A 54179-nucleotide genomic window follows, 5' to 3' on the forward strand; every position below is an offset into this window, starting at 1 on the left:
GGTCCGCTGGTCGGACGGGTGGGGTGTCTACTCCTGGCACGGCACCCAAGTACCAGCCGACATGATCGACGGCGACTGGTCTGTCGAACGCATCATGGCCGAAACGAACACGGAGATTCGTCGGTGTGCCATCGAAAAATCCGGGTGGGACGCGATCCTGGCTGCGATGGGCGAGCAGCCAATCGACATCTGCGCTGACCCGGCCAAGCCTGAAAACCTGTACCAGTTGTACCGCGTGCCGGACAAGGTGAACCCCTACGGCCAGGCGGTGAATCTGTTGGTGATGACGAACGGTTCTCCAGACCGGTCAGGCACCGTCCGGCGCTACGGAGAGACGGTGCCAGCTCACATCACGTCCGCATTGTCTGCTGCCGCATGGCAATTCGGGGTTGATCCCACGGTGTACGCGACCGCGTCACGCCGAACCTAAGAGAAGAGGAAACACTAATGCCTGCAACTACTTTCGCCCAGGCCCTCGCCAAAATCGGTGCGAGCCTGCCCGACCATCTGATCGCTGACGCCGAGGTGCCTGTGCTCACTGGGGTTCAGTTTCAGGGCGACATCGGCATCATTCCAGCGGAAACCGACCCGTTCGCCGCTGAGCATGTGACGCTGTTGCCGGTGCCCGACAAGGGTATTCAGGCTGTGACCGGTGAAGCTACGGGAAACACTCATTGGTTGCATCGTGGGTTTGATTCGCCAGGTGTGTTGTTCGGTCGAGTCGCCCACGAGTTGGTCATCGGCGTGGTGTCGGTTCCCGTGGGCCAGACGGCGGAGCTGATTCACACCGATGAGCACGGGGCGAACGCGATGGGTCCGGGCCTGTATGTGCTGCGCGGCAAGCGTGAATTGGCTGACGAAATCCGCAGGGTCCAGGACTAACCGGCATCCCACCAAGTCAAAGCCGTTAGATCGGCCCTGCTCGGGGGCGTAATCCCCGGGCAGGGCCACGACAAGAGAAAGAGTTCACATGTCAGACAGCATTCTACCCGACGGTTTTTATGAGTTGAAGGTTTCCGGTACCGATAGCCGTATGTGGATCGGCCCCGACACCCTCGCTGAGCCGATGGTTGTCTATGCCTACCCGGTTGGTTCCGATGTATTCAAGGCGCATTTCACGGACGGGTCGGGCGAGGCGAACGGGCCGCGCGTGGAGTTCCTGACGGCCGCACAGTTGGAGTCGCGGGCGGTCACTCATTGCCGCGAACTGGCCGGGGTGAACGCATGAGTGGACAGACTGGTATCGAGTGGACTGACGCGACTTGGAATCCGGTGACTGGTTGTACCGAGGTCAGCCCCGGCTGTGATCACTGCTATGCCAAGACTTTTGCCGAACGGTGGCGTGGCACGGAGGGGCACTATTTCGAGCGCGGGTTCGACGTGCAGCTACGTCCCGACAAGCTCACTTTGCCGCTCACGTGGCGAAAGCCGAAGCGCATCTTCGTCAACTCGATGTCAGACCTGTTCCACGACCAGGTGCCCGACGACTTCATCGCGCAGGTGTTCGCGGTCATGACGGTCGCTCATCGGCACACGTTCCAGGTACTGACGAAGCGTCACGGCCGGATGCGCTCGCTGCTGAATAGTGGTGCGTTCCAGACGGCGGCGGCTGAGCACATGCTGTCCATGACCGACCCTGACGAGGTTAAGGACGCAGGTGATCCGTTCCCTCTGCCGAATGTCTGGCTCGGCGTCAGCACCGAGAATCAGCAGTGGGCCGACATCCGCATCCCTGCACTGTTGGACACACCGGCGGCGGTCCGATTCATCAGCGCCGAACCACTTCTCGGACCGATCTACTTGCCATTCAAGTGGACGACCGGACAACCTCGCATCGACTGGGTGATTGCAGGCGGCGAGTCTGGGCGCGGCGCACGACCCATACACCCCGATTGGCCACGCGTTCTCCGTGACATCTGCACCTCTGCAGGCATGCCGTTCCTGTTCAAACAGTGGGGCGAGTTCAGGCCGGCGCCTAGTTATGTGCCGAGGCCGTCTCCCGCTTGGCAACGCGACTTCGAGAAGTGGGGCATGTCTCGCGTCGGCAAGAAGGCTGCCGGCCGTGAGCTCGACGGTCGCACCTGGGACGAATACCCGGCGGTGGCGTCATGACCGCCACCACGAATCGTCTTCTCGCGTGTATCGCCACCAGTGCCGTCCTGGCTGCTGGTTCGTCTGCCCCTGCTCGTGCTGAGACGGTGTTTGTTCCCGGTACCGGTGGCACGAAACCTCATGCGGCGGCGACGATCGGTTTGGGTTGGTTGGATGGCGGCCGTTACGGTACAGACCCGGCGTTGTGCTTGTGTGACAGCTCGCAGTATCCGGCGTTGCTTGGTCCTGGTGTGGGTGATAAGTCTCTTGCGACTGGCCGTGATTCGTTGGTGGAGTTCCTGGTTGCGCATCCTGAGGTTGATCAGGTTACGGGTGGTTCTCAGGGCAGCATGGTGATTTACCGGGCGCTGTCGGATCCGAGGTTGGCTGGCCGTCACTTGTCCGTGCGGCTCTACTCCAACCCGGATACGCCGGGTGCTGGTGGCACTGCTCGGTTCCCCGGCCAGCAGATTCCGACGACGGGTGTCACGGGCGGCACACCTGTTCAGCCGACGGATCCGAACTTCGACATCACCAGCATCTCGCACGAGTGGGACCCGGTTGCGTACTTCCCGAAATACGCATGGACATGGGCATTTACGCTCCCGGCTGCTGCTGTCGGGTTCATCACCTACCACGGTGCGACTGGTGGCCCGTATGGCGCGATGGGCATCAACTATGACGGTGCCGAGGTCACACACTCCGGCAACCTGACTGTCATCAAGTTGCGTGACCCGTTCACCCCGTATGGGCAACTCGCGGTCATCGCAGCCACGATGGTCGCCGGTCCGCAAGCTGGGCATGTTGTCGGAACGTTGATCAAACCGCTCGATGACATTGCTGCCGGGGTGTTGAAGTTCGGCGGGCAAGACGTACCGGGTGCTGCAACGTTCGCCCCGACACCACAGGTTGCAGCCAAACAGGTTCAGGGGCTGGTGGATTCGTTCGGTAAGGCAGCCAAGGATTTCGCTGCGATACCTCAGCGTCTTGCTGCTGGTCCGGTGAAGTCGCCGAAGCCGACAGCTGTCCCGGCGATCAAACCGACCCTCGTGCCGGTCACCGCGACCAAACCCAAACCCCGCAAACCATCCGCGAATCCCATCCACGACACCATCAAAACGGTTCAGGGTGCGCTCAAACAGTTCACGCCGAAACCCAAAGCCAAGCAACAGAAATCGGAGGGGGAGAAGTGAGCGTCATCCACTGGGGCGGCCACAAGTGCTATCCCCAATCATATAGCACCGTCACAAAAGGCGCGATCTACAAATGCCACTGCAACAGGCTTTGGGTCTACTCCTGGGCTGGCGACTGGACGCCATTGCGTTGGTGGCACTTTCGCGCAAAGGCCATGCTCCGCGGAATCAACGAGGACGAATCGTGATCGATCCCCGTTTGATCTCCGTCGCCGATCAACTCGCAGCCCTCGACCGGATGACCGAAACCGAGAAGGCCACCACACTCGCCGCAATCCACCAGTCCCACACACCCGAACACACACCCGAGGTACACGCATGAGAACCCTGACCGCCATCGCCGCACTCACCGGCACACTCATGATCCCGGTCGTCGGGTTCTTCAACATCCCTGCCGCGCACGCTGATTCACTGACGGCGAAGGAGTCCGCGTACGTGATCGCCTACGGTGCCAGCTCCATCTGCCCGTCCATCACGGAGCATCACACGATTCAGGGTGTGGTGTCGGTGGTGAAGGGCGTGATGGAGGACGACTTCACAGCATCCCAGGCGGTCGACATCGTCAATGCGTCCGTCGCCAAGTACTGCGCATCGAACTGGCCCCTGTTGCAGCAGACGGGGGAGTACTTCCGCAACCAGGCACAAGGACAACGAGTATGAGCAAGAAACCGTTCAAGATTCCTGCCAATGCGGATGTCTACATGCAGCCGTTCGACAGCTCAATCCTCGTTGACATCTACCTCGACGGCTACACAACCGGTGTCGCGTCGCTGGCCCTGTCGGTGACCGGCGATACGGCGAAAGCTGACGAAGCTGCGGACCACTACGCCAAAGCGATCATGTCCGATCCGATCGCGATGGAGGTTGTGCGCCAAGAGGTTATGGAACGGCTCAAGGGCATCGCTGGACATCCGCGAACCTTGCACGTACAGGCGGCCAACAAATGAGCAACCACCCCTACCCTCGTCGCCGCGATTCCGAGCACATCGGCCAGTACGAATACAACGGCACCCACTGCATCCGCTGCCACAAGTTCTGGTTGTTCGCGCACCCATACAGCGACTACACCGTCATCACCCGCGTATGCCCACTATGCGTCGGAGTCCTGTTCCCAGTGATGCCAACCAAGGTCGCATCATGAACGACATCAGAGGCACCTACCAGCCCGCACACATCAGCGTCTCATTCACCCGCCTCGCACCCATCCACGACCAGGCGTGGCGCGAGAACGCTTCCTGCCGAGGGAAAAACGTCAACAACTGGTACCCACAAGCAACACCCGGAACCGGCTACGAAGAACGCCAACGGTCACTGGAAGCTGGCGCGAAACTGGTCTGCCGCGACTGCCCAGTTCGGGTCCAATGCCTCCATCACGCCATCACCACGGGGGAGCGTTACGGAATCCACGGCGGCCTGAACTACGACGAGCGGCGCGCACTCAAGCGGCGGGCAATCGCATGACCCTGCAGTCCATCCCGCCGCCACCCTGCCTGTGCCAGCACGGAGCCGTGAACCACTACCCCGACACCCGCCGTTGCGCATGGGAATGGTGCGCCTGCGACCAATACCGCCCCGACAAACACAACTACCCAACCGGAATTTTGGTGACCTCGTAATGAACCACCCCACCCTTGGTCGATGCATCGTTGAACTCGACGACACCAGAACGAAACTCGTCGACTTCATTGAGACCGGCATCCCCAATGAAGCCCAAGTCGCGCGCATCAAGTCGGCGTTCAACCACATCAATCAAGCCATCCTCGACATCCCGCACGTGCAGGTACCCAATGCCTGACACCTGGGAGCGCACCGAATCCCGCATGGCCCGTGACGCCGACTATGACTCCTACCGAAACCACGACTACGAAGACGACGCACGAGAAGCCACCAGAGACGAACGGAGACAACACACATGGTGACGAACGAGAACGATGATGTCGACGCGGCCCGGAATGAAATCTCGCAAACCATGGTCGATGAAATCGTCACCGGAATCCGCGACTACTGCTCCGCTCGCCCGAACCCGCTGCTGTCGCCCGAGCGGCACTTCTTCCGGGAGGTTGGCTGTGGCCTTCACGCCATGAAGTACGACGACCTGCTGACGTTGTGCGCCGCCGCGATCACCCGAATTGCATTCGAGGACAACAAATGACGCTGCACACTTTCCCGGCCATCGAACAACGCAGCGACGAATGGTACGACCAGCGTCGCGGCCTGGTCACGGCGTCGGTTGTGGGATCACTACTTTCGATCGGTCGGCGAACTGCGATCGACTATGACTGCCCGAAGTGCGGCGCGACAGCGACGAACGACTGCCGCAGCCTGCGGGACCCAAGCAAGACGGTCCAGTCGCTGCATCCCGAGCGCACCGCGTACGCCAAGAGCCAACCGTCGCCGCTGATCATCGAACCAGCCAGCAACGACACATCGCGCGACCTGACGGCGCTCCTCGCAGCCGAACGGATCAGTGGTATCACCGAGGAGACATCCACCACCAACGACATGTGGCGGGGCATCGAGTGCGAACCGCTTGCCCGTGACAAGTACTCCGAATGCTTTGCGCCAGTGACGCAAACGGGATTTATGGTTCGCGACGATTGGGGTTTTCGTCTGGGGTATTCGCCGGATGGCCTGGTGGGCGATGACGGGCTGTGTGAGATCAAGTCACCGCGCGCAAAGAATCACGTGAAAACGGTTCTCTCCGACGGTGTCCCGATGGAGTACATGCCCCAGTTACAGGCAGGGCTACTCGTGTCCGGCCGTGAATGGATCGATTTCGTGTCTTTCAGTGCAGGGATGCGGATGTGGCGGAAACGTGTTTACCGCCAACCGAAGTGGTTCGAAGCTATCGTCGCCGCCGTCCGCCTGTTCGAGGACAACGCCGCCGAGATGATGCGGCTTTACGACGAGGCAACCGATGGGCTGCCGATGACCGAACGCCGCGTCGAACTGGAGATCATCTGATGGACATATCAGAGACTTTGGTGGCCAAGTCTGATCAGCTCAACGCCGTCGACCTCCTCACCGGCCCAAGGACTGTGACTGTCGACCACGTTGACGTGAAGAAGAGCGATCAACAACCAGTCGCCATTCACCTGGTCGAGTTCCCCGGCCGCCCATTCAAGCCGTGCGCGACCGTACGCAGACAGATCGCCAACGCATGGGGTCCGCAGTCAGATACCTACGTGGGCAGGCGATTAACCCTGTTCAATGATCCGACCGTCAAATGGGCGGGGCAGGAGATTGGCGGCATACGGGTCAGTCACGCCTCGCATATCGACAAGCCCAACAAGCTGACCCTCCAGATTGCGCGCGGTGTGCACAAGACGCTCGTTATCGAGCCACTTCCCAACGCACCTACCCCCGCAACTCTGCCTCCGATCACTGATGACGATGCCCTCGATTTCGCCCGTGCGATCAGTGAGGCCGCAACGGTCGCCGAGTTGAACAAGATCAGCGCCGAGTTGAAGACGCGCGACCTTGGCACCCACCGCACCCAGTTGCAGACAGCGTGGACCGGGCGCAACAACGAACTGAAGGGGACAGTGGCATGAGCGACAGCGACAAGCAGCGTGGCCTGTACGGCAAGTATCGCGTCGAGCGCGTCGTCGGCAAGGAGAAGGGTCCGTACTTCGTCCTGGCGTACACCAGCGACCCGCACGCGGCAGTTGCGTTGCGTGCCTACGCCGACTCGTGTGAGGCCGACTACCCACAGTTGGCGGCAGACCTCCGAAACGCTCTGGATGGAAACTCATGAGCGGAGACGTCGTAGCCAGAGTGAAAGACGCGCTCGCGGTGTGCATTTGCGTAGGGGACAACGACGACCCGGAGATGCTGATTCGGCTCAATGACGTCAGCGAGTTGGTCGCAATCCTGGAATCAGTCGATGCGTTGGCAACTAGATGGGAGAACGCGACCAACCTGACTGACGGGCAGCCGAACATCGTCGCTCGCGCCTTCGCCGATGATCTACGCCGCGCATTGGGGGCATCCGAATGACCAGGCGAGAGAAGGTTCGGGATTACGTGCTCGCGTTCCTGATCTCCTTATTGATTGGCCTGCTGATGATTTCGCCAATCATTATTTGGTCCCTTGGGGCTTTCGGGTCCCCGTAATGAATCTCTCTCATCCCGACAGCCCCGACGTCATCCAGGCCCTCGAAACCCGCTGCCGTCACTGCGGAGTCCGAATCATCTACCTCGAGCACATCGCCCAGTGGTGGCACATCACCGGCCAAAACATCACCCACGCATACCGAGGCTGCCGAGACGCACAGGGCAACCTCATCGGCGACCACCTAGCAGAACCCGAGGAGAAATCGTGAACGCGACAGAAGACGGCGAACCTTTGGGCGAGGCACCGGAATTGCCGGGTCGCGGACACAAGGTGTACATCACTGAACCGCCCCGGGTTTGATGCACACCGGTTTTATTGGTGTGCAGCCTCTGATTGGGCTGTCGCTGCAGCGTAGTAGATGGTCTCGTATTCGATCGGCGGGATGCGTCCGAGACGGTGCATGAGCCGGTCAGTGTTGTACCAGTGCACCCAGTCGGCGGTGAGCAGTTCCACGTCGGTGAGCCTGTTCAGTGGCCCTCGCCGAAACGGTGAGTCATCACGGACAGCTTCGGTCTTGTACAGGCCGATGGTGGTCTCGGCCAAGGCGTTGTCGAAGGCATCGCCGACGGATCCGATCGACGGCAACAGCCCGGAGAACAACAGCGTTTCACCAAACCGCACCGATGTGTACTGCGAACCTGCATCGGAGTGATGAATAGTGTTGCCCGACAATGGGTTACCTTCACGGCGCCGGAGTTCAGCGGCGTGCCGGATCGCCTGGCGCACGAACAGATCTGCCTTGCTGGTCGAGCAGGTCCAGCCCACGATCCGCCCGGCGTACGCGTCGATGGCGAATGCGGTGTAGACGAACACCCCGGTGGCCAGCGGCACGTAGGTGAAATCAGCCACCAACAGCATGTTGGGGGCGGGGACTCGGAATTGGCGGTCCACCAGATCCGGGGCACGCCCGGCGGCCGGATCGGCGATGGTGGTGCGGACCTTCTTGCGCCGGCGCACGCCCTGCCAGCCGTTGGCGCGCATCAAGCGTTCCACTGTGCAGCGGGCTACCGTGATGCCGTGGCGCTGCAGGTGCGCCCACATCTTGACCGCGCCGTACAACGACTCGGGCTTGCGGCGACCGTGCTCATCGGGCTCGTAGTAGCCGGCCAGCACCTCGGTGATGACGGTGTCCCACAAGGCCCGCGCCGACGGCGGTCGAGCCAGCCAGGCGTAGAAGGTTCTCGGGGCGATCTGGCAGCCATGCTCAGAGAGCACGCGGCAGATCGAAGCGACCCCGAACCGAGCACGATGCTCGGCGATGAACCCGCAAATCAGCGGCGTCGCGGGTCGCTCTCCCGCGCGAAGAAACTTGTTGCCGCCTTGAGGATTTCGATAGTTTCCTCAAGCTCACGATTCTTGCGTTTGAGCTCCCGTAACGCCCGTGCGGTATCGGACGGGACACCCTCGCGGACCCCAGTATCGACCTCGCCCTGGTTGACCCACCGGCGCAGCGATTCGTAGGACACCCCCAACCGCTTGGCCACCGCGGTGATGCAGGCCGTACGGGTGTCGTACTCCTCGGCATGGTCACCGACCAACCGCACCGCCCGGGCCTTGAACTCCTCGTCGTACTTCTTCGGCATGATGCGAACTACCTTCCCTCGAAAGAAGGTGTGCATCAAACCCGGGGTGATTCATACATCACTGGACCAATGACTGGGTTGCCCGAGTTCAACTACCCAGCATTCCACGCGAAGGCCGCCGAGCTGCGAGCGCAGGGATTTGAGGTCTACAACCCAGCCGAAAACGACAGTGGCAGTTCAGGAAAGCCCTGGGAGTTCTACATGAGACTCGCGCTCAAACAACTCCTCGAATGCGACGAAATCCACCTGCTACCCGGGTGGCATAACAGTCGCGGCGCACGCATCGAGAAGAAGCTAGCCGAAGAACTGGGCATGACGATCCACGGTGCGCTCCAGTGAACGATCCCTACTACCAGGACGATTCGGTCACGCTGTACCACGGCGACTGCCTCGACATCCTCACCGAGCTGCCAGACGAGAGCATCGACGCGGTAGTCACAGACCCGCCGTATGGCATCCGGTTCATGGGCAAGGCGTGGGACGGCGCGGACATCGAGGAGCGCACGCTGCGAGGCCGCGAGGTATGCCCCATGCCTGCTGGTGTTGGTGGGCCGCAAGGTGGCTACAGATCACGTGCCGCCGAGGCTGGGCGCTACGACTTGTCCGCCAATGCCGCGTTCGGGGTGTGGTGTGCCGCTTGGGCTTCGGAGTGCTTGCGCGTGCTCAAGCCTGGTGGTCATCTACTGAGCTTCGGCGGGTCGCGCACCTGGCACCGACTCGCGGCCGCGGTCGAGGACGCCGGGTTCGAGATTCGCGACAGTATCGCCTGGCTGTATGGCAGCGGATTCCCGAAATCGCTCGACGTCTCCAAGGCGATCGATAAGGCCGCAGGTGCGGAACGCGAAGTGCTCGAGACGATCCCGGACAGATGGGCAGGCAAGGGCAACGTTCTTCAGCGCAGTCAGCAGGCAGAGAACGAATCCGTCGACATCACCGCCCCGGCCACCGATGCCGCCCGACAGTGGTCTGGCTGGGGTACCGCGCTCAAGCCGTCATTCGAGCCGATCGTCGTCGGCCGGAAACCGTTGGCCGGCACCGTGGCCACGAACGTCCTGGAGCACGGCACCGGCGCGCTGAACATCGACGCCTGCCGCGTAGGTGACGAGGTGCGGATCAATCCGCCGGGGTCGACCAATCCGCGTGTGGCCATGGGCGCCGGCTGGCGTACCGATGCACAGCCGCGCGAGGCCACGGGTCGATGGCCCGCCAACGTCGTGCTCGACGGCAACATGGCCGACGCGCTCGATGAGCAGAGTGGTGGTCACGATGACAGCGCAGGAGCGTCCAGGTTCTTCCCGTGTTTCCGATACCAGGCCAAGGCACCGACCAAGGACCGGCCTTCTGTGGACGGTGTCGAGCATCCGACCGTGAAGCCTCTGGAACTGATGCGGTGGCTGGTGCGACTCGTCACGCCGCCCGGTGGGCTGGTGCTGGATCCGTTCGCCGGGTCGGGCACCACCGCGGAGGCCTGCATCCACGAGCACATGCGCTGCATCACCATCGAGCGCGAAGCCGACTACCTACCACTGATCGTCGCCCGACTCACCAAACCCATCGAAGTCGGATTCAACTTTGGAGACGTGTCCGCATGAACGATCCCTACCCGCGCACCCACCCCAACATCATCGCCACCGGAATGACCATGGCCCGATGCACACGATGCCACCACCAATGGCTATTCGACCACAAACCCGACCGACTCGAAGCAACCAGCAAATGGTGCCCAGACTGCATACCACTCGTACTGCCGGTGTTGTCACTCAAGGCCACCGCATGACTCTCTGGCCGGCGTCTGAAACCCCTGCGCGTTGTGCTGCGGCTGGTCATCCCGGCGTCACGCATTCGCCCTTCTTGGACGCGACTTGGTGCCTATGCGGTGCCGTCATCCACAAAGGCCGCCCCACCACCGTCGACCAACACATCACATGCTGCGGCGGGCAACTCGACAGATTCAAGGAGGGCGACTAGTGGCCGTATCGAAACGCCTGAGATTCGAAGTCCTGCGCCGAGACAACCACACCTGCCGATACTGCGGACGTAGCGCGCCTGAGGTGAAGTTGACGGTCGATCATGTCGTCCCGGTAACGCTAGGCGGCGGTGATGATCCATCGAATCTCGTTGCCGCGTGCGCTGATTGCAACTCGGGCAAGTCATCTGTTCCGCCCGATGCCGTATTGGTTGCCGATGTGTCGCAGGACGCATTGCGCTGGTCGCGCGCCATGGAGCAAGTTTCAGCCATCCGACAGGCAGATCGCGACGAGCGCACGAAGATCAAACTCTGGTTCATCGGCGTATGGAATGCCTGGACGAATTGGCGCGACGAGACGTTCGATCTGCCCGATGACGCGCTCGACTCGCTAGTCCGGTTCGCCGCATCAGGACTGGAGCGCGAGGACATGGAAGAGCTCGTGCGAGTTGCGATGCGTAGCCAATCGCCAAACAAATGGCGGTACTTCTGCGGCTGCTGCTGGAACCGAATCCACGAAAACGTCGACATGGCCGCCGAAATTCTTCAGTCGGAGGAGAAATAGATGGCCCGTGATCACGCCCGCATTCATCTAGATATCTGGGGCGATGACGACTGGATGGACCTCCCTGTCGACGCTCAGATGCTCTACTTCACCCTCTACACCAGTGAGGGTCGCACACTCTGTGGCTCGCACGAGTGGAGCCCGAAACGGTTGGCGCAGCGTGCCGGCGATTGGACAGTCGGCCGGATTGAAGCCGCCGCCGAGGTGCTGTCTCGAGACCTGTTCCTGATCATCGACGCCGACACTGACGAGTGCCTACTGCGGTCATGGATCAAGCACGACGGACTGTGGCGGACCCCGAACATGGCCGTCTCCGTGGCCAACGCGCGTGGCAGTTTGGCGTCCAAAGTGCTGCGCGGCGTGATTGTTTATGAGGTCCAGAAGCTGCGATCCGCTGACCCGAAATCGACATCCTGGCAAAAGCCAGCGGTGCAGTCGATGCTCAATCAAAAGGCGATCGACCCGGCTGAACTGGAGCCGTTTAAGGGTGCTTCTAACAGTGGCTCTAAGGGTGGCCGTAACGGTGCCTCTAACCCTTGGCCTAACGGTGGCTCCAACGGTGCCGTTAACGAAAACCCAACCCATGGGGTTAACGGTGCCGCTAACGGTGGCCCTACTAACGCTATCCCTATCGCTAACGCTACGTCTCCTAACGGAGACGAAGACTTCGCCGCCGACGACGAGCCCGCGCACATCGACAACCCAGCCAAGCCCGCCAAGCGGCGCCCGTCATCCGGAGCTCAAACCGTCGTCCGCCAAGTACTCGGCAACAGCTATCCGCGAACAACCGTCGACCGCCTCGCCGTCCAGGTTGAAATCCTCACCCGCGAAGAGCACCCCGACGCGCTGATCCGCCAAGCGCTCACCGAGTGGGACCAACGCGCCGACTGCACGAGACCCGAGTTCCTGCCAACCGTCCTCGGCGACCTCGTCAAGCGATCCCGTGCCAGACCCGATGCCGGCGGCCTCAACGCAGGTGAATCCAAAGTCGCCGGCTGGGCAGCACTCGGCCAACCCCAGAACACCCCGAACCTGAAAGTGATCAACGAATGACCAACCACATCGACACCGCCGCCCAAGCCCTCGCCAAGTGCGCTGCCTACGACCCGTGGTTCCCGCAGCCGAATCGCGCGACTGTTGCGGCGTGGGCTGAGCAGATCGCTCACTGGAATCTCGAGCTGCCCGACGTGCTGGCTGGGGTCGCGAAGATGTACGCCGACAACGGGTCTGGCTTTCGTCCGCTGCCGAAGGATTTGTCCGACGCGGCACGAGCGATTCGCCGTGACCGCTGCGAGCGTGAGACGGCGGCCGAACGTGAAGCGCGCGAAGACCGCCGTGACGCCGCACTCGAGCATCGCAACTACGCCCGGATGCAACAGATCACGCGTGGATTCGGGAAGGCGATCGATGCCTGACCGGTACGGCGACGACGACCGCCGTGGTTACCGACCGCCCGGAGCCAAGCTCGACATAGGTGGCCTGCCCGTCTGTGACTCCACGCATCCGCAGTGCTGTGCAGACCTCGAGCGCTACCGAAAGGCGCACGGCGACCGCGAAGCCCGCAAAACGAACGCCCAGAAGCCTCAGAACGGCCCGTCAGGCACCACCACACCAACAACCACCCGTTAGCCCCCAGGAGACGCTATGAGCCCCGAAAAACCCACACCCCAGCACGACGACGAAGCCACGCTCGTCGAGATCATCCGCAGATCGCTCGCAGACTGCACCCTGACCGAGCCCGACGCGTGGGGCATCGCTGCCGAGAAACTGGCTGCTGACATCGCGCTGGCCGGATTCGAGATCGGCCAGCACGACCCACTCGATGCCGCCTTGGACCTGGTCGGTCGGCGCACAGACATCGTCGCCGTCCAACTACCCGAACCGCTCCGGGAACGCATCTGGCCCATCGTCATCGGCGGCGAAACTGAAACCGTCTGGCTGAACCCCGCCGCGAATGAAGACCTGATCGTGGTGAGTGGCACGTGCACGCTCGACGCCACCGAGGCACGCAACCTTGCCGCCGCCCTCCTTGCCGCTGCTGCACGTGTTGACGCCGCCGAGGGTGAGGCGAAATGAACGAGCAACCCGACGCCCGCCCAGCAGCATTCCTCGCATCCTGGGACCTCATCAAACGGGCCAACCAGACACTCGAAGAATCGAACATCGTGTCGGCCACGGTCGCTGGACTACTGCTGCGAATGGCGGACACTTACGCACGGCTGGCAAGTGTGCCTGAATCCGTGGGTCAAGAAGCGGCACAACGGATTATTGAACAGGAAGTCGCGGACGCCAACACTGAAGCTGCTGCCGAGTTCTTCCGGAAGGACGAGGCGAAATGAGCAAGCAGCGCATCGACATTTTCGACCTCCAAACTGCATACGACCCGACCAAGCAGTACTTGGCGGTGATCACCAAGAGGGACGCGGTACAGGCGGCATTGAAGTCCGCAGTGGTCGTGCTTGAAGAACTGGACCGCATCTATCAGATCGAGTCCGAACTGCATCAGATCGAGCTACACGAGGAGCGCATAGCTGAAGCGCGATCTCGTATCACATTGCTAGAGAACGGCACAAACGGAGGCCCGCGATGACTGCTGATTCCCTCACCTCGTGGCGCAACCGACGCAGATACCACCGAAGCGCGTGGGGTCGGCGATGAACCGTCACCAGCTCCTCGCCTGTGCCAGCGCCGAAATGCAGACCGCGCTCAAAACCTACACACACGACGACCTACCACGCACAGTCACCGACACCGCCTCAATCGACGTGCTCAGTGCGTTGCGGGAAGGGTTGCGCATCAGCACCATTCACCAGTTGGATGCGCTACCACCCGGCGTGCTGATTCGGTCGGCTGTGGTCGGGTCTGTCGGACGCTTCTACGAGAAGTTCCCCAACGGCTGGTACGAACCCGGCTGCACAAACCCATTTCCGCACCACATGCGAACCACCCTGCTCGACGCGCTACTGCTTTGGCACCCGACGTGGGCAACGAAAGGCATGAAATGAGCTTCCAGGCCAAGTACCCCGTTCAATGCGCGGCCTGTGATGAACGTATCCACGAAGGCAACTGGGTCCGCTACGAAGACGACTTCCTGGTCCACGACGATTGCCCAGAACCCGTGAATCACGATGCGCCACAACGCAACGAACGCAAATGTACACACTGTTTCACCATCCACGCAGGAGAGTGCATCTGATGAGAATTGTTGGCCTGCAAGAGCTACTGACACTGCCCAACGGCACACTGTTCGCCGAACTGCGCGAGCCTTGGGTATTCGGCGAACTCTATCTAAAAGGCGACAACCTAGGCGGCGCAAATAATGACTTCTGGTCGAAGTCGCTCGCATGGCCAGACGCTGACGAATCAGGAATGGCGTTCTCCCGACTGGATGCAATGCTGGTCGATCCAACTGTCAGCTACCCGGCCGACGAAGGCTACACGCGCGGCGAATACCTAGGCGAAACCCGCGACTACAAGTTCCTCGTCTACGAACCCGCCGACACCGCAGCACTCATCGAACTACTCAAGGAAGCGCTATGAGTCGTGGTCGTCACCGCCTGTTCGACGCCAAACGCCGCAATAAGCCTCACATCAAGATGAGCGGACAGCACCTCGTCATGGACTTCCGATTCATCGACAACCCAGAACTCGGACGATGGGAATTCCTACTGGTTCTCGGAGGCGAATGATGGACACACGCGAAGGCGAATCATTCACCGCTAGTGCGGATTGCCCATCGTGTGGACACCTGGCAGTGCACTGGATCGATTCGCCACGACTGCGGCCCGAGGTGGAAACCCCACTCCAGCAAGGGCTGAGGGTAATCAACGAGTCGATGTGGGCAATGTCTCTGTATTCACCAGGCCCATACGTGCCGAGGCACTACTACGACAAGGATGGCAACACCGTCATTCGGGTGTGCGTCAAATGTGGATACCGATGGGGCCAGCGATGAAAGCTGACCGTGACTGGATGATCAACGCAGCCTGCCGAGAACACCCACCAGACGACTGGTTCCCACACACCAAAGACAAGCACGGACAACGGCACGCAACCCGCATCTGTCAAACCTGCCCCGTACGAGCCGAATGCGCCAACTACGCCCAACAAACCGGAGCCACCCACGGCATCTGGGCAGGCCAATACCGCAACGTCAAAACCACCAAACCCGGCATCGAACACGGCACCGAAGCAGGCGCACGAGCACACCAACGACGCGGCGAAAAACCCTGCGACAGATGCCTTACCGCAGTCTGGGAAGCCAAAAAACGACGACTAGGAGCAAGATGACAACGCCCAACGAGACTTGCCCGCACTGCACACACACACATGGGCCGGCCACACACCCGACCACAACAACCCTCAAGCGGGCCGCTGCGTCGAATGCGGATGCAGATGGCGCAACCCAGCCGACATCCCACCACCACCCGAACCACCAAACCCACTCATTGTCAACATCGCCAATGCCATTTGGGGAGAGCTCCAAGCGCAAGCCGAGTCCGACCCGTTCGGCGCTTGCGTAGACCGTGAGAACAGCTTCGTCGACGGCGAAATCGACATGACAGCCGTCGCAAAAGCCGTCGCAACCATCTTCATTGACGACCAAGACGACTGCACCTCATGCCACAGCCCCTGCGCAATCAGCGAATGGGCCGAACCGATCAACGGAGCTGCCGAATGACACAGCCAGCCACCGACACCCCGACCGAAGAACGCATGAAACCCCGGCACCTACGTCGCACCCTCTACTGGCTCGCACTCGACTACCTCCACATCGCCGAAAACATGCCCATGCCGGCCACCGGCCGCGGTCAACGCACCAGCAACACCAAGGAATACGGTCACCCCGCCGAATGGGCATCCGTGAAGGCCGCCGAGATCGCAGACGACCTCACCAGCTGGCACGACTTCCTCGCCGAAGAACGCGCCGAACGGCAACCCCGCCGGAAGCGCATGGGCCGCAACGACGACGGCGACGACATCTGGACATGGGCCGACAACCAAAAATCCCGCGTAGTCGCCGCCTGGAAGTACCTCGAGCCCCGCTGCGAACAACTCGTCGACCTCGTGCCAAAAGAAGCCCTCGAAGAACTCCCATCGCTGCACAACAGCATCCGCAGAGCCCTCGGCCAGCACGCACCGAAATACACGCTCCCCGTGCCATGCCCGAACGACGAATGCGGCCTCCGCACCCTGATCCGCGTCCAGGGCATCGGCCAAGACTTCATCACCTGCGACTCGTGCGGCTACACCATCAAGGAAGTCCACTACCCGTTCATGATTCGCATGATTCTCGACACGCTGATCGGCAGCGCTAGGTGACCGTGGACTGTACGGGTACAGTGAAAGCAGCGCTACCCGTATGTCCAGAACCCCGGCCCGCATCAGCGGTCACCGGGGTTCACTCATGTGCAGGGGGAATGTTGGCCGGATCAGCAGTGCTCACGCCGGAAGGCATAGACAGCCAAATCACCGCAACCGAGGCAGCGGCCTTATGTGGTGTCGCTCTGTGCACGATCACCAAATGGGCACGGCAGCAACGCATCACCCCCGTAGGCATGGACGGGCGTGGACGCAAGCTCTACCGTCTCCTCGACGTCGCCAAAGCTGAGCGCGCCACCCGGGACAAAGCCCGCAGGTAGCAGTGCCCGACATCGAGGTCCAGATCACGACCTTGGTGCGCATCGCACTCCACAAGCTGCGAGAAGCACGCCAAGACGGCAACCCGATCCTCATTCACGCCGCCCAGCAGCGATGCGACGCGCTGTGCGACAAACTGCCACGCTCCTCCACAGCCCAGGAGAACACCCCGTGAACGTCGACGACCTCGCCGAACAAGCAGCCCCACACCTCGCCACGCTCGTCTACCCAGGCGACAACGACACACCAGCATTCCCGCTGAACGTCCCCGTCTTCCAGCCACACACACTCCCCGAAGGCATGGCAGACGCCGAAGCCGAAGAACTCGGCCTCCCCACCAACAACTTCGGCATCCTGTTTCTCAAAGCCCTGTTCCACACGCTGACTACGCAACTCGGCGTGACGATGGTTGATGCAGCTGAGTTGGCTGACGAGCGTGCAGAACTCGCGGCCCTACGCGCTACAGCAACACTCAAGCTAAACCAGCCGATCGAAATGTTCACCAAAGAAGATGACGAGAAGATCGCCCGACTCACGGTCAGCGGCTACGACTTCGCCAAACTTCACATCACCCGAGACCAGCTCCGGGCGCTCGCCACGGTGGCACAAAAGCGGGCGAACTAGTGGCGCACATCGAGATCAAGGTCGACGGCAACGAGTTGTGGAGTGGTGACGTCACCGACTGGACCCCACCACCCACACCACCACGCATCACCGGCCCCATCAAAGCCGCCGACATGCCACCATCCATCCGAGGCGTGCTAGCCAAAGCAATGTGCAAAGCCATCGAACAAGCCACCGGCTTCAAGGTCGACGTGCGGACATGAGCAACGGCGTACGGCACATCGACATCACCACGGAAGCACCCTGATGCCATCGAACGGCAGCACATCGGCCCGCGGATACGACGAACGCCACAAGCAAGCACGCCGCGACCTCGAACCCGTTGTCGCCACAGGAACCGTCAGATGCCCACGCTGCGGACGACTCATCGCACCTGATGAACCTTGGGACCTCGGACACACAGACGACCGCACAGGCCACACAGGGGCAGAGCACGCCACCTGCAACCGTGTCGCCGGCGGCCGACGACCCAAGCCCAACCAGGCACGCCGCACACCCGGACCCCACCCAGGCCTGCTGCCACCACGCTCTGCATAACCGCAGGTCAAAGGGATGGCCAACACATAAGCGCAGGTCAGACCCCTGGCCACCACCCCTCCCCGGCCCCTGACCCCCCGACCCTTTGGCCCTGTCGCTCGGGGTTCGCCTAGGTCTGGAACTTTTCGGGCACCGCCCATTCACCTCTGACGAGCCGTTATGGCGAACCGAGAGGAGCAGCCGATATGGCTATTCGCAATCACGAAGGGTTGATCTGATGGGCGGCCAAGGTCCGCGCCCCAAGGATGCGTCGAGGCTAGCGGGTCACGGTGCCGCGAAGGCACGCGAGGCCGGGATGCGGGTCTACACCGCGGAATCGGTTGCGCAGCCTGAGTTGCCGACGTTCGACGTTCAGATTGAGGTCGACGGCCGGATCATCTCGCAGGAATTCGTGTGGCCGCCGGCTACTCGACGTTGGTGGGAGACGTGGGGTTCTGAGCCGATGGCGAAGGACTTCACGGCGACCGACTGGGATTTTCTGCTGGATACGGCGCTGATTCATGCGAAGGTGTGGGGCCGCGGTGCCTTGAACTTGTTGCCGGAGTTGCGGCTTCGGGTGGCGAAGATGGGTGCGACCGGTGAGGACCGAGCTCGCCTGCGAATCACCTATGCGCAGGCGGATGAGGCGGATGAGCGTCGCAGTTCGCCGGCTTCGTCGGCTCGTAGTCGGCGGGGTCCACTCAAGGCGGTGTAGGGCACTGTGCCCTGGAAGCCTTCTGAGCCTGGCGAAGTTCCGACGCTGGGCTGGTACGTCCTTGATTGGATGAGTGAGCTCCTTGCTCGTCCGGCGGTCGATGAGTATGAGCCGTTCTCGCCGTATCGGGAGCAGGAAGACTTCATCCTGCGCTGGTACGAGATCGACCCGCTGACAGGTCGTTTCGTCTACGGCCGTGGGCTGTTGGGTCGGCCTCGAGGTTGGGGTAAGTCGCCGATTCTGGGCGGCTTGTGCATCGTCGAGGGCCTTGCTGACGTGTTGTTCGACGGTTGGGATGCAGACGGGCAGCCGGTTGGTCGTCCGTGGAGGACTGTGCGGACGCCGATGGTGCACGTGGCTGCTGTGTCTGAGGATCAGACGAACAACACGTGGCAGCCGATGATTGAGATGTTGCACGAGGATGCGCCGATCCACAGGGCTTATCCGGGGATTGAGCCGTTCGACACGGTGGTGAATCTGCCGCGCGGGAAGATTGAGAAGCGGACGAGCTCGGGTCGCACTGTGAAGGGTGCGCCGACGACGTTCGCGGTGCTGGATCAGACTGAGGAGTGGGTGCCGTCGAATGGCGGTCCGGCTCTGGCGCAGAAGATTCGGACGAATACCGCGAAGAATGGTGGGCGGACGATTGAGTCGCCGAACGCCTACATTCCTGGCGAGAACTCGGTAGCGGAGAAGTCGGCTGAGACGGCTACGGCGGCGCGTGACGGGCGCACGAAGCTGGATCAGCCAATCCTGTGGGATCACAGGGAGGCTCCGCCCGAGACGGATATCGGCGACCGTGAGTCGTTGGTTCATGGGCTTCGTGTGTCGTACGGGGACTCGTCTGGGCATCCCGACGGTTGTGTGATTCACGATCCGCCGTGTGCGCCTGGGCATGTGGACCTCGAGGCACAAATCGCGGTGATCTGGGACCCGGCGACCGATATTCAGACGGCTCGCAGCGACTACTTGAACCAGATCACCCACGCGTCGGATGCTTGGGTGTCGTCGCCTGAGTGGGGCGCGTGTTTCTCTGGCGCTGCCGGCAAGGTTGAAGGGTTTGTGCCGTTGGCGGACAAGGACGTTATCGTCCTGGGCTTCGACGGTTCTACTGGCCGCAAGAGGGGCAAGGCGGACGCTACGGCGCTGATCGGCTGCCGCGTCAGTGACGGGTACCTGTTCGAGATTGGCGAGCGGTCGGTGTGGGAGCCGCCGCGCAGCGAGATGTCGACGCGAGATCGCGCAAAGACGGGTGACGAGTCGTACTGGCAGCCACCGGTGGCCGAGGTTGATGCGACGATCCGCATGGCGTTCAAGCGGTACACGGTGGTCGGGTTCTATGCGGACCCTTCGGGGTGGACTGAGCAGATCGCGAAGTGGGAAGCGGCTTTCGGTGCCCAGTTGCATCCGAGGGTGAAGGCGTCGGGGCAGTCGAAGATCGCTGCGTGGCCGCGCGGCAAGGACACAAACGCTGTGGAGGCCGTGAAGGCGCTGCACACGGCCATAGAGCATGCCGAGTGCACACATGACGGCTCGACGGCACTTACACGGCACGTGCTGAACGCGCGGAAGCGTCAGGTGCGCGCGGGATATCTGCTCTACAAGTCGTACCCGGATAGTCCGGACAAGATCGACGCCGCGTATGCGGCGGTTATGGCGTGGAAGGCCCGTTTGGACGCGGTTGCGGCCGGGGTTGGACGCCGAAAGAAGCGTGTGGTCGCGCGAATTCGATAGAAAGGGGTGGGTTTTGGCTGACCTCACCCCCGAGGACTGGTTTCAGCGGCTGTCGGCGATGTTCATGTCGCCGACGAGGCCGCAGTGGCAGGACCGTTTGATGCGACCGTCGGTGATCCGGAATTCGGAAGGCGCTGGTCCGGCTCATATTTCGCGGTATTGGACGCCGCGGAATCAGTATCTGGACACGTTGTGGTCGTACAAGGTTGGCGATCCTCCGTTGCCGCAGATTCAGCCTGAGTATGCGGATGCGTTCCGGGATGTGCTGCGCAAGGCTCGGTCGAATTATGCGCCGATGTGTATCGGGGCGATGTTGGATCGGCTTGAGCTCCAAGCCGTGTCGACGCTGGCGGACTCCGACGCTGATGGCGATGATCTGGCTGCCGACATTATGGACGAGACCGGATTCGGCGCCGTCCTGAAGAACCTGTTCGGGTTCGCGCTGTCCATGGGCGAGGGCTACGGCATGGTCGTGCCTGGTGTCAAGGGTGGCGCCACGTTGTCGAGTGGGGCGTTGTCTCCGTCGATTCACGCGATCGACCCGCGGCGCTGCATCGGCATTCCTGACTTGAGTAACCCAGTACGGCTGCGTGCGGCGTTGGTGCGGCAGTACGACTCGATCACCGGCGAATATTCGTCGCACTTCTTCCTGCCGGGGGAGAAGTGGACTCTGAACTGGGATGATGGCCTTCAGAAGTGGAGTGACGCTGTCTACGAGCCAGTCGAGGGGCTGGACGCGCTTGGCGGCATCCCGGTCGTCCGGTTCGACAACCTCGATGGACTGGGCGAGTACGAACCACACCTGGACCTACTTGACCGCATCAACGACACGACCCTGCAACGGATCATCGGGTTCTGGTACCAGGCATTGCGCCAGCGCGCGATGTTCGGCGACGAGGACGAAGGCGACGAGGACGAGCCCGATTCGGCACCGGTCGACTGGAACACGATGCTCAACGCCGGCCCTGGCGCACTGTGGCGGTTCCCGTCCGACTTTAAGTTGCAGGAGTTGCAGCAGGCCGACTTTGGGCCGTTCATCAACGCCAAGCGCGACGACGTCAAGGAATTCGCGGCCGTTACATCCACTCCGCTGCATCTGATCACCCCGGACGCGGCGAACGGGTCCGCTGAGGGCGCTGGTCTGATGCGGGAGTCGCTGACATCGAAGGTTCGCGACCGCCGCACGCGCTGGGCGCCGTCGTTGAAGCTGCTGTGGCGTATCGCGTTCGCGATGGCCGGTGCTGAGGACCGTGGACGCGAGATTCGGCTGCACTGGGGTCCGATCGAGTTCCGGACGTTGGCGGAGAAGGCATCTGCGTCGTCGCAGGCGGCCGGGACGCTATCGCTCGAGGACCGCTGCGACCAGATTTGGGAGATGTCGCCGGACGACACGGCCCGCAACATTCAGCGGCTCACTGCCGACCGGATGCTGAACCTGGGTGCGGCACCGAACAACCAAACCCCGCCGACCGCGGCCCCGGCGCAGACAGTCCCACCCGCCGCTTCCGGTGCCTAGCCAAAACGACCGCCAGGTCGCAATGGAAGCGGCCGCCAAAGCCATCAAGGCAGCCAAAGCCGCAGCGGCAGACCCAGTTCAGGCGACCGCCGTGCTGTCGAATCAAGTCGTTGCGCGACGGCAAGCCCTCGGCGAGGAACTGAAGGCGTGGGCCGGCGACCTGATCGCCGGCGTCACGCTGGAAAACCCGCAGCAGGTCGAAGACTTCGCAATGGAAGTCGCCCAACGCCTAGGGATCGCCCAGCAGGTGATGGGCCGCACGTCGGCGGCGTCTGTGGGCAAGCAGTTGCAGATGCAGGACGTGAAAGTCACTCCCGCACCGGATATTCCACTGGATATCCGTGGCGACTCGGCGCGGCTGACCAAGAAGGGCCTGTTGGTCATTGACCGTCAGGCCGTCAGCGTCCACTACGACATCGGTGACGCCCGCCGCATGACCCCGTCAGACATGACGACGGCGGAAGTACTGAAACGTCCCGCCGCCGTTGCACGTTGGGCTCGGTCGCAAGGCGAACCAGAAGATGTTGCGCGCGAACGTGGCATCGTACGGCTGGACCAGCTCATCGACGACAACCTGATGCTCGCCGAGCGGCTGGGCGGTCAACAGGTGCTCGTCCAGGCCGTCGAACTGGACATCAAGAGAGGCATTGAGCCGCGGGTCATTGGATACCGCAGGGTCATCCACTCCGAGTTCTCCTACGGCGGCACCTGCGGACTATGCATCACGGCGTCGAACCAGATTTACCACTACGCGGAGCTGTTGCCGATTCACAGCAACTGCCACTGCACCATCTCGCCGATCGCCAAGGGCAACGATCCTGGCGCCGCCTTGAACAACTTGGACCTGTCCACGCTGTATGAGGATGCCGGCGGCACTTCGGCGGCGCATTTGAAGCGGACCCGGTACAAGACCAACAAGCACGGCGAGTTGGGCGCGGTGCTGGTGCCGGGGAAGCCGTACAAGGCTCGAGGTGAAAATCAGTCGGCGCCTCAGGTGCGTGTGACGCCGGTAGGCAAGCAGTCTCCGGCCGAGCTTGCGCGACAACTGTTGCCAGGGTTCGAGAAGTCCTTGACTGATCTGCGCGCATCGGGGCTGCCGGACAGCGACCGTCGGATGCGATACCACATGACGCAGATCGCCAAACACAAGGCGGCGCTCGCCGACGAGGCAGCCAAGAGGGAACAGGCGGGTGCCGGCGGCAAGATGCCGCCAGTCAAACCACCAACGGGCGGGCAAGCGGTTCAGGGCGATGACGAACCTCGGCGCGGAAGCGTCGATCGGACCCAGGTCCCGCGGGGGCTAAAGCAGCACGAGATCGATGGCGCCGAGCGCCTGGCCGATCGCGGACACGGCGTCGTGTTCTTGCCGCCGAGTGGCAACGGAACAACCGCCGACATGACGATCGACGGCGAAACATGGGAACTGAAGTCCCCGCACGGCTCTAGCCCCGACTCGATTCCGCGCAACCTACGGAAGGCCACGTCTCAATCGAAGCGAGTCGTACTCGACATGACTGACTCGCCGATACCGTTCGATGAGATAAAGAGCCTGGTGGAACGATATGGACCCCGGTACCATCTGAGGTCAGTCCGCGTCATCCGCGGGGGCGCTCAAGGAATGGATTGGAGGTGGGACGACGATGCAGAACACTGACTTCATTGAAATAAAGGGGCCGGCCTCGCTGGCTGAGCTCGTCGCTGTCGTCGATCCCGCTGCGCCCGCGACCGCCGATGATTACATTGTGCTTCGGGTCAGCCCGACAGTCTCTGTGACCCTTCAGTACGACTCGGTTGACACTGACACCTGGCCGTACATGATCACCGTCGAGTCGAGCTCTGACGATGTGACGCCAGTGCGCGATCAAACGATGCGGCTGTTGGCGAAGCTTCGGCAGCGCAACTGGACCTTGCAGGCCACCTCCGACGCTGATGACTTTCGGCGTCTCATCACGCCGTTTTCCGCGACGGCATAGCTGACACGCGGTCCGTCCGCGCACGCCACGTAATCAACCCCTGAGCACCAGGCTCCGGGGTTGTTTCGTATGCACCGAACTTGCCAGGCGCGGGTGAAACCGCGGGGCTACGCGTTGGGTTCGACTCCCTAAGTACCGCGTCTGGCAACCCTAAGACTTCCGCCGATCGTGGCGGTCGGCCCGTTATGGGCACATCCTCTACCCGATATGGGAGACCCCGTTGTTCATCTCGCCTGCGTTCTCACTTCAGCCACTCACGTCCGCGTCATCGGCTGCGGTTCAGCCGTTTGGATTTGCGCTTCCTAGCCCCGTTATGGGCGCCGAGGATGGCGGTGGCGGCACCGATGCCGGAGCCGGTACTGCGCCAGACGGTGGCGGGCAGCAGCAAGTCACTCAGCAGCCGTCGGGAGCGGACGCCGGCTTCCCGGCGAACACCCCCGTTTCGGAGATGACCGACACGCAGCGTGCCGCGTACTACAAGCACCACAACCGTCAGTCCGACAACAAGCTCGCGGCGTTCAAAGGTGTTACACCCCAGGACGTTGACGCGATGCAGGCGAAAATCCAAGAACTGGAGAACGCTCAGTTGTCGGCTACCGACAAGGCATTGAAAGACGCTGCAACCCAGGCATCTATGGATGCTAAGGCTGCTGCGGACGCCGAGTGGTTGCCGAAATTGCAGGCTGCGCAACTGAAGTCGATCGCAGCACCGATTCTCAATGACGCCGAGCGCCTGAATGACTTCCTGGAGATGGTCAATCCGGCGAACTTCGTCGGTGAGAACGGGGAGATCGACGAGGGCAAGGTCGCGACCAAGTTGAAGTCGCTGTTCGGCGCACAGTCCCAGCAGCAGCAACAGCCGGCGCGGAACTGGGGTCAGCACTCAGGAGGGACGGGGACACCCGCAACACCCGGCTCTGCCGGGAAGGCCGAAGCCGCAAAGCGTTTCGGCTCGAAAACCTAACCAATAGGAAGGAGCATTGTCATGTCGACCGACATTTCGATGCAGACTACGACCTATCAGGTCGGCAACCGGCAGTGGCTCCTGGCCGAGCCGGACGTCAAGCTCAATGTGACGCTGGACATCAGCAAGTTCACCTCGGGCACCCACTACCCGAACGGCTACATCCCGTCCGGAACCGTCATCGGCAAGGTCACCGCGACCGGCCTGTACGGCCCGTACGACGCCGCGGCCTCCGACGGCACCCAGACCGCCACCCACATCACCTACGGCGACGTCCGAGCGGTCCGCCAGAACGGCACCACCGCATCGAAGGTCGGCACCGGCGGCGTTGCCTATGACGCCATCGTGTCGATCAGCAAGCTGCCGTTCGCAACCGGAACCGGCATCAAGGGCGCCCTCGATGGCACCTCCAACACCGGAACCGTCACCGCCGCAGCCAGTTTGACCGCGGCGAAGTCGGCTCTGGCCCAAATCCGGTTCGAAGCCTGAGAGGAGCAGTAGACCATGGCACTTTTCTTGGACGGCCCACTGCCGCTGGAAGACGTTCTGACGTTCGTGCAGCAGGTTCCCCTGCCGTCGAACAACCGACTGACCGAGATGTTCCCTCGCCGCACCTTCAACAGCGACGAGATCGACTTCGCGACCATCACGCAGACCAACCGGGCAGCCAAGTTCCGCAACTGGGACGGCAACTTCTGGGTGGCCCCGCGGGATTCGGGCTCGGAGAAGCGCGTCCGGATGCTGCCCCTCGGTGGACAGCTCGGCGTCGGAGAGTACGAGCGCCGGCAGATTGAGATGGCCCGCTACGGCGGCACCATCCAGTCCATCCTGGTCGACGCGATCTACAACGACCTGGAGAACCTGACCCGGTACGTGCAGAACCGCGTCGAACTCGCCTGGGGCGACGTCCTCGCCGATGGTGTGCTCACCATCAATGAGAACGGCGTGCAGCAGCAGGTCGACTACGCCATCCCCGCCGGTAACCTGGTGACCGCGCCGACCCTGTGGTCGACCACCACCACCAGCGACCCGCTGACGGACCTGATCGGCTGGTACGACGTGTACGTCGCGCTCAACGGCAGCGGTCCGGGCCAGTTCCTCTGCTCGCTGGCCACTGCACGCTACTTGCAGCGGAACACCAAGCTGATCAATGCCATCAAAGGTGCCAACACCGGTGTCACCAACGTGACCCTGGAAGACATCTCGGCGCTGTTCAACTCGTACGGCCTGCCGTCGATCTCGATGGGCTCCGTGTACAACAGCAACTTCGACGTCGATGGCTCCACGGTCCCCGCGCTGCCGGCGAACAAGTTCTTCTTCCTGCCGTCGGACCTGTCCACTCTGGGCTTCACCGCCTGGGGCACTCCGACCACGGTGATGGAGCTCGGCGCGAACAACATTCAGGTCGAGTCCGCGGCAGGGATCATCGGCATGCTGGTCCGCGAGGAGCAGCCTCCGTTCCAGAAGCGGACCTTCGTGGATGCGGTGGCTCTGCCGGTTCTGGCTGATCCCCGCAAGATTCTCGTTGCGACGGTGGCCTGATCGTGTCGAAGGTTCTAGGGCAGTACGCCGTTCATCTCGTTGATGATGGCGGCGCACTGCGCTCTTTCCTGCCTGGTGATGTGGTTCCGGACTGGGCCGCCAAGCTCATGGGTCCGCATTGCTTCGCCGACGGCGAGTCCGCCGATGTGGAGGTTCCGGCTGCTGATCCGGTGGGGCCTCCGCCCAAGGCGGGCAAGGGGTCTGGCGAGGACAAGTGGCGCGCCTATGCCGAGCAGAAGGGCGTGGACGTGTCCAGTGCGGAAGGTCGCGATGACGTGATCGATCTGCTCGATCAGGCAGGTGTGCCGGTCGAATGACCCACCCCGTTGCGCCGGCTAAGTTCGTTCACCCGGACGACGTCGCCGCGCGCTTCGAAGGTGACATCCCCGGCGACAAGCTGCCACGTGTGCAGCTGCTCATCGAGGATGTCGAGTCGACCCTGATCGGTCTGGTGCCGTCTTTGGCGGTGCCGGCCGATCAGGTCGACCCGGACCGGCTCCTGCGCGTCAAGGCACTGGTGTGCGCGAAAGTGCTGGAGCTGTACCGCAATCCAGACGGCGCGTCGCAGACGTCACAGGCGATGGAGTCGATGTCAGTGTCGCGGTCCTACTACCGCGACATCTCCCGTGGCTCGATTTCGTTCACGGAAGCAGAGCTGCGCACTGTGCAGTTGCGGACGAAGCGTTCGAAGTTCGGGACGGTGCCGATCGGGCCGTGGCGAGTCGGGTGCTGACATGCCAGTCCTGATCGCCGATTTCGCGACGAAGGTCCCGTTCAGCCGGCCAACTGAGAGTGCGTTCGGCGACGTCACGACACCGGCGCTGGGTGATACGCCGGCGGTGGTATCGATCCAGACCGGATCGGTCACCCTCGGCGACGGACCGGGATACACGCAAACCGGCGTCGTATTCACGCCGCGGAACCTTGACCGTCGCGAAGGCGACACGTTCGTCTACAACGGCGCCACCTACGTCCTCGTGGGCGCACGCCGAGGAGACCACCCCCAGCCATTCACCGGTGACGACTTCGGCTGGGTGGTGCACAGCATCAAGAGGCTTCCCTGATGCCGAACCCGTTCTCCGAGTACGGGATATCGGATGAGGAAGTCGCCAAGGCAATCCGCGAGTCGGCCGAGGTCGATGTTGAACTGCGCAAGTTCGCCGAGGAAGTCGTCGAGGTGTGGCGCGCAAACTCTCCCATCCGAACGGGCGAGTACGCAGCCTCGGTGAAGGTGCTCAAGGTGCGTCACGGCAAGGCCGTCGTGGGCACGCGGTACTGGAAAGCGCACATGATCGAGTACGGCACCGGGCCAGACACCAAGGACGGCAGCCGCTTCGGTCCGAACACCCCGACACCGGAGTTCGCGCCCGGTGCCAAAACAGCCGCACACTTCGGCGGCACACTCGACGAAACCGGCATCGAAGCGGACCTGTCATGACCGTCGAACTCTACGACCAGGACACCCCCGACGTCGCCGACTTCGTGATCACCTGGCTGCTCCCTCTCGGCAACACCTGGTCCAAACACCCCGTTGACGACAAGTCGTTCCCATACCGGGTGGTCAACCCGCTGGTCGACGCCGACTACGTGGACGGGATGAACTCCGAAGCACTGGTGTCGGTGCACACGATGCACCGCACATTCGGCGAAGCGAAAGCCGAAGCTAAGCGAACACACCGCCGAATGTTGCTGCTGGCCAACAACCCTTCCATCAACATCGTCATGCCCGATGGGCAGACCGCCAACGCCGACTACGTCGACGTTGTACAAAAACCACTCCACGCGGACTACGGCGATACCGACACTCAACGGTTCGTCGCCCGCTACCGAGTGGGCTTCTCATACGTCACCGTCTCCTGATTTGACGGTGCGCCGTCCACCGTGGCGGCACTCTTCCAGCGCCTTTATCCATGCCGGATTGCATTCCGGTGCAACCACTTTGTGGAAGGAATACCACTATGGCGATCCCCGCAACCGGCAAGACAATGGCAGCCGCCGGGTATCTCGACAATGATTCGCGCAAGCTTGAGCGTGGCAAGGTTGTGGCGATGTTCGTCCGCGACAACCGTGGCGCGTTGACGAACATTTCGCCCCAAAACCCGAACGGCACGAAGGCATGGTCGCCGCTCGCCACTGACGGCCAAATCCGCGACGACCTTCAGTTGTTCAAGAAGGTCGCGGGCGTGTGGCAGTTGAACCCGTCGCCGAACGAGGGGTTTATCCGGTTCGGTGCGTTCCATGAGGGCGACGGTCCGACGACGATGTCGAAGACCGACACCGATGATCTGATGATTGAGCAGCAGGACGATCCGTACGACACGGTGATCACGAAGCGGGACAAGACGTTCAAGGTGTCGACGGTGGAGACGCTGGAGGATGCGTGGCGCCGGCTGCGTGACAACCTGCCGTTCACTGATTCGAATGGCAACAACCTGGTGCAGTTGCCGGGGGCGTCGTTCGATGGTTGGGGTGAGCCGGTTGGTGCCGACCTGGTGGACCGTCAGGTGTTGATCGTCCGCGAGTTCTCCCGTCCGGGCGGCAAGAAGGCGTACACCGTCAAGGGGTACTCGCTGTGCCGCCGCACTGAGGTGGGCGACCTGAAGATGTCGAAGAAGGACGCGGAGACCGCCGATTTCACGTTCAAGTCTCTGAATGACCCGTTCTTCATGGGTGTGATTGTGGGTGCACAGGGGGCGCAGTATCAGCCGATCAATGGCATGTACGAGTGGAAGTCGGAGATCGGTGTGTACACGGCGCCGACGACTCAGTACACGGTGGGTGTGGGTGCGGCTTCGGCTGGCACGTTTACGTTGTCGTATGGCGGTGTCGGTCCGTCGTCGACGATCGCGTTCAATGCTGCTGGTTCGGCGGTGAAGTCGGCTCTGGTCGCGATTGATGACGGCTACACGGCGAGCGACTTCTCGGTCACTGGTTCGGCTCCGACGTGGACCGTGACGGTTCCGTCGTCCGGGAAGGCGCTGACGGGCGACGGCACTGGCCTGACTGGTGGCGATCTGACTGTCACCCCGGTCTAACCAAGCTCCCGCTGGGTGCGTGTGCTGGACACGTACCCAGCGGGCTCACCGATTCATCTCCAGCGCAACCAATTCCAGCAACTCAAGCAACGAGAGGTTCATCCAGCATGCCCGAAAACGAGTCCACGCCCATCGACCCCGAAGCACTCGATGCCGCACGTGAGCAGGCGAAGGATTTCGATTCGTTCCTGCGGCCGGTCCTGGTGCCAACCAAAGACGGCGGCTTCTTCGAGGTCGACCATCCGGGCATGCTCGATGACGATGCGTCTGAGGCTTACCAGGAGCTGCGCCACACCTTCAACCAGTGCGACCGAGTCACCCAGGACGTACCGGAGACGACCGTCACGCTGAAGGACGGCACGACCACAACCATGCAGGCGCACACTGTGACTGGTCGATTCGTAGACCCGTATCAGAAGGACGGCGTGCGGATGACGCCGTCGTTCAACATTCAGATGGCCAAGATTCTGCTGGGCACTCCCGAGCGGTATGAGGAGTTCAAGAAAGCCGGCTGCACGTCGAACGCGCTGGCGATGGCGCTGGATATGCGGGCCGAGGAGATGCGGAAGCGTACCCGCGACGACTCGAAAAGTGCTGGCGGCCCTGTGGTTTCTAAAGCGGTGGCCGAAACAGATTGAGTCCGACCTCTGGGCTGACCGCACGATTCTGCGGGACTGGCACAGAGGGACGAGGGACGAGCATGGGCGGCTGATGGTCACCAGCCGAGAACTGTTGGTGCGGCTGGAGTATTTGCCCGATGACGGCGCTTTCAAGATGGCATTGCAGGGTCGCGAGGGTGACTGGTCGGAGTTGATGCAAGTCCTCGCGAAGATTCAAGAGGACCAAGCGCTGTATCACGCGTGGAAGTACGGCAAGGACACGGCTCAGACGTTCCTGTCGCCGAAGCAGCGGTGGGAAGCGTTCCAAGAGCAGGCGGAAAAAGACGATGCGCTGGAGTACGCGCTGAGCCTGGCCGACGAAGACGAGTGGTGAAAGGTGGTGTGAGCGTTGGGTATCAGCCTTCCGATTGGATCCCATCTCGATGATACGCAGGCGCGCCGTACCACTCGTCAGGCTGAGGACTACTTCTCAACTGCTGGTCGGCGGGCGGGGGACGAGTTCTCGCGCCAGGTGAACCAGGGCCTCGGCAAGGTTGATACCGATAAGTCGCGCGCTCAGGCTGCCCTGCTCGAGCGGGCGTACGACAAAGCGGCCGATGCCGCAGGAAACCTTCGTAGGGAAGAGGCGCGGCTAGAAGAGGTCAACGCCAAGGCTAATGCCACCAATGCGCAGAAGATCGCCGCCGCCGAACGATTCGAGAAGGCTAGGCGTGCTGAGGCGCGGGCGACCCGCGAAGCGGTGAACGCACTGCGTGAACATGAGAATGAAAGTCGCGCAGCAGCGTTCAGTCTCGACTCTCTGTCTACCGCCACCTCGGCCGCTGAACGGAACATGGCGAACCTATCCACGGCGGCGACCGGTGCGGGGTCGTCGATTGCGTCGTCGTTCAACCCGGCAGGCATCGCGGCTGTTGGCGCGGCGATTGTTGGTGCGGCGACCGTGGGAACGGTGGCTATCGGCGCCCTCGGTGGTGCTATCGCTGAACTGTCTGGCGTGCTGGGTACGTTGCCCGGTTTGGGTGTTGCGGGTGCGGCGGCAGTCGGGACGCTCACTCTCGCAACGCAGGGATTCTCGGATGCCCTGGGCGACATCAGGGACTCGAAGAAGTTCAACGAGGACTTGAAGCAGCTGTCGCCGAACGCCGCCCAGGCGGCGTCTGCGATCCAGCAATTGTTGCCGTCGTTTGATGGTCTGCGGTTCGCGACGTCGGATTCATTGTTTGCGGGTGTGGGGCAGCAGCTTACGCAACTCTCCAACACGTATTTGCCGGCGGTTCAGCAGATGACCACGAGTATCGCCGGTTCGTTCAACCAGATGTTCTCTGGTGTCGCGAATCAGCTGATGACGCCAGAAACCCAGGGCGCGATCCAGTCGACCATGACGAACATCGGGCAGGCGTTCCAGAACCTGGTGCCGGCGATCGGTCCGGTGACGAAGGCGATCGGCGACCTGGTGAACGTGTCGTCGGGGTTCTTGCCGGGGTTTGCGACGGCGATTGCTAATGCGGCGACGGCGTTTTCGAACTTCGTGTCGGATACATCGAAGACTGGCGAGCTGAAGCAGTGGATTACCGATGGAGTCGACGCGCTCAAGCAATTAGGGACGCTACTGCCGGACCTCAAGAACATGTTCAGCGACTTCAAGGCGAACGGCAAAGACGGCATGGACGTCGTCGTCGGTGCCACCCGCGTGCTGATCAAGGTCTTGGGCGGCATCGCCGACATCTTTGGTGATCTCAGTCGCGGCTGGAAGATGCAGGCCAATGTCGCCGCAATGTCGTTCGGGATGATCGAGAAAGCGATCAGTGCCGCGCTGACACCCATGCGCGAGATCATCAAACTGAACAACCGGTTGAATCCGCTGTTCAAGATTCCCGAGATTCCAGACTTCGGCCCGAAGCAGATCACCGTGCCGTTCCCAGATACGCAGTTCGGGATGCCGGGGACTACTTCCGGACGTGCCGTGCGGGACATGGATGCCGGCACAGTCCCTTCTGGTCCTGGCGGCTTGGGCAATACCGTGGGTATGACACCTGGGCCCGGTGCGGTTAACCAGATGTTCTTGCCCGACCAGGCCAAAGCTGGTGGGTCGAAGAAGCAGCCGTTGCCGACGGTGGCTGCGGCCGGCCAGGATCCGATGTCACTGCTTCAGGGCTTCCCGGCTACGGCGTCGCTCTATGGCGCGGCTGGTTCGGTGCTGGATAACCAGCAGAAGGTTGCGCAGGCCAAGAGCGATCTGAACACCCTCGAGAAGGCGAATGTTCGCGATGAGGATGCGATCACCGCGAAGCGCAACGAGTTGGCGCGGGCTGAACGCGAGGAGCATGAGTCTGAGCTGCGGCTGACGGAGGCCAAGCAGCAGGCGGTTCAGAAGTCGCTCAAGGGTATGCAGACCGCGAGTGGTGAGTTGCAGCAGCTCGGCGTCGAGCTCGATAAGGACTTCGGTATCTCCAAGGGGCTGGGCGGGATCATCGAGAACGCGGTCAAGGCGCTCGGCAACGCTCTGGCGGCACCGTTCTTGCAGGCGTTGGGTTTTGTGGCGAAGGCGAACCCGAACGAGGGTTCCGGTCTGGTTGGGATCGCTGCCGCCAACGGCGCGTTCGGTTCCCAGTACACCCCGGGTGCTATTGCCATGATGCAGGCGTCTCAGCGGGGCGGTGGGAACTCTTTTGTGGGATTGCCGGGGACGCGCGGCGGGCAACCGTACGGACTGCCGGCCGGAACGGATACCGGTGGTTATGGCTCCAGCGGACCGGCGTTTCCGCAGTGGGTGCACAACCTCGAGCAAGCGTTCGGCGTCAAGGCATCCACCTATGCCGGTCATCAGGAGTCGGATCGCAACGAGCCTGGCTACGCGCCGAATCCGATGCACCAGAACCGGGGGATCGACTGGTCTGGTTCGCCGGAAGCGATGCAGCGTTTCGCCACCTACATGGCGAGCCAGCCGAATGCCGAGCAGGTCATCTATCAGAACCCGCTGACCGGACAGGCGAAGGAAGCTGTTGCTGGACAGGCGCGCCCGGGGTACTTCGCTGACCAGCTATCTGGGCATCAGAAGCATGTGCACACCCGCCAGGCGTATTCGATTGGCGAACAAGGATTGCCGCAGGGCGCGGATCAGGCGACCGGATCGCTGAATAGCCTTGCAAGCGCGGCCAACTCGGCCGCAAGTGCGCTCGGCGGTGGTCTGTCTACGCAGCAGTGGAACAACATCGCAGGCGCGGAGGCTAGTGGAAACTGGCAGGCGAACACGGGCAACGGGTTCTATGGCGGCCTGCAGATCATGCCGTCGACATGGAATGCGTTCGGTGGACCGCAGTATGCACCGCGCGCTGACCTCGCGTCGCCGGAGCAGCAGATGGCGGTCGGTAACAACATCTTGGCTGGGCAGGGTCCTGGTGCGTGGCCCGCGACGTCGGCGGCGCACCCTGAGTGGTTCCAGCCTGGTGTAGGCATCCCCGCAAGCATGGGACCTGGTGGCGGCGGGATGATGCCGGGAATGGGTCCGCCGCAAGGGCTCCCTGGTGTCGGTCTCGGCAACGTGTACCCGTCGCAGGGTGGCAACTCGGGCAACATCCTCGGCGGTATGGCGATGGACGGCATCATGGCTGCTACATCCGGCCTGGACATGTTGGCGCCTGGTACTAGTGCGGCGGCGAAGATCGGTATTCAGGTCGCCAACCGCACCATCGGATACGCCGCTCAGAACGCGGGCATCCTCGCCAACGGCGTCGGCGAGTTCTTCTCCGTTGGAGACAACCCCAAGGGCAGCATCGGTGCTGGGTGGCTGGGGAAGTTGGCCGGTGGTATCGCTGGTGCCGCACCCGCGCTGCCGAACTTGGCAGCCAAGAAAGCACCGGAACAACCCGCCGGCGGTCAGCAGCAGGGCGGCGGCAACACCTACGGCGACACGAACATCAACGTGACCGCGCGTGAGGGTGCGTCCGGTCAGGAGCATGGTGAGCAGATCGCCGCGGAACAGGGCCGCATATGGTCACCGGCGGGCAGCCAGTGACCGCGCCGTTGAGGATTCCCGCGAATCCGGTGACGCCGCACGGGGCGTACTACTACCTCAACGGGAATATTCCGCGGGTCCGGCTGACGTCGTTCGACCGCTCGGTGATTATCGAGCTGATGGGCGGCGGGTCGATCGCTGACAGATATGCATCACCGGAGTGTGTTCTGCTTGCCGATGCACCGAAAGGTGTTGCCGGGGCGTGGAAGCTGGTTGATCAGCAGGGCGCGAACGAAGATGGCGTGACGTTCCTGTTCGCGGTGAATGAGGCGATGGAAACCACCCTGCCGTTGATCTTGGTGGGGCGTGACGGGGCGCATGTGGCGCAGGTCCGGCAGGCGTTGGTGGGATCTGTCGATAAGACGAAGCTGTCCCGGTTGTCGTGGTGGACACAGGATTTGGGCTACTGGTGGGGCGATGTGCGGCATGCGCGCCCGTCGGTGGCTGGCTACGGCATTGGCAACAAGCGTCGCGCGGAGAGGTATGACCTGCATCTTCGGGTCGATGGTGGTTTCTGGCGGACCTTCGACCACGTCGACGAGTTCCGGCTGCCGTACGACGCGATGAAAGACACCTTCGACACGGATTACGTCGAGGACAAGAACTGTGGCCCCAACTGGCCGCTGTACTTCACCGGCCCGGGCGGCGGCTACCCGTACACCCTGCGGGGTGCGATGCGGTGGCGGGACGATCCGACTCGGATGCTGTTCACCGAGCCCCGCTCGTTCGTCGCCGGCCCGTACCGCGATTTCCAGACGGCCACCGACAACCAGGTCATCAGCATCGTGTTCGACTCCCTGCAGGAGTGGGGCGCGTCGAACGATATCTGGGGCCGCAAGGGACGCACCGCGACGGGCCAGTGGAACGGTTACGGTGTCCGCGCCCGGATCACCGGCCCTTGGATTGAGGTCGCGGCGTACAACAACTTCCACAAGACGATCATCGCGCAGGGATTCGCGTCGATTCCGTTGCCGCCGACCCCGGGGGAGCGGTACCGGTTGGAGTGCGGCGGCCTGGACAAGGACGGCAACTTCAACCCGCGTATCTTACGTGTTCGTCGTGGTGGGGCAACGATTTTCACCGCGAAGGACAAGGGCGGGGTGTCGTCGTTGGGTGCGTCGTTCCGTGGTGTTGGTACGGGTGGGCAGGCTGCGGGTGCGCTCGTCACGCAGGGCACGCCGGCGTCGCTGCGGGAAGTGTCGGCCGGCGACCTGACATCAGCGGCACCCACGGGGTACCTCACTCGCATCAACGTCGGCGATCAGGACATGCCGGACCGCTACACCCTGTACGGTCCGGGCACGTTCGAGATCGCGTCCGGGCCGGGTGCTAAGCAGGTGGTGAAGATCGGGCCGCTGCTGCCGAACCAGGTGGTGCAGATCCGCACCGACGGCACGAAGCGCCGCATCATCGACCTGACGTCGATCCCGCCGACCGCCGCCGAGCTGCTCGAGTACAAGAAGGCGCTGGCCGAGCTGGATTCGTACGCGCCGATCAAGAACATCGGTCCGACGCGGCAGGCGAATGCCAGCGAGTTCGGAGTTGTTCCGCCGCAAGGGAATCTGCATCGGATCATCGACGGCTGGTTCACGCATCCGATCCCTGCGAAGTCTCCGGGTGGCAAGGCGAAGGAGTACCGCGTGGCGTGCAAGATCACCGGTGGTAACCCTGACTCTCGGATCATCGCCGCCGGCACACCGCTGCGGAAGATGCCCTTCTAGCCATGGCCCATGGTTTCGCCGCCCAGTTCACTGGAGCGGCTAGTTCAGGCTGCCCGCGATGAAGCTCACCGACGGCGAGATCGAGCGGTGGAAGCGGGACCTGGATTCGGGTGATAAGTGGCGTGAAGCCGAAGCGGCTGAGGTTCTGTCCGAGTCGTTCTCGACGGACGACACCGACCACATCATCACCGCGTGCGACTACCTGTGGCGTGAGGTCGATCGCATCGGCGACTTCATTGAGTTGACGTACACGATCCCGAGAAACCTTGCCCCACAGGCAACCTTGACGATCAAGGCCGATCACCATCTCGTCCCGCTGTTCCGCACATGTACGCAGACGATGGTCGGAATCACCATTGAGACTGCGGGTATCTCGGAGGCGTTCTACGTCAAGCGGCATCGGGAGAAGCTGGGCCCGGACGGTGTTTGGACGCATGTCCTGGAGCTCGTCGGCATCTACGACATTTTGAACTACCTGGTCATCTGGCCGTCGTGGTACCTGCCGATCCAATCGCAGCCCTTTTCGCACGCGATCTACGCGGCGCCGATTTGCACGGCGATCGAGTCGATGGCGGCGGAACAGTCGCTGCGTATCCAGTCGGGCATGTGGGAGTTCGTCAACAACGCGCTCTCGCTGAATCCGGATGTGCGGTCCTACTTCGGCACCGTGCTACAGGCGATCAAGCGTGACGGCAAGCCGTCGACGATCCTGAAAACGCCTCTCTACGTTGTCCGTACGGGTCTGCTGCGTGACAGTTCGCAGATCTACGTGAAGACCGTCCGGATGCAGACGGTTGGTCAGATCATCACTGAGATCACCGCGGCCTACGGCGTGGATGTTCGGGTGTATCTGTGGCGGCCGGGAATGCCGCAGCCGGACAAGTGGGCGAACCTCGAGGTCCCGACCTATGTGATGGTCGTCAAGGACCGCACGCAGATCGAGGGGCCCACCAAGAGCGTTCTGGATTCGGCGCTGCGGCTGGTCGTTGACGTGCAGGGTTCACTGTTGGGCAATACCCTGGCGCCGCTGCTGAATCCGGATGGCAAGTACGCGCCTGAGGGTCTGTATATCGCGCCTCGGCTGGGCATCGAGTTCGCGATGCCGTACGCGATGATCGTCACCCCGGACTACGTGATCACCGAGGATGGTGACGTCGTTCGGGAGAAGTCGCCGTTGGTGTCGTGCGAGATCGCGCACAACACACCCCTTGGGTGGCAACACATTATCGGCGGAAAATCACCAAAGTGGTTGAACGACTTGATAAATGCGTTCTTCGCCTACGTGATTGACGTAGCCATGATAGTGATCGGGTTTACGGGCGTGCCGTCAAATCTGCTCGACGGCTTCATGAACGACAGCTTCCTTGCGTTCCAGTTGATCGAGCACTACACGCGGCGCAACAGTGTCGGCCCGTACCACCCGGCGATCGAGGTGTTCACCTCCACCAACAGTGCCCCGTACAACGTCGAGGCCCTGTTCCAGTTCATCCAAGTGCTTTGGAACAGCAGGGGTTACACGACTGCGATCGCGACGTTCCGTGGTCAGAACGGCCCATACAAGCTCGGTCGCGACATCTTCCCGGGCGCGCTGTTCATCCTGGTCTACGCGTCCCGGACGAAGCTCTACACCGACTACATCGAGTTGGTCAGCGGCAAAGTCAACCGCAACACGCGTGAGTTGACGGTGCAGATGGGTGACGGGAAGCCGCTAGAGCACCCAATTGCCCAGATTCGCAGGAACATCAGCGAGACCATGGCCGCGATCAACGTGGCCTCGCTCGCGCCCAATAGTGGTTAATCCGAGGAGGTTTCGTGGCTGAGATTCTGTGGCGCACCGAATACCGCGATGGTGTGCGGTGGCTGTTCTGCAATCTCGCCGAGTTGGGTTTCCGGCTCGATGACGATGGCCAGGCGTCGGGGATGTTCCTGGCTATCGCGGCCCCGCTCGGTGGTGTGGCGTCGCTGGGAACGCTTCTCGCGAAGGGTGATCAGGGTTTCTCGCCATCGATCGAGATGGGCAGCTTCGTCGAGCTCGATGCCGACGACGTCACCCCAGCGTCGGTGTCGCTGAATCTGCTGGCCGAAGCAACCGACGTGTCTGGCCCGGTGTACAGCCTGGACGTGGTGCTGCATCGCGGGGCGACGGGTGAGGCCGGCACGGTGGTGTTCAACCCGGGTGCTATTTCCGAGGATCCGCAGCTCGGTTGGATTCCCGCCGTCGCTGCTGGCCTCACGGAGTTTGAGCTTGTGCCGCAGCGGGTTCCCACGATGCACTGGCCCGCATCGGTGACGGACGTGCCGGGTGGAACGACTGCGGGGTTCACGATGACGACAGTCCCCATCGCCGCTGTGCCGTGGGATCGCTACGTCATCCCAACTGGTGAGGTGCAGGTCGTCGCATCGTCCGGCACGAACCTCCGCGTCGACCTGGTCGCGCACCTGGACGATGAGACCGGCACGAAGATCGTCGGCCGCTCGTTCGGTATCGCGGGCGCGAAGGACAAGCTGTCCCTGATCGGCTATCCGCCGGCTGGTACCACGTCGAGCGCGACGAAGATTCTCGCGAATAACCCTGCCAACGTGTACTTCCGGACCGAGAAGCAGGCCGGGTCGTCGTCGTACTCGTCAGTGGCCGGTACTGGCCTGTTCGGCTGCATGACGGTGCCCGCATGACCGATGGTCCTGACTGGGCTGACACTTTCGCCGCGATCAAGCGGCCACCCGGGAAATCGAATGTCGGCAACACGCGTCCTGGCATGGACCAGGTGCAGGTGTGGCAGGAGTTCCAGCAGCAGCGTACGGGCGCGGATGTCGCGGTGGCTGTCGGCGCTGTGGATACCGGCGACGACTTCGACGGCTGGGGAGCGGTCACCGAATGGGCCAGCAACACCGTCGGAAACATCCAGGGCGTCCTCAACGGCATCGTCCGTGGCTGGCGCGGCATCCCCGACGCGGTGGGATCAGCCGACGACGTTCAGGTCATCCTCGGGGAAGCGCGGCAGGTCCAGTTCGGGCTGATCACGATCGGTGACTTGTCGGCCGCGCCCAAGAACGCGCCATTCTGGGTGTCGCCGAATCCATTTGAGGACGTGAGCTTTCCGCGATCCCAGCTGCAGGCTGTGCCCACATACACACTCACTGGAAGCACGGCGTCAGGTGGCGCTGGCACCGCCGCGCACACCCACGACGTCGGCACGCTTACGGTGGTGGCCGGCACCCCGACACGGCCGCTGTACACGATCCCAGCTGGAACGCTCGCACTTGGCGCGGTCCGGGTGGGTACCGACGTCGCCGACAGCACGGGCGTCGTACGGAACACGGTGCGATTCATTGCCGGCGGTGACACCCCCGGTGGCGCGCTGTTGTGCGGGCTGTACAAGCTCGATCCCACCACTGGGACAACAACTCTGGTGTACGACTTCGGTGACGTATCCGACGAGGTGGACACCGGGGCGAAGCTGTATGAGTGTTCGCTGGAGATGACGGCGGACATTACTGCCGAGGCCGGTGAACTCTTCCAAATCGGGTTGCTCCCCATCGGGGCCAGCTTCACCGTCGCGGGCATTCCGCGTTCGGAGATCGTTCCCGACCCGGTGATCTATCCGCAGGCCGCCACCGAGTTGGTGTCAGGGCAGTCGTCGTTGCCGTCGTCGGTGACCGACGCGAGCATGACGCACACTGCTACGCAAAGGATTTGGGTGTCGCTCGGCGTGGCATTGGCTGACACGGTGCAGCCGGTCACAATCGTCGTTGACTTCAATGCCTATGCCAACAACGGCAACTGGAGCTCGCCCGCGTGCGCGAACTTCCAGAACAACGCGAGCGCGGTGTGGGCGATCCAAGACGGCAAGCTGCGCGTATCCGGCACAAGCACCCTGGGGGCGAGCAGCTACCGCAAGGCCTCTTTGGTGTTGCAGCGCTGCGACACCGACAACATTTACGCGGAGATCGTGATCGGATCCGAATGGACCAACGCCGACAGCGGCTATGCGGATCGGGTGTATGTGCGGTCGAACATTTCGGGCACCGAGGCGGTCGGGATGTTCGTGCAACAGGACGGGACTGCCGACGCGGTGGTCACCATCCAGACTGTCGCTGATCTCCTGAATGTGGGCACCACGCGGGCGACGAGCTCGAGCTCGTTCAAGGCCGACATCAGCGACGTGTTCCGTATCGAGGCCGTGCACGACGACACCGCCGGCTACACGACGTACATCTGCTACCGCAACGGTGACGCGATCCCAGGGGCGGTGTGGGCCGACACCGGAAACATCTCGCCACGCGGGGTGGCATGGCGCCGGGTGGCGTTCTCGGCGCACTGCGCTTCCTACAACTTTGGCGTATGGCGACCGGCGTCCATCGACGCATTCCGCGCTGGCGATCTGACCTAACAAGAAGGGGTTTCAACCATGCCTGCTGGACCTTCGAAGTGGCTTGTCAACTCGCTGTGGGATGCGGTGTTCTTGGGCACCCCGTTTGTGATCAGCCAGCCGTACGTGCAGTTCCACTCCGGCGATCCTGGTAGCGGTGGTACGGCGAATGTCATTGCCCTGGACCGGCAACCGGCATTGTTCGAGCGGGACACTGACGGGCATTGGCGGACCACTGGCGCGCCGATGGAAGTGCCAATCGACGTCGCCGACGTGACTGTCACGCACATCAGCCTGTGGGATGCGCCGACGTCCGGGAACTGGGCAATCAACATGATCGCGAACCAGCCGATCCCGGTCGTTGAGGGTGACCTGCTCATCCTGTCCGACAAGATTCAGTGGACCGTCACCGATTGGGTTGCCTGATGCCGGTGACGCGGATCGCGACGGCGCAGACCTCGGCGCTGCTTGCGGGAAATCTCACCTCGCACACCATCGACCGTGCCGTGAACGTGAATCCCACTGCGGGGCCATATGTCTACGGGATCGCGCTGTACGGCTTCACTTCCGACGTGTCCCTCACGGGCGACCCGGTCACCTGCACGTGGACTGGCGGCACTCCGGTGGACTTGCTGGCGTCTCCGCTGTTGTTCGGGTCGAGCATGAACATGCTGATGGGCTGGATCGTTGAAAACCCGGTGAGTGGCACGGTTCAGGTGTCGCACACGGGGATCGGTACCAGTACGTGGGCGAAGGCGCGGTTCCTCGAAGTGGGTGTGTGGTCGCAGGCTCAGCAGTTGGACCTGGTGAACATTCAGGCCGCCGTAGTGAGCGCTGTCGGATCCTCGAATGTCACGTCACACACGGTGACTGTGCCGTCGATCCTGCCGGCGTCCCGTGTCATCGCAGGTCATCTCGTTGGTCGTGGCAAGAAGATCACCGCCTACAACGGGACCAAGGTGGCGGCGGCGAACTCTGCCGGTACGCCGAACTCGCCCTCGGGTAACGGGCAGATGATCCTCGGTGAATGTCGTGGCGCAGCGTCGGTGAACTCGACGGTGACGCAGTCCCCGTCAACCGGGTTGTGGGCGACGCTCGGCCTGAACATCGATCCCGCGCCGGTTGTGTTCGGCGCGAAGGGGACTCACAAGGCGGGTAAGGGTTCGTTCGGGGCGTCGGTGTACCGGTTCGCTGAGCCGCATCCTGACCGCATGTACGTGGTGCCGCCGGTCGGTGCCGCGAACGATCAGGTGTTGGCGGGTAACTTCATCCGCTCACTCGATGGTGTGCCGATGCCGGTCTACGTGAAAGACCCTGACGACACAAGCGATTACACGCTGGACTGGTCGAACCATCTCGCCGATGACGACAAGATCATCCACGTCGAGTGCACGACGTCTGGATCGTTGCGCATGATCTCGCAGCCTGCTCTCGATGATGCGGGCGTGCTCACTCAGGTGTGGATCACGGGCAGCACCGTGAACGTGACTCGCTCCGTGCGTGTCCGCTGCTCGACTGCCAAGGGCCGCCGGTTCGATCGCACATTCTGGATTGCCGGATCGCAAGGATAAGGGGTTTGGTGTGGCGCTTGTAACGGTGTCCGGTGTGGTGGTCGATGAGACGGGCCGCAAGGATTCGCGCGACTGGATGATCTTCTCGCCGGTGTATCGGGAGGGGTCGGCGGGTGCGGTGGTGACGATGCGTGAGCAGCGGGTGCGGGTCGTGGCCGGTGTGTTCACGGCCGAGCTCGAACCCGGTGTGTGTGTCATTGGGAATCCGGACGGGCAGCGGTACACGGTCACGGTGCCGGATACGGACGCGGACCTGTGGGACATCATCGCCGCCGCGGTCGCATTCCCGCCAAATACTGAGGCTGAGGCGCTGGCGGCGGCCGTCAGCGGATATCTGGAAGACAACCCGCCGGTAGCGGACTGGGGCGCCCTGAGTGGCAAGCCAGCCGTCATTGCGCAGGGGGCCACGCAGGCAGCCGCCCGCGCGTCCATCGGGCTGGATGCGCCGACGGTGCTCAGCAATTGGACGCTGTCGAACACCACGAAGCTGCGGGCGTCGCTGGCGAAGGCGAAGTTGGGGACCGGCTACAGCACACACGCCGTCTTGGGCGATTCCCTCAGTTCGATGTTCGATGGCACTGGGTTCGACTTCCCGAATTCGTGGTGGCGCAAGTTGTGGCGCGCCCTGGTCGCTTCGGGTGTGCCGAACGGGGGCACGGGCCGCGTCGCGATGAGCGATTTCACTGGGGCTCCGGTGCCGATCGCGACGACCAGCGACCCGCGTATTTCCCAGGTGGGCGGCTGGAATCACTACGACATCGGGTATGGGTCGCCGACCGGTGGCGGCACTGTCACATTCACCAGCGACGTGGCTGGCACGATCGTCGATGTTTACTACCTGTCCGCTGGTGGTCCGGCTTTCACTGTCGCGATCGACGGTGTGGCGCACACGGTGACGCCGTCGGGCGGGTGGCATCGTGCGGTGGACACCACCAGTGGCCTCGCCAACGGCACGCATACCGTCGTGATAACTGCGGCTTCGGGTAGTTCGGATTCTGTTCTGCTGCTGGGCTTCCGGGTGCGTCAGGCGTCGGGTATCAGCTTCGACAACCTCGCCGTCAAGTACGGCATCGCGGCGTACAACCAGGAGCACGACGCCGGTGACTTGACTGGTCGCGCAGTGGCCGAGGACTACAGCTCGGACGCTGATGTGTTGTGGATCGCGCTCGGCGCCAACGATATTGGCATGGGGCGTACGCCGTCGCAGATCGTCGCGGACATCACTGCCCTGCGTAATCGCTGGTCGTCGGCGGACTGTGTGTTGGTGATCGAGCCGGACAACGGTGATAATGGTGCGGCGCACGCGAACTATGTGACGGCGATGCGGACACTGGCGGTCACGCTGGACCTTCCGCTGCTCGACATGTCGCTGCGGCTCGGTACGCACGCGCAGATGGTCGCGGCGCAGATCATGGGCCCCGACGATATCCACCTGAACGCGGTCGGCCAATCCGACTGGGCGGCAGTCACCTTGGAGGGTGTGCAGTCCGTAGCCCGCGCCGCTGACGGGCTGGCGACAGTGAAGGCCACAGCGGATGCATCGACCGGCCGCGCAATCGCGTTCTCGATCGCCCTCGGATAAAGGAGAGTCATGCCCCAGAACTTGATGGCCTCGACAAGCGCGCTGCCGCAGGTGCTCGTGTCACAGCAGGTCGCCTCATCGGAGACAACCCAGTACACAGGGCCGGCATCGTCGGCCGTCAAGATCGCGTCAGCCGTCCTCACGAACACGACAGGGTCGCCAGTCACGGTGTCCCTGTCGCTGGTGAAGTCCGGCGGCACTGCGGGTTCCGCGAATCGAGTGCTGTCGGCGTACTCACTCGGTGCTGGTGATTCCACCGTGGTGTCCGAGCTGTCGGGCCAGTTCCTCGGGCCGGGTGACTTCATCTCCGCGCTTGCCGGTACCGCGTCCGCTGTCTCGTTCGTGATGTCGGGGGTTGTGTTCTCGTGACGCGACGCACGCGACTCAACACGGGCACCACCCTCGCCGACGTCAGCCGAGGCCGCGCAGGAAGCGGCCAGACTGGTATCTACGTTCCGGGTGACTGGGGTATCAACTGGCGCGCGAAACTCGCTGCGGCCAAGGCGGGCACCGGACTAGCGAAGATCGCGATCAAGGGCGACTCGATCTCGTTCGGCGCGTTCGTGTCGAACCTGGACACCAAGTCGTACGCGGGGCTGTTGGCGACGTCGCTGCAGGCGTTGTACGGCGACGGCGGGTCCGGCTTCAAGGGAGCTCACCGAACCACGACTTTCGCGGGCACAGTTGCACCGTCGCAAGCGATGACAGCCTGGACCGCGGCGGGGAACATCATCACCCAAACAGGCGGCGCACTGACCTCTGGTACCGACCAAGGCCCGGGCGCTATCCGTGTGGGATCGACAACCGCAGGGGACACGCTCACCGCGACATTCCGCGGCACCACGCTGAAAATCTATACCCGCGTGAACAACGGCACCTCGGCGCCGTGGACGTACGCGATCGACGGCGGTTCGGCTGTATCGGTGACCGATACCAGTACCAACGCCTTCAATGAGGTCGCCGTCAAGACGATCACGGGACTGTCGGCCGGCAGCCACACCGTCGTTATCACCCACGGCTCAGGTTCGGCAAACCTCGCATTCTTCGGCATCGAGGGCAGCAACGCGTCCGGCGTGCTGGTCAACAACTACGCATCGTCGGGCGCACCGTCGGACCGCTACGCCATCAACACCGCCGACCCCATCAACCCTGGCACCTGGTCGGGCGGATCAATGAACCCGTGCGACCTGCTGATCTACGCACTGGGCGCCAACGACGTCAACAGCACCGGCTACACCACAGCCACGGGCATCACGCTCGGCGCCAACGCAGTAGCCACCGCAACAACGCTGACCACATCGGCGTATCTCGCTCCTGGGCAGTACCAGATCGACAGCGAAATGGTGTACGTCATCGCCTCCAATGGCACGACCGCCACACTGAAATACGCACTCACAGCTGGTCATTCGAGTGGCGCCAGCATCAAGGTCCCGCTGATCAATCCCGACTCGTGGCTGATGTCAGCTGCCCGCAACTTCAGTGATCTGCGAAACACCAACGCCAACGCTGAGCTGTTGATCCTTCTGCCTCATATCGGCAATTTCGATGGGCTGCAGAACTGGGCGACGATCACCCAACGGGCTCGCGCCTTGGCTGAGTCGTATGGCGCGGCACTGGTGGATATGTGGCCACTGGGCAGAAACTCGTGGGGTTACTGGAATACGTTGGGGCGCTGGGGCAACGGCGCTGCGACGACTGCCGGCTCTGCGGGCACCGACAACATCCACCCGAGTGACGCGGGGCATCAGGCGTACCACGACGCTCTACTGCCGTTGTTGGTCGCGTGATGAACAAGGTCGGCGCTGTATTGGTGGGAATCGTTGCGGGCCGGGGAATCTTCTCGGCCGCCTTCTACGTGTGGATGATCTTCGGTGCCGACCCGAACAAAGACCCGTTGTTGTCCTGGTGACGTAGATGGGCATTCACATGAGCAGCGAAGGGCTGCGACTGGTAGCCGAAGCAATCAGCGCCGGAACACGCCTCGAGCTGCACAGCGACGGAGCTATCGAACGCATCCTCTGCTCCACCTGCTGCACCGAATCAGCCGGCCGCGCACGGTTCCTCGGATTCGCCGAAGACGGCATCCGGGACTTGGGCGTGATCACCGTTTGCCTGAATCCCGATTGCGAGGACGGAGAGAAGAAATGATCACCGAAAATGGTTGGCCCTCATGCGGTATCGATGCTTGCGACAGCAATCCGATCCCCGGAACCAGCATCCGAATCCCGCTCCAGCGGGGCATCCCGAACACGATCATGAAGGCGTTCGCGGCTGACTTCAACGCCTATGTTGAGCCGTTGAGCGTCGGTGCTGACGAGGGTGGTTGGACTGCAACCAATTCGGTTGCCACGTCGAACCATCTCGGCGGCACGGCGATGGACCTCAACTGGAACCAGCATCCGATGGGCAACGCATACGCCGGATACAACCCCACCGAAATCGCCACTGTCCGTGACCTTCTCTCGTTCTACGAGAACATGATCTGGTGGGCGAACGATTGGGACAGCCCGAAGGATTCGATGCACTTCCAGATGGGGTACGGCACGTACGGCAACCAGGCCCGGTGCAACGACTTCATCAAGCGGAAGATTCGAGCGGACGGGTTTTCGACGTTCCGCCGCAACGGCGCCATCGACCCCAACGCATTCCCCCTGCCGGTCGGCTACTGCTACGGCCCACTCGACGGCCCCGACTACTGCATCTCCGGTGAGTACGAAGGCGACCTCCAGTCCTGGAAGGACGGCCTCGGCCGCTGGCAGCAGGCGCTCGGCCTGCCGGTCACGAAGAAGTGGGATACGGCGACCCGTGACGCGGCCACCGTGCTCCAGAAGCAGCGCGGCTGGAAGTCCAACCCCGACTTCGGTTACGGCGGTGTGTATCTCGCCGAATGGGACACTGTCATCAAGGACGGCTGGCGCCTCCCCGGCGCCCCGCCGACAACGGAGTTGGACCCGGTCGCGAAGCATCAGAAGTTCCTCGCCACAGCGAGTGAGCGCGAGCTGCTGGTGTATCTCGCCGACCAGGCCGGACCCGGCAACCCCGCGTGGCCCACGAAGGGCAAGACGGTCCGCGACAAGGTGTTCGAGCTGTGAGCCGTCGCCACCTCGCCGTGGTGTTCAGGGGCACCGGCGGAATCATAGGTCAGGATTACGTCAGCCGCGTCTGCCAAGGCGCGGCTGATCTCGTTGAGGAGTTCAACCCCCGCTGGCCCGCAACGATGGGCGGCCTGCCAGTTGGCGCGGCCGGGAGTATCGGCGATAAGTCGATGCAGCACTCCGTCGACATCGCGTTCGCCGACGCGAAGAAGCTCATCACCGCGAAGCTCGCCGAACGACCGAATCGGCGCATTGTCATCGGCGGCTACTCGGCGGGAGCTGTTGTCGCAGCGAAGGTTCGGCAGTGGGTGCAGCAGACGCACCCCCGCAACTACCTGTGTAGCTTCTCGCTGGGCGATCCGACTCGGCCCAACGGTGGCTGCTACTTCGCTGGCACGCCGACGCCCGGCCGTGGCATTTCGTCGTGGCGGTATGGCGACGTGTACGACTGGCGACACTGCTGGCTCGCGAACCGCAACGACATGTACACGTCGGTCCCGGACAACCATACCGGCGACATCATGCAGACCGCGTACGACATGGTCACGAATTTCGAGCTCACCGATCCGATCGGCACGGCGACGGCCATCGCGGCGAAGGTCCCCGAGATCGTCACCGAAGCGCTCACGGATCCGCTCGCGGCGTTCCAGGCCATCGGTATCGCAGGCGGATTCGTCGCGACCAACCCACCGACACTGCCGCACATCACCTACGAGTTCGCCGAAGTCTGGCCGGGGCAAACGTATCTCGGCCTGGCGATCCAGCACGTCCGTGATTGGTCCAGCCGCGCCGTCGCGGCCTAACGAGGGGATTCACGATGTTGGCCAAGATCATCGCCGAGCTATCGAGCGCGCGCGTCCGAAATTACTTCTACGCGCTGTCCACGGCGTTCCTGGCATTCGCTGTCGGGTACGACTGGATCAGCCCGGACAAGCTCCCGCTGTGGTTGACGCTGTTGGCTGCGGTCTTCGCGATCACGTCTGGCAGCACGGCGACCGTCGTTCTGTCGAAGCAGCGCAAGGACGGCACCGTCCAGTGAGCGGCGGCATCACCCCGTTCAACCCCGACTCGTGGATGGACGTCGTTGCCCTGCTTGGTATCGCCGCGATCGGCCTCGCAACAACCGCCCTGCCGCTGTGGCTCAAGGCGCGTTCGACGGGCACGAAGGTCACCGAGATTCACGAGCAGACCGTCAACGACCACAAGGAAGAGACGAACCTGCGGGTGCAGCTCGACCGCATGGAGCGTGACCAGCGTGCGTTCCACGAGGCGGTGACCGGTGAGATTCGTGGCTTGCGTAGGGACATTGGGCGTCTAGCTGATGCTGCCGTGGACGATCGGGCGATGCACCACAAGGACATTGATCGCCTAGATGACGATATCGACGAGTTGCGCCGGCGGTCCGCATGAGCACAAGTGGTTGGGCGGCCATCGGTGGACTCGTGGCCGTGCACAACGTGGCGGCTGCAGGCCGGGGTACGCCGATGCTGTCGGAGACGTTCGACGGGTTCCGCACACGGCATCCTGTCTTGGCGCACGCTGTGGTGGTGCTCGTCGCTGGGCATCTGCTGCGGATTCTGCCGAAGTTCGCGGATCCGCTTGGTGCTGTCATGGGCACCCTGGCGCGCAAGATCGGGCCGTTGCGTTGACCTGACTTGTCACCCGTCGGCGCTAAGCTGACAACTGCCGGTAACTATCGCACCCCGGCTTGCAGCGCCTTGCATGGCGCACAGTCCAGGTTCACCCTCCCGGAGCCTGAAGAACCGCCCCCGACCTACATGGTCGGGGGCGTTTTGTCGTACCTAGCGGGGTAGATAGCCTGTTCAAGTTTCCTTACATGTTGCCGGGACATGTAAAGAAACGGGCCGGAATTTTACATGGAACCGACCAGCCCTCGTAGCCGTCTATACCTGTAGATCGTCCCTGGCCGTGCTCTCCCGGTCGGGGACGATCTTTCATCGGTTCTACCCTTGCAATCCCGACTATGTATGACATACTCGATACATGCACAAGCTGACCGCCCACAACGACGAACTCCCCACCACCGTCTGGATCGACGACACCGGCGACATCTACCGCGGCCCCGACACCGTCCTCGGCCACGGCGCAAACGACACCGTCGACATCGGCGAATACTGGCTAACCGGCGAATGACCAACCTGACACCCGGCGGCAAATCCCTATCCGGCGACGGCACCCACTCGCCCGTGATCACAGTCCGCGTCCCCGCCACCGTCCGCGACACACTCCAGTGGCACGCCGACCAGCGCGGCGTCGGACTATCCAAAATCGTCCGCCAAGCAATCGACGAATATCTACAGAGGCACTGATGCAGACCTACACCAACGGGCAGCGCGTGAAGTACAGCGGCATGTTCGGCGAAACCAACGGGCTCACTGGCCGCGTCATCCGCCAATACAAGTCCGGCGTTCTGGTCCGCTGGTCCGACGGCAGCAAGTGCAGCGTCCACCCCGAAGACATCATCACACTGCCGTGACTCAGCGGCGTCGATACTCGCCCCTTGCGGTCGTTGTACGCCTGCCACCCGCATTCGAGGCACTCGCAGAACACCGCGGCGGTGGCACCGGTTGGTGGTGATCCCCAGCCGCGCAGAACATTGCCCCGGATCGAGGCGGACGGTAGGCGTTGGGTACGACAGTCAGGCCTGATTGAGTTCCGGCGGCACTAGTACGGCCAACGCTTCCATCATCACTGAGTTCCGCGCCTGATCCGCGTGCGCGTAGATGCGCGTCACCTCGGGGGAGTTGTGCCCAAGTATCTCCATGCGCGTGTGCTCATCGGTACCGGCAGCCCGAAGCGTGGTCGCGGCTGTGTGTCGGGCCGAGTAGAGGACGAGCGCCCGCTTCTCATCTATCCCGGCATCTTTGAGTAGTGACCTGAATGCGTCGTTGTCGTCTTTCGTCGTGACCGGCGAACCATCGGCTCGGTGGAATACCAGCCCGTGCGGGTTCGGCCCTTTGTCCATGTCGCGCAACGTCACGAGTGCCTGGCGTAGTGGTTCGATGATCGGCACCCACCGCTCACCAGCATTCGACTTCGGCCGCGTCAGCACCAACGAATCATGCAGCGGTCGGTTCTCGAACTTCACCGGGAAATCCCACTTCCAGTCCGGGCAACGCCAACCGTTCTTACGGCCACACGGCCAAACCCCATCCGCCTTATCTCCGCAGCCGTGCGACTTCGTGAGGTTCTGCAACTGCCACGACACATCCATCACCGCGCCGTTGGGGGTGTCCAGATTCTTCAACCGATCCCACTCCGCGCCGAGTGCTTCACCGGGCCGCGTCCCTGACAGAAAGGCGTACATCCACCGGGTTGCTTCCATGTGATTGCGGGTCTCGAGCGCCGTGGTGAGAATCTTGTGAACTTCCACGACCGTGAATGTCGGGCGCGCCTTCGGAACATAGTCAGGCGCATCCACCACCGCCGCGACATTCCGCCGGATCAACCCCTCGGCAATCGCATCATTCAACGCCCGATGCAACACCACGTGAGCCTTCTGCGCCCTCCGCGTCCCCTTCCCGAGCGTGATCGCCATGCGCCGCACATCCGCCGGCTGAAGGTCCACCAACTTCGTCTTCCCCAACGCCCGTTTGATGTTGTTGATCGTGTGGACATAGCCGGCGTAGGTGGTGGGTCGGATTTTCTCTCTGTGGACGTTTGGTAGCCAGTATTCGACCCACGCAGCGACGGTCATCGTGCGGTTGATTGATAGGCCGTCCTTGGCGTCGGCCTTGAGTTCATCGAGCTTGTCGACGAGGGCGCCGTAGTCCTTGGCGTAGACGCGCTTTTGGCGGCGCCTGCCGTTCTCGTCGTAGCCGAGCTCGATGCTGCCGACCCACATTCCGTCCGACTTGCGCTGGAAGATGCCGCCTTCGCCGCTGGCTCTGCGTGCCGTCTCGGTCTTCTTCTTGAACGCCATCCCGTTGATGCCCTTCTAGGTGTACACACGACTGTCCACATGGAGGTGTACACGGAGCGTATACCAGTTACTAGAAACCTGTATCTACCAGCATGTTTCGGTTTGTGACCTGGCCCAATTCTACCAAAACCGGGGACTCATAATCCCTTGGTCGCGGGTTCGAGCCCCGCCCGCCCTACTAGCGAAACGCGCAGGTCGGGGCCGGTTTCTGTGGAAGTCGGCACTGGCCTGTTTCGCGTTCTGGGGCAGCCACGTCAGCACCGCGTCAGCAGTCGCTGACAAACGTGTTTGCGCAGGTCACCTGGTCTACCGTGGGGCCGACCACCGCACACGACGGCGTCGCGTCCACACATCACGGTGGCTCTTGCTGCTGGAACCTTGCTGAACTGACACCGGCTGTCTACGTTGACAGCAGTTGTTCAGCGATCTTGGGGGTAGTTGTCATGTTTCGTGGGTTTGCCGCCGTGGCGTTGGCCGGACTGTGCGTAGTCACCCATGCAGCACCAGCGAATGCTGCGCCCTCGATCGACGGTAAGGCCGTTGTCTGCGACACCTTCGACAAGTACGGCGTCAATGTGAAGTCGGTCAAGTGGATTGGTGACTACCTGATCGACAGTAAGGGCGCGACACCAAGCAGCGCCATCACGCTCATGGAGGTAGCAATGACCGCCTATTGCCCTAACTACAGCAAAGCTTTCGATGATCTGAATAGCCAGCTCGCGAAAAGTCAGCATCCCGACAATCCGCTCTTCAACTAGCACAAGGCGCCCGTCGGAAACCGACCGCGTTACTTCTTCGGTAGCACTCCGTGGTCCCTGCCGCAGCGCCAGCACTGGTAGTTGTCGTCATCGTTGGCAATCATGTTGCGGGCTACGCATCGTCGGCAAAACTGGTCACGCATCCCTGCGGGCGGGCTTGGTTCGCGTGAGTTTGCGATGGCGGCCAGCGCGATGCCGAACGGGCCGAACAAGAAGAACGTCAGCAGAAAGAACACCAGTCGGCGATCCCTTGGCGCGACAAGCGCGGCGATTGCGCCAAAGACGCCCACAACCAGAAGCCACACGATTACGGCGAGTAGCAGATTGCCGAGGATCAATGGCCAAAGATCGAACTGATCATCTGTGTTCATATCGCGGATGTTAGCCATGCTGAAAGGTTGCTGTCAGCAAGCTTTAGCAAACCTGCATGCAGGCGCTGCCGAGCTCCTGATACTCTGGGCCACGCGAGCAACCCTGTGTCGTGAGAATCGGCAAGGCCACTGAAGCGGCAGAGCGTGTCTGATCACCCGGCACGCCGTAAAGCCAATCGCCAGAACCCCCAAGGCACAGGTGAACAACCGGGGCTCCCATTGTTCACGCGCTGAGCAGCTTCGCTGCGAAGCATTCACTAGGGGTACCTATGTCATTGGATGACGACGCCCGCGAGTTCGGGCAGCACTGCAAACAGGGCGGTTGGCGGCTAGGTCTGCTCGTTGCACGCAATGTGCATGTGTCAGGCGACGAACGCGGTCGCAGCGATCTTGAGGCCGACAAGCTGGGCCGGGTTACTGCGAACCAGTTCGCAGACAAAGCCGGAGTGTCCGCCCGAACTGTACAGCTGTACTACAAAGCATTGGGGTTCCCCTGAAAAAGTGGACACGGTTAGCTTGATTGCTGATTGATCCGTGCGGTGATCTCGAAGTCGATAGGTGAGATCATTCCCAGTGAACTATGCCGCCTGTCATGGTTGTAGTAGCGAAGGTAATTGTCAAGTCCCGCAGCAAGATTCGCATACGTTGTGAAGGCATGCCGCTTGTAGTACTCGTGCTTGACCGTCGACCACAGTGATTCGGACCCGGCGTTGTCCCAACATATGCCGGTGGCCCCCATAGAGCGGCGCAGGCCGTGATCGGAGCAGACTGTGGCCAAGTCGTGACTGGTGTATTGACTGCCCCGGTCCGAGTGCAAGATGGTGCCGGCCACCGACCCGCCGCGGGTGAACACCGCCGCGTCCACCGCCTGCTCGACGAGCTCAGTGCGCATGTGGTCAGCCACCGACCAGCCCAGCACCCGTCGCGAGTGCTCGTCGCGGATCGCGCACAGGTAGGCATCGCCTTCACCGCAGGTCAGATAGGTGATGTCGGAGGTCCATACCGCATCGAGGCGGCCTTGATCGAAGACCCGGCCCACCCGGTCGGGTGGGAAAGACGCCGCCGGGTCGACGACTGTGGTTTTGACCTTGAAGGTGCGCGGGCTGATGCCTTCGATGCCCATCTCGGCCATGATCGCCGCGACGGTGTTGACCGACACCGAGACCCCAGCGGCGTGCAGGTCGGCGGTGATCCGTGGTGAACCGTAAGTGCGTCGGGATTCTTGCCAGTGGGCCAGGATCTTGACCTCGAGATCGCGGCGCCACTGCTGCCGCGGCGTGGGTTCGGTGCGTCGCTGCCGTGCTTCCCAGGCGTAATAGCCCGAGCGTGAGACGTCGAGGAGCTCGGTCAGTGTGGCGATGTCGTGGTCGGCGCACTCCGCGGCGATGAGCTCAAACCGACTCACCGATGTTGCTGTGCCGCAAAGTACGCCGATACTTTTTTCAAGAAGGCGATATCTCGGTCCTTCTCGGCCAGTTCCGCACGCAGCCGCACCAATTCGGCGCGTTCACGGGCCGTCAGATCGCCTTCTGGCGGCCCATGGCGGGCATCGCTGGCCACCCCGTCGCGGACCCTCTCCTGACGCACCCACTTGCCCAGCAGACTCTCGTGCAGGTTCAGTTCGCGGGCCACCTCCGAGACCGGCCGGCCCCTGTCAATCACCCGACGAGCAGCCTCCACCTTGAACTCCGGTGTGAACGACCGACGCGTCCGCGACATATCGACATCCTTCCAGCAGGACACCGTCCCGCTATCTCAGGTGTCCACTGAAACTGGGGAACCTCCCATGGCAGCTCGCAGCCAAAGCCGGGCATTGCACTCCAGCAGAACAACTTTCGCCAAGACTAGAAGACGGAATCATCAACTTCGATGACGCCGAAGAGTACGACGCCGAGCGGGACCAGTGGTGTCGGTACTACCGGGCAGCCAAGAAGCCTCACGAGCCGAAAGCTACTGGAGACAAGGCTGATTCAGTCAGCCAGCAGACCGAGACCAAGGACAAAGCGAATCGGGCCGTGGACGCGCTAGTCGATACCTCCGAAAAGTTGGCGAAGAACCTGTGCAAGGTGGTCGAAGGCGTGGGCCCCAAGCTGACAGGCGATCAATCTGAGCTCGCAGCGTTCGTAGAGCGGTTGCGCGAAACCAGGTCTGCACTTGACCAGCAATGCAAAGAGATTGACCAAATTCTGGAACGCATCGGGTTTGGTGACCGCGAGGAGAAGGCGGCGTGAGTTCAAGTTTTGAGGCCGGGAAAACAACTACCTGCGGCATGTGCCACCGCGAGAACGAAATGCTGATGCACGTCTATGGGCAAACCGGGGAGGTTCTCGTATTCGGTCACGAGTGCAGCAATTGTCACT

At 62.4% G+C, this 54179-nt stretch carries 78 protein-coding genes; 72 read left to right on the forward strand and 6 right to left on the reverse strand.

What is annotated here, in order from left to right; translation table 11 throughout:
- The 10 genes from A7G45_RS00005 to A7G45_RS00050 form a co-directional block, all read left to right on the forward strand.
- The coding region (locus A7G45_RS00005) for a DUF6745 domain-containing protein (protein ID WP_407667524.1) at positions 1-430 on the forward strand (430 nt) is incomplete at its 5' end.
- 17 nt (positions 431-447) lie between these two features.
- Positions 448-882, forward strand: a complete 435-nt coding sequence (locus tag A7G45_RS00010) for a DUF8820 family protein (RefSeq protein ID WP_260931972.1) — start codon at positions 448-450, stop codon at positions 880-882.
- 88 nt (positions 883-970) lie between these two features.
- Positions 971-1228, forward strand: a complete 258-nt coding sequence (locus A7G45_RS00015; RefSeq protein WP_260931974.1) for a hypothetical protein — start codon at positions 971-973, stop codon at positions 1226-1228.
- Entirely contained in the window at positions 1225-2112 is an 888-nt protein-coding gene (locus A7G45_RS00020; protein WP_260931976.1) for a DUF5131 family protein, read from the forward strand. Before A7G45_RS00015 ends, A7G45_RS00020 begins: the two co-directional genes overlap by 4 nt.
- On the forward strand, positions 2109-3284 hold the full coding sequence (locus tag A7G45_RS00025; RefSeq protein WP_260931979.1) for a PE-PPE domain-containing protein: 1176 nt from the start codon (positions 2109-2111) through the stop codon (positions 3282-3284). Before A7G45_RS00020 ends, A7G45_RS00025 begins: the two co-directional genes overlap by 4 nt.
- 184 nt (positions 3285-3468) lie before the next feature.
- The gene (locus A7G45_RS00030; RefSeq protein WP_260931981.1) at positions 3469-3606 is read left to right on the forward strand and encodes a hypothetical protein; all 138 of its coding nucleotides are present in this window, start codon (positions 3469-3471) and stop codon (positions 3604-3606) included.
- Positions 3603-3944 (forward strand): hypothetical protein, encoded by a 342-nt coding sequence (locus A7G45_RS00035; RefSeq protein ID WP_260931984.1) that lies wholly within the window; start codon positions 3603-3605, stop codon positions 3942-3944. Before A7G45_RS00030 ends, A7G45_RS00035 begins: the two co-directional genes overlap by 4 nt.
- Positions 3941-4231 carry a hypothetical protein gene (locus tag A7G45_RS00040; RefSeq protein ID WP_260931987.1) on the forward strand — a complete coding sequence of 97 codons (291 nt, stop codon included), beginning with the start codon at positions 3941-3943 and terminating at the stop codon, positions 4229-4231. The genes A7G45_RS00035 and A7G45_RS00040 overlap by 4 nt, the downstream gene beginning before the upstream one ends.
- The gene (locus A7G45_RS00045) at positions 4228-4425 is read left to right on the forward strand and encodes a hypothetical protein (RefSeq protein WP_260931990.1); all 198 of its coding nucleotides are present in this window, start codon (positions 4228-4230) and stop codon (positions 4423-4425) included. Before A7G45_RS00040 ends, A7G45_RS00045 begins: the two co-directional genes overlap by 4 nt.
- Positions 4422-4745 carry a WhiB family transcriptional regulator gene (locus tag A7G45_RS00050; RefSeq protein ID WP_260931993.1) on the forward strand — a complete coding sequence of 108 codons (324 nt, stop codon included), beginning with the start codon at positions 4422-4424 and terminating at the stop codon, positions 4743-4745. The genes A7G45_RS00045 and A7G45_RS00050 overlap by 4 nt, the downstream gene beginning before the upstream one ends.
- A 124-nt stretch (positions 4746-4869) precedes the next feature.
- Here the strand turns inward: A7G45_RS00050 and A7G45_RS00055 are convergent, their stop codons facing one another.
- Positions 4870-5058, reverse strand: a complete 189-nt coding sequence (locus A7G45_RS00055) for a hypothetical protein (protein WP_260931996.1) — start codon at positions 5056-5058, stop codon at positions 4870-4872.
- 138 nt (positions 5059-5196) lie between these two features.
- On the opposite strand from A7G45_RS00055, the gene A7G45_RS00060 reads away from it, so the two are divergent.
- From A7G45_RS00060 to A7G45_RS00085, 6 genes are all read left to right on the forward strand, one after another.
- Positions 5197-5436 (forward strand): hypothetical protein, encoded by a 240-nt coding sequence (locus tag A7G45_RS00060; protein ID WP_260931998.1) that lies wholly within the window; start codon positions 5197-5199, stop codon positions 5434-5436.
- Entirely contained in the window at positions 5433-6248 is an 816-nt protein-coding gene (locus A7G45_RS00065; RefSeq protein ID WP_260932001.1) for a lambda exonuclease family protein, read from the forward strand. The genes A7G45_RS00060 and A7G45_RS00065 overlap by 4 nt, the downstream gene beginning before the upstream one ends.
- 20 nt (positions 6249-6268) lie before the next feature.
- Positions 6269-6838 carry a hypothetical protein gene (locus A7G45_RS00070; protein WP_260932003.1) on the forward strand — a complete coding sequence of 190 codons (570 nt, stop codon included), beginning with the start codon at positions 6269-6271 and terminating at the stop codon, positions 6836-6838.
- Positions 6835-7041, forward strand: a complete 207-nt coding sequence (locus A7G45_RS00075; protein WP_260932019.1) for a hypothetical protein — start codon at positions 6835-6837, stop codon at positions 7039-7041. The genes A7G45_RS00070 and A7G45_RS00075 overlap by 4 nt, the downstream gene beginning before the upstream one ends.
- Positions 7038-7283, forward strand: a complete 246-nt coding sequence (locus tag A7G45_RS00080) for a hypothetical protein (protein ID WP_260932022.1) — start codon at positions 7038-7040, stop codon at positions 7281-7283. Before A7G45_RS00075 ends, A7G45_RS00080 begins: the two co-directional genes overlap by 4 nt.
- Before the next feature lie 115 nt (positions 7284-7398).
- Positions 7399-7608 (forward strand): hypothetical protein, encoded by a 210-nt coding sequence (locus tag A7G45_RS00085; RefSeq protein ID WP_260932025.1) that lies wholly within the window; start codon positions 7399-7401, stop codon positions 7606-7608.
- 104 nt (positions 7609-7712) lie between these two features.
- Here A7G45_RS00085 and A7G45_RS00090 read toward each other — a convergent pair.
- Positions 7713-8983 (reverse strand): IS3 family transposase gene (locus tag A7G45_RS00090; protein ID WP_260932028.1). Its coding sequence is split into 2 segments (ribosomal slippage): positions 7713-8710 and positions 8710-8983, totalling 1272 coding nucleotides; the frame shifts between segments, so codons are not numbered across the junction.
- Here A7G45_RS00090 and A7G45_RS00095 point away from each other — a divergent pair.
- From A7G45_RS00095 to A7G45_RS00345, 54 genes are all read left to right on the forward strand, one after another.
- On the forward strand, positions 8924-9322 hold the full coding sequence (locus tag A7G45_RS00095) for a DUF4406 domain-containing protein (protein ID WP_260932029.1): 399 nt from the start codon (positions 8924-8926) through the stop codon (positions 9320-9322). The two genes, A7G45_RS00090 and A7G45_RS00095, sit on opposite strands and share 60 nt — an antisense overlap.
- The gene (locus tag A7G45_RS00100; protein ID WP_260932032.1) at positions 9319-10575 is read left to right on the forward strand and encodes a DNA-methyltransferase; all 1257 of its coding nucleotides are present in this window, start codon (positions 9319-9321) and stop codon (positions 10573-10575) included. Before A7G45_RS00095 ends, A7G45_RS00100 begins: the two co-directional genes overlap by 4 nt.
- Before the next feature lie 333 nt (positions 10576-10908).
- Positions 10909-11514 (forward strand): HNH endonuclease, encoded by a 606-nt coding sequence (locus A7G45_RS00105; protein ID WP_260932035.1) that lies wholly within the window; start codon positions 10909-10911, stop codon positions 11512-11514.
- Complete coding sequence (locus tag A7G45_RS00110; RefSeq protein WP_260932038.1) at positions 11515-12567, forward strand: hypothetical protein; 1053 nt, start codon at positions 11515-11517, stop codon at positions 12565-12567.
- Positions 12564-12929, forward strand: coding sequence for a hypothetical protein (locus tag A7G45_RS00115; protein WP_260932041.1), 366 nt, complete (start codon positions 12564-12566; stop codon positions 12927-12929). The genes A7G45_RS00110 and A7G45_RS00115 overlap by 4 nt, the downstream gene beginning before the upstream one ends.
- The gene (locus A7G45_RS00120) at positions 12922-13143 is read left to right on the forward strand and encodes a hypothetical protein (protein ID WP_260932044.1); all 222 of its coding nucleotides are present in this window, start codon (positions 12922-12924) and stop codon (positions 13141-13143) included. Before A7G45_RS00115 ends, A7G45_RS00120 begins: the two co-directional genes overlap by 8 nt.
- Before the next feature lie 15 nt (positions 13144-13158).
- Entirely contained in the window at positions 13159-13590 is a 432-nt protein-coding gene (locus tag A7G45_RS00125; RefSeq protein ID WP_260932047.1) for a hypothetical protein, read from the forward strand.
- Entirely contained in the window at positions 13587-13853 is a 267-nt protein-coding gene (locus A7G45_RS00130; RefSeq protein WP_260932050.1) for a hypothetical protein, read from the forward strand. The genes A7G45_RS00125 and A7G45_RS00130 overlap by 4 nt, the downstream gene beginning before the upstream one ends.
- A complete protein-coding gene (locus A7G45_RS00135) occupies positions 13850-14104 on the forward strand; it encodes a hypothetical protein (RefSeq protein ID WP_260932051.1) in 255 nt (84 codons plus the stop codon). Before A7G45_RS00130 ends, A7G45_RS00135 begins: the two co-directional genes overlap by 4 nt.
- Positions 14105-14123: 19 nt before the next feature.
- Positions 14124-14519 (forward strand): hypothetical protein, encoded by a 396-nt coding sequence (locus A7G45_RS00140; RefSeq protein ID WP_260932054.1) that lies wholly within the window; start codon positions 14124-14126, stop codon positions 14517-14519.
- A 190-nt stretch (positions 14520-14709) separates the two neighbouring features.
- Positions 14710-15054, forward strand: coding sequence for a hypothetical protein (locus tag A7G45_RS00145; RefSeq protein ID WP_260932057.1), 345 nt, complete (start codon positions 14710-14712; stop codon positions 15052-15054).
- Positions 15051-15203 carry a hypothetical protein gene (locus tag A7G45_RS00150; RefSeq protein WP_260932060.1) on the forward strand — a complete coding sequence of 51 codons (153 nt, stop codon included), beginning with the start codon at positions 15051-15053 and terminating at the stop codon, positions 15201-15203. The genes A7G45_RS00145 and A7G45_RS00150 overlap by 4 nt, the downstream gene beginning before the upstream one ends.
- Positions 15204-15486: 283 nt before the next feature.
- On the forward strand, positions 15487-15804 hold the full coding sequence (locus tag A7G45_RS32640; protein WP_407667525.1) for a WhiB family transcriptional regulator: 318 nt from the start codon (positions 15487-15489) through the stop codon (positions 15802-15804).
- A gap of 16 nt (positions 15805-15820) precedes the next feature.
- Positions 15821-16195, forward strand: a complete 375-nt coding sequence (locus tag A7G45_RS32840) for a DUF7374 family protein (RefSeq protein WP_456094101.1) — start codon at positions 15821-15823, stop codon at positions 16193-16195.
- Positions 16192-16836: a hypothetical protein gene (locus A7G45_RS00155; protein ID WP_260932062.1), complete on the forward strand. Its 645-nt coding sequence runs from the start codon at positions 16192-16194 to the stop codon at positions 16834-16836. Before A7G45_RS32840 ends, A7G45_RS00155 begins: the two co-directional genes overlap by 4 nt.
- A gap of 322 nt (positions 16837-17158) precedes the next feature.
- Positions 17159-17329 carry a hypothetical protein gene (locus A7G45_RS00160; protein ID WP_260932065.1) on the forward strand — a complete coding sequence of 57 codons (171 nt, stop codon included), beginning with the start codon at positions 17159-17161 and terminating at the stop codon, positions 17327-17329.
- Positions 17326-17778, forward strand: coding sequence for a hypothetical protein (locus A7G45_RS00165; RefSeq protein WP_260932069.1), 453 nt, complete (start codon positions 17326-17328; stop codon positions 17776-17778). The genes A7G45_RS00160 and A7G45_RS00165 overlap by 4 nt, the downstream gene beginning before the upstream one ends.
- Complete coding sequence (locus A7G45_RS00170; RefSeq protein WP_260932072.1) at positions 17778-17981, forward strand: hypothetical protein; 204 nt, start codon at positions 17778-17780, stop codon at positions 17979-17981. Before A7G45_RS00165 ends, A7G45_RS00170 begins: the two co-directional genes overlap by 1 nt.
- A 551-nt stretch (positions 17982-18532) precedes the next feature.
- A complete protein-coding gene (locus A7G45_RS00175) occupies positions 18533-19009 on the forward strand; it encodes a phage terminase small subunit (RefSeq protein WP_260932075.1) in 477 nt (158 codons plus the stop codon).
- Positions 19010-19078: 69 nt separating this feature from the next.
- Positions 19079-20743 (forward strand): terminase large subunit domain-containing protein, encoded by a 1665-nt coding sequence (locus A7G45_RS00180; RefSeq protein WP_260932078.1) that lies wholly within the window; start codon positions 19079-19081, stop codon positions 20741-20743.
- Between the two features lie 13 nt (positions 20744-20756).
- Positions 20757-22259: a phage portal protein gene (locus A7G45_RS00185; protein WP_260932081.1), complete on the forward strand. Its 1503-nt coding sequence runs from the start codon at positions 20757-20759 to the stop codon at positions 22257-22259.
- 22 nt (positions 22260-22281) lie between these two features.
- Entirely contained in the window at positions 22282-23913 is a 1632-nt protein-coding gene (locus A7G45_RS00190) for a CdiA C-terminal domain-containing protein (RefSeq protein ID WP_260932082.1), read from the forward strand.
- On the forward strand, positions 23900-24232 hold the full coding sequence (locus A7G45_RS00195; protein ID WP_260932084.1) for a hypothetical protein: 333 nt from the start codon (positions 23900-23902) through the stop codon (positions 24230-24232). The genes A7G45_RS00190 and A7G45_RS00195 overlap by 14 nt, the downstream gene beginning before the upstream one ends.
- A 313-nt stretch (positions 24233-24545) precedes the next feature.
- Positions 24546-25196, forward strand: coding sequence for a hypothetical protein (locus tag A7G45_RS00200; protein WP_260932086.1), 651 nt, complete (start codon positions 24546-24548; stop codon positions 25194-25196).
- 21 nt (positions 25197-25217) lie between these two features.
- The gene (locus A7G45_RS00205; protein ID WP_260932087.1) at positions 25218-25685 is read left to right on the forward strand and encodes a head decoration protein; all 468 of its coding nucleotides are present in this window, start codon (positions 25218-25220) and stop codon (positions 25683-25685) included.
- A gap of 15 nt (positions 25686-25700) precedes the next feature.
- Positions 25701-26738: a major capsid protein gene (locus A7G45_RS00210; protein WP_260932088.1), complete on the forward strand. Its 1038-nt coding sequence runs from the start codon at positions 25701-25703 to the stop codon at positions 26736-26738.
- Between the two features lie 2 nt (positions 26739-26740).
- Positions 26741-27055, forward strand: coding sequence for a hypothetical protein (locus A7G45_RS00215; RefSeq protein ID WP_260932090.1), 315 nt, complete (start codon positions 26741-26743; stop codon positions 27053-27055).
- Entirely contained in the window at positions 27052-27471 is a 420-nt protein-coding gene (locus tag A7G45_RS00220; protein ID WP_260932092.1) for a hypothetical protein, read from the forward strand. The genes A7G45_RS00215 and A7G45_RS00220 overlap by 4 nt, the downstream gene beginning before the upstream one ends.
- Before the next feature lies 1 nt (position 27472).
- Positions 27473-27802: a hypothetical protein gene (locus A7G45_RS00225; RefSeq protein ID WP_260932093.1), complete on the forward strand. Its 330-nt coding sequence runs from the start codon at positions 27473-27475 to the stop codon at positions 27800-27802.
- Complete coding sequence (locus A7G45_RS00230) at positions 27802-28176, forward strand: HK97 gp10 family phage protein (RefSeq protein WP_260932095.1); 375 nt, start codon at positions 27802-27804, stop codon at positions 28174-28176. Before A7G45_RS00225 ends, A7G45_RS00230 begins: the two co-directional genes overlap by 1 nt.
- A complete protein-coding gene (locus A7G45_RS00235) occupies positions 28173-28598 on the forward strand; it encodes a hypothetical protein (protein ID WP_260932098.1) in 426 nt (141 codons plus the stop codon). Before A7G45_RS00230 ends, A7G45_RS00235 begins: the two co-directional genes overlap by 4 nt.
- A 98-nt stretch (positions 28599-28696) precedes the next feature.
- Positions 28697-29773: a hypothetical protein gene (locus A7G45_RS00240; protein WP_260932101.1), complete on the forward strand. Its 1077-nt coding sequence runs from the start codon at positions 28697-28699 to the stop codon at positions 29771-29773.
- Between the two features lie 107 nt (positions 29774-29880).
- On the forward strand, positions 29881-30411 hold the full coding sequence (locus A7G45_RS00245) for a hypothetical protein (RefSeq protein WP_260932104.1): 531 nt from the start codon (positions 29881-29883) through the stop codon (positions 30409-30411).
- A gap of 73 nt (positions 30412-30484) precedes the next feature.
- On the forward strand, positions 30485-30766 hold the full coding sequence (locus tag A7G45_RS00250; protein ID WP_260932105.1) for a hypothetical protein: 282 nt from the start codon (positions 30485-30487) through the stop codon (positions 30764-30766).
- A gap of 138 nt (positions 30767-30904) precedes the next feature.
- Positions 30905-34408: a transglycosylase family protein gene (locus A7G45_RS32445; protein ID WP_308203966.1), complete on the forward strand. Its 3504-nt coding sequence runs from the start codon at positions 30905-30907 to the stop codon at positions 34406-34408.
- Positions 34405-36129 (forward strand): DUF7257 domain-containing protein, encoded by a 1725-nt coding sequence (locus A7G45_RS00260; RefSeq protein ID WP_260932108.1) that lies wholly within the window; start codon positions 34405-34407, stop codon positions 36127-36129. Before A7G45_RS32445 ends, A7G45_RS00260 begins: the two co-directional genes overlap by 4 nt.
- Positions 36130-36187: 58 nt before the next feature.
- Positions 36188-37927, forward strand: a complete 1740-nt coding sequence (locus A7G45_RS00265; RefSeq protein WP_260932111.1) for a Gp37-like protein — start codon at positions 36188-36190, stop codon at positions 37925-37927.
- A gap of 14 nt (positions 37928-37941) precedes the next feature.
- Entirely contained in the window at positions 37942-38802 is an 861-nt protein-coding gene (locus A7G45_RS00270) for a hypothetical protein (protein WP_260932115.1), read from the forward strand.
- Positions 38799-40520 carry a DUF7257 domain-containing protein gene (locus A7G45_RS00275; protein ID WP_260932118.1) on the forward strand — a complete coding sequence of 574 codons (1722 nt, stop codon included), beginning with the start codon at positions 38799-38801 and terminating at the stop codon, positions 40518-40520. The genes A7G45_RS00270 and A7G45_RS00275 overlap by 4 nt, the downstream gene beginning before the upstream one ends.
- An 18-nt stretch (positions 40521-40538) precedes the next feature.
- Positions 40539-40925, forward strand: coding sequence for a phage tail fiber protein (locus A7G45_RS00280; RefSeq protein WP_260932121.1), 387 nt, complete (start codon positions 40539-40541; stop codon positions 40923-40925).
- On the forward strand, positions 40925-42070 hold the full coding sequence (locus tag A7G45_RS00285; protein ID WP_260932123.1) for a phage fiber-tail adaptor protein: 1146 nt from the start codon (positions 40925-40927) through the stop codon (positions 42068-42070). Before A7G45_RS00280 ends, A7G45_RS00285 begins: the two co-directional genes overlap by 1 nt.
- 10 nt (positions 42071-42080) lie before the next feature.
- Positions 42081-43652, forward strand: coding sequence for a GDSL-type esterase/lipase family protein (locus A7G45_RS00290; RefSeq protein ID WP_260932126.1), 1572 nt, complete (start codon positions 42081-42083; stop codon positions 43650-43652).
- A gap of 9 nt (positions 43653-43661) precedes the next feature.
- Positions 43662-44021 (forward strand): hypothetical protein, encoded by a 360-nt coding sequence (locus A7G45_RS00295; RefSeq protein WP_260932128.1) that lies wholly within the window; start codon positions 43662-43664, stop codon positions 44019-44021.
- Complete coding sequence (locus A7G45_RS00300; protein WP_260932132.1) at positions 44018-45439, forward strand: hypothetical protein; 1422 nt, start codon at positions 44018-44020, stop codon at positions 45437-45439. The genes A7G45_RS00295 and A7G45_RS00300 overlap by 4 nt, the downstream gene beginning before the upstream one ends.
- Complete coding sequence (locus A7G45_RS00305) at positions 45439-45561, forward strand: hypothetical protein (RefSeq protein ID WP_260932134.1); 123 nt, start codon at positions 45439-45441, stop codon at positions 45559-45561. Before A7G45_RS00300 ends, A7G45_RS00305 begins: the two co-directional genes overlap by 1 nt.
- Positions 45562-45578: 17 nt before the next feature.
- Positions 45579-45800, forward strand: a complete 222-nt coding sequence (locus A7G45_RS00310) for a hypothetical protein (RefSeq protein ID WP_260932138.1) — start codon at positions 45579-45581, stop codon at positions 45798-45800.
- Positions 45797-46744 carry a M15 family metallopeptidase gene (locus A7G45_RS00315; RefSeq protein WP_260932141.1) on the forward strand — a complete coding sequence of 316 codons (948 nt, stop codon included), beginning with the start codon at positions 45797-45799 and terminating at the stop codon, positions 46742-46744. The genes A7G45_RS00310 and A7G45_RS00315 overlap by 4 nt, the downstream gene beginning before the upstream one ends.
- On the forward strand, positions 46741-47550 hold the full coding sequence (locus A7G45_RS00320; protein ID WP_260932144.1) for an alpha/beta hydrolase family protein: 810 nt from the start codon (positions 46741-46743) through the stop codon (positions 47548-47550). Before A7G45_RS00315 ends, A7G45_RS00320 begins: the two co-directional genes overlap by 4 nt.
- Positions 47551-47564: 14 nt before the next feature.
- Positions 47565-47786: a hypothetical protein gene (locus A7G45_RS00325; RefSeq protein WP_260932146.1), complete on the forward strand. Its 222-nt coding sequence runs from the start codon at positions 47565-47567 to the stop codon at positions 47784-47786.
- The gene (locus A7G45_RS00330; RefSeq protein ID WP_020102675.1) at positions 47783-48157 is read left to right on the forward strand and encodes a DUF2746 domain-containing protein; all 375 of its coding nucleotides are present in this window, start codon (positions 47783-47785) and stop codon (positions 48155-48157) included. The genes A7G45_RS00325 and A7G45_RS00330 overlap by 4 nt, the downstream gene beginning before the upstream one ends.
- A complete protein-coding gene (locus A7G45_RS00335) occupies positions 48154-48396 on the forward strand; it encodes a DUF7427 family protein (protein ID WP_260932153.1) in 243 nt (80 codons plus the stop codon). Before A7G45_RS00330 ends, A7G45_RS00335 begins: the two co-directional genes overlap by 4 nt.
- Before the next feature lie 355 nt (positions 48397-48751).
- Positions 48752-48901 carry a hypothetical protein gene (locus A7G45_RS00340; protein ID WP_260932156.1) on the forward strand — a complete coding sequence of 50 codons (150 nt, stop codon included), beginning with the start codon at positions 48752-48754 and terminating at the stop codon, positions 48899-48901.
- A complete protein-coding gene (locus A7G45_RS32645) occupies positions 48898-49077 on the forward strand; it encodes a ribbon-helix-helix domain-containing protein (protein ID WP_407667526.1) in 180 nt (59 codons plus the stop codon). Before A7G45_RS00340 ends, A7G45_RS32645 begins: the two co-directional genes overlap by 4 nt.
- The gene (locus A7G45_RS00345) at positions 49077-49244 is read left to right on the forward strand and encodes a hypothetical protein (protein WP_260932158.1); all 168 of its coding nucleotides are present in this window, start codon (positions 49077-49079) and stop codon (positions 49242-49244) included. Before A7G45_RS32645 ends, A7G45_RS00345 begins: the two co-directional genes overlap by 1 nt.
- A 162-nt stretch (positions 49245-49406) precedes the next feature.
- Here the strand turns inward: A7G45_RS00345 and A7G45_RS00350 are convergent, their stop codons facing one another.
- Positions 49407-50690: a tyrosine-type recombinase/integrase gene (locus A7G45_RS00350; protein WP_260932160.1), complete on the reverse strand. Its 1284-nt coding sequence runs from the start codon at positions 50688-50690 to the stop codon at positions 49407-49409.
- A gap of 284 nt (positions 50691-50974) precedes the next feature.
- On the opposite strand from A7G45_RS00350, the gene A7G45_RS00355 reads away from it, so the two are divergent.
- Entirely contained in the window at positions 50975-51448 is a 474-nt protein-coding gene (locus A7G45_RS00355; RefSeq protein WP_260932162.1) for a hypothetical protein, read from the forward strand.
- A 29-nt stretch (positions 51449-51477) separates the two neighbouring features.
- Here the strand turns inward: A7G45_RS00355 and A7G45_RS00360 are convergent, their stop codons facing one another.
- The 3 genes from A7G45_RS00360 to A7G45_RS00370 all read right to left on the reverse strand — a co-directional run bounded on the left by A7G45_RS00360 (position 51478) and on the right by A7G45_RS00370 (position 53538).
- The gene (locus A7G45_RS00360) at positions 51478-51837 is read right to left on the reverse strand and encodes a hypothetical protein (protein ID WP_260932165.1); all 360 of its coding nucleotides are present in this window, start codon (positions 51835-51837) and stop codon (positions 51478-51480) included.
- A gap of 493 nt (positions 51838-52330) precedes the next feature.
- Positions 52331-53224 (reverse strand): IS3 family transposase, encoded by an 894-nt coding sequence (locus tag A7G45_RS00365; RefSeq protein WP_260932168.1) that lies wholly within the window; start codon positions 53222-53224, stop codon positions 52331-52333.
- The gene (locus A7G45_RS00370; protein ID WP_260932170.1) at positions 53221-53538 is read right to left on the reverse strand and encodes a transposase; all 318 of its coding nucleotides are present in this window, start codon (positions 53536-53538) and stop codon (positions 53221-53223) included. Before A7G45_RS00370 ends, A7G45_RS00365 begins: the two co-directional genes overlap by 4 nt.
- Before the next feature lie 296 nt (positions 53539-53834).
- On the opposite strand from A7G45_RS00370, the gene A7G45_RS00375 reads away from it, so the two are divergent.
- The gene (locus tag A7G45_RS00375) at positions 53835-54050 is read left to right on the forward strand and encodes a hypothetical protein (protein WP_260932173.1); all 216 of its coding nucleotides are present in this window, start codon (positions 53835-53837) and stop codon (positions 54048-54050) included.
- Positions 54051-54179 lie beyond the last annotated feature (129 nt).

Origin of the sequence: Mycolicibacterium llatzerense (genome assembly GCF_025331195.1) — a bacterium.
Classification (GTDB): Bacteria; Actinomycetota; Actinomycetes; order Mycobacteriales; family Mycobacteriaceae; genus Mycobacterium; species Mycobacterium llatzerense.

Bases quoted from the DNA above. Each gene is read 5' to 3' on its own strand.
- A7G45_RS00010 (WP_260931972.1), top strand. From the start codon at position 448: ATGCCTGCAACTACTTTCGCCCAGGCCCTCGCCAAAATCGGTGCGAGC.
- A7G45_RS00015 (WP_260931974.1), top strand. From the start codon at position 971: ATGTCAGACAGCATTCTACCCGACGGTTTTTATGAGTTGAAGGTTTCC.
- A7G45_RS00020 (WP_260931976.1), top strand. From the start codon at position 1,225: ATGAGTGGACAGACTGGTATCGAGTGGACTGACGCGACTTGGAATCCG.
- A7G45_RS00025 (WP_260931979.1), top strand. From the start codon at position 2,109: ATGACCGCCACCACGAATCGTCTTCTCGCGTGTATCGCCACCAGTGCC.
- A7G45_RS00035 (WP_260931984.1), top strand. From the start codon at position 3,603: ATGAGAACCCTGACCGCCATCGCCGCACTCACCGGCACACTCATGATC.
- A7G45_RS00040 (WP_260931987.1), top strand. From the start codon at position 3,941: ATGAGCAAGAAACCGTTCAAGATTCCTGCCAATGCGGATGTCTACATG.
- A7G45_RS00045 (WP_260931990.1), top strand. From the start codon at position 4,228: ATGAGCAACCACCCCTACCCTCGTCGCCGCGATTCCGAGCACATCGGC.
- A7G45_RS00050 (WP_260931993.1), top strand. From the start codon at position 4,422: ATGAACGACATCAGAGGCACCTACCAGCCCGCACACATCAGCGTCTCA.
- A7G45_RS00060 (WP_260931998.1), top strand. From the start codon at position 5,197: ATGGTGACGAACGAGAACGATGATGTCGACGCGGCCCGGAATGAAATC.
- A7G45_RS00065 (WP_260932001.1), top strand. From the start codon at position 5,433: ATGACGCTGCACACTTTCCCGGCCATCGAACAACGCAGCGACGAATGG.
- A7G45_RS00075 (WP_260932019.1), top strand. From the start codon at position 6,835: ATGAGCGACAGCGACAAGCAGCGTGGCCTGTACGGCAAGTATCGCGTC.
- A7G45_RS00080 (WP_260932022.1), top strand. From the start codon at position 7,038: ATGAGCGGAGACGTCGTAGCCAGAGTGAAAGACGCGCTCGCGGTGTGC.
- A7G45_RS00085 (WP_260932025.1), top strand. From the start codon at position 7,399: ATGAATCTCTCTCATCCCGACAGCCCCGACGTCATCCAGGCCCTCGAA.
- A7G45_RS00095 (WP_260932029.1), top strand. From the start codon at position 8,924: ATGGTCACCGACCAACCGCACCGCCCGGGCCTTGAACTCCTCGTCGTA.
- A7G45_RS00105 (WP_260932035.1), top strand. From the start codon at position 10,909: ATGCTGCGGCGGGCAACTCGACAGATTCAAGGAGGGCGACTAGTGGCC.
- A7G45_RS00110 (WP_260932038.1), top strand. From the start codon at position 11,515: ATGGCCCGTGATCACGCCCGCATTCATCTAGATATCTGGGGCGATGAC.
- A7G45_RS00115 (WP_260932041.1), top strand. From the start codon at position 12,564: ATGACCAACCACATCGACACCGCCGCCCAAGCCCTCGCCAAGTGCGCT.
- A7G45_RS00120 (WP_260932044.1), top strand. From the start codon at position 12,922: ATGCCTGACCGGTACGGCGACGACGACCGCCGTGGTTACCGACCGCCC.
- A7G45_RS00125 (WP_260932047.1), top strand. From the start codon at position 13,159: ATGAGCCCCGAAAAACCCACACCCCAGCACGACGACGAAGCCACGCTC.
- A7G45_RS00130 (WP_260932050.1), top strand. From the start codon at position 13,587: ATGAACGAGCAACCCGACGCCCGCCCAGCAGCATTCCTCGCATCCTGG.
- A7G45_RS00135 (WP_260932051.1), top strand. From the start codon at position 13,850: ATGAGCAAGCAGCGCATCGACATTTTCGACCTCCAAACTGCATACGAC.
- A7G45_RS00145 (WP_260932057.1), top strand. From the start codon at position 14,710: ATGAGAATTGTTGGCCTGCAAGAGCTACTGACACTGCCCAACGGCACA.
- A7G45_RS00150 (WP_260932060.1), top strand. From the start codon at position 15,051: ATGAGTCGTGGTCGTCACCGCCTGTTCGACGCCAAACGCCGCAATAAG.
- A7G45_RS32640 (WP_407667525.1), top strand. From the start codon at position 15,487: ATGATCAACGCAGCCTGCCGAGAACACCCACCAGACGACTGGTTCCCA.
- A7G45_RS00155 (WP_260932062.1), top strand. From the start codon at position 16,192: ATGACACAGCCAGCCACCGACACCCCGACCGAAGAACGCATGAAACCC.
- A7G45_RS00175 (WP_260932075.1), top strand. From the start codon at position 18,533: ATGGGCGGCCAAGGTCCGCGCCCCAAGGATGCGTCGAGGCTAGCGGGT.
- A7G45_RS00180 (WP_260932078.1), top strand. From the start codon at position 19,079: ATGAGTGAGCTCCTTGCTCGTCCGGCGGTCGATGAGTATGAGCCGTTC.
- A7G45_RS00190 (WP_260932082.1), top strand. From the start codon at position 22,282: ATGGAAGCGGCCGCCAAAGCCATCAAGGCAGCCAAAGCCGCAGCGGCA.
- A7G45_RS00195 (WP_260932084.1), top strand. From the start codon at position 23,900: ATGCAGAACACTGACTTCATTGAAATAAAGGGGCCGGCCTCGCTGGCT.
- A7G45_RS00200 (WP_260932086.1), top strand. From the start codon at position 24,546: ATGGGCGCCGAGGATGGCGGTGGCGGCACCGATGCCGGAGCCGGTACT.
- A7G45_RS00205 (WP_260932087.1), top strand. From the start codon at position 25,218: ATGTCGACCGACATTTCGATGCAGACTACGACCTATCAGGTCGGCAAC.
- A7G45_RS00210 (WP_260932088.1), top strand. From the start codon at position 25,701: ATGGCACTTTTCTTGGACGGCCCACTGCCGCTGGAAGACGTTCTGACG.
- A7G45_RS00220 (WP_260932092.1), top strand. From the start codon at position 27,052: ATGACCCACCCCGTTGCGCCGGCTAAGTTCGTTCACCCGGACGACGTC.
- A7G45_RS00225 (WP_260932093.1), top strand. From the start codon at position 27,473: ATGCCAGTCCTGATCGCCGATTTCGCGACGAAGGTCCCGTTCAGCCGG.
- A7G45_RS00230 (WP_260932095.1), top strand. From the start codon at position 27,802: ATGCCGAACCCGTTCTCCGAGTACGGGATATCGGATGAGGAAGTCGCC.
- A7G45_RS00235 (WP_260932098.1), top strand. From the start codon at position 28,173: ATGACCGTCGAACTCTACGACCAGGACACCCCCGACGTCGCCGACTTC.
- A7G45_RS00240 (WP_260932101.1), top strand. From the start codon at position 28,697: ATGGCGATCCCCGCAACCGGCAAGACAATGGCAGCCGCCGGGTATCTC.
- A7G45_RS00245 (WP_260932104.1), top strand. From the start codon at position 29,881: ATGCCCGAAAACGAGTCCACGCCCATCGACCCCGAAGCACTCGATGCC.
- A7G45_RS00250 (WP_260932105.1), top strand. From the start codon at position 30,485: ATGGTCACCAGCCGAGAACTGTTGGTGCGGCTGGAGTATTTGCCCGAT.
- A7G45_RS00265 (WP_260932111.1), top strand. From the start codon at position 36,188: ATGAAGCTCACCGACGGCGAGATCGAGCGGTGGAAGCGGGACCTGGAT.
- A7G45_RS00275 (WP_260932118.1), top strand. From the start codon at position 38,799: ATGACCGATGGTCCTGACTGGGCTGACACTTTCGCCGCGATCAAGCGG.
- A7G45_RS00280 (WP_260932121.1), top strand. From the start codon at position 40,539: ATGCCTGCTGGACCTTCGAAGTGGCTTGTCAACTCGCTGTGGGATGCG.
- A7G45_RS00285 (WP_260932123.1), top strand. From the start codon at position 40,925: ATGCCGGTGACGCGGATCGCGACGGCGCAGACCTCGGCGCTGCTTGCG.
- A7G45_RS00295 (WP_260932128.1), top strand. From the start codon at position 43,662: ATGCCCCAGAACTTGATGGCCTCGACAAGCGCGCTGCCGCAGGTGCTC.
- A7G45_RS00305 (WP_260932134.1), top strand. From the start codon at position 45,439: ATGAACAAGGTCGGCGCTGTATTGGTGGGAATCGTTGCGGGCCGGGGA.
- A7G45_RS00310 (WP_260932138.1), top strand. From the start codon at position 45,579: ATGAGCAGCGAAGGGCTGCGACTGGTAGCCGAAGCAATCAGCGCCGGA.
- A7G45_RS00315 (WP_260932141.1), top strand. From the start codon at position 45,797: ATGATCACCGAAAATGGTTGGCCCTCATGCGGTATCGATGCTTGCGAC.
- A7G45_RS00325 (WP_260932146.1), top strand. From the start codon at position 47,565: ATGTTGGCCAAGATCATCGCCGAGCTATCGAGCGCGCGCGTCCGAAAT.
- A7G45_RS00335 (WP_260932153.1), top strand. From the start codon at position 48,154: ATGAGCACAAGTGGTTGGGCGGCCATCGGTGGACTCGTGGCCGTGCAC.
- A7G45_RS00340 (WP_260932156.1), top strand. From the start codon at position 48,752: ATGCACAAGCTGACCGCCCACAACGACGAACTCCCCACCACCGTCTGG.
- A7G45_RS32645 (WP_407667526.1), top strand. From the start codon at position 48,898: ATGACCAACCTGACACCCGGCGGCAAATCCCTATCCGGCGACGGCACC.
- A7G45_RS00345 (WP_260932158.1), top strand. From the start codon at position 49,077: ATGCAGACCTACACCAACGGGCAGCGCGTGAAGTACAGCGGCATGTTC.
- A7G45_RS00350 (WP_260932160.1), bottom strand. From the start codon at position 50,690: ATGGCGTTCAAGAAGAAGACCGAGACGGCACGCAGAGCCAGCGGCGAA.
- A7G45_RS00360 (WP_260932165.1), bottom strand. From the start codon at position 51,837: ATGGCTAACATCCGCGATATGAACACAGATGATCAGTTCGATCTTTGG.
- A7G45_RS00370 (WP_260932170.1), bottom strand. From the start codon at position 53,538: ATGTCGCGGACGCGTCGGTCGTTCACACCGGAGTTCAAGGTGGAGGCT.